A 57671-nucleotide genomic window follows, 5' to 3' on the forward strand; every position below is an offset into this window, starting at 1 on the left:
CAGTGAATAAAACCAATTCAATGCCGTTGTTAATTAGGCTAACTACCCAAAATAACAAATAATATAATTTTGAAAAAATCCTTAATTTTTTATATTAAGGGTGTTGAATGTGAGTTTGATCATTCTGCACTGGCTATCTTTTTTTTCTCCTGGGAACTATGATGAGGATGAAAGTATGAATTTTCTGGATTTGGTTTTATCAATACCCATTAGAATTGTAAAGTGACTTTCATCCTGCCAGAATGAACATGAAGAATCCTGGATATTTTTTATGGCTTTTGAAGATACGGTTTGAAGGGTTCAAAAGTCTTGAAAACACTCAGTTTTGTGGGGGATACGGTGGGGGATTGCTTTTCTCCAAAATAAAAAAGCTCTCAGAGAATCTCTGAAAGCCTTGGTAATAGTATTGGTGATCCCACGGGGAATCGAACCCCGGTTTCCGGCGTGAGAGGCCAGCGTCCTAACCGCTAGACGATGGGACCTTTAAAAAGTACTTATACTTATATTAAAGTGTGTATGTTGTCAAATAAAATTACCGGCTTATGCAGGCTTGTTTCTTTGTCCTTTTTTGAAACCAAAGATAAGATATATGAGCCAGCCTATGATGGGAATGATGGCAACAAAGTGCCAGATGATTTTGACTTTTATTGACCCGAAATCCTTAAGAATAATGTCGATTAAGGCCAGCATGGTCAGGCCGAAAGATATGGCGGAAATAAGCAGAATATATAAAATGGTTTGATCCATCAGGGATGATTTGTTTATCCTTTTAACTTGTCTGAGATTTTTAACAATATGTCCACATAGTAATTACTGTGGTTATAGCTGAACAATACCTCATGCTGTTTTTGCCTTGCAATCCCGGGTTTCCAGCCATGATGTTTCAAGTAGTTGGCCACGCTGAAAATGGCATCGGCATGGGTAAAAAGATCGATTTTGCCATCGTTGTTTCCATCTTTGGCGAGTTTAAGCGCATTGGAAGGCATGAATTGGGAAATTCCCATGGCGCCTGCATATGAGCCTTTGATGCTTTCGGGCGCAATCTTTTCTTGTTCTGAATATTTGATAAGGGCTTTGAGTTCCTCATATCCCCATTTTGAGCGTTTCTCAACTTTTTTTATAAAGGCCTCTTTTTTGGTTTTTTTCTTGTCAGGAATGGAGTTCCAGATTCTTTCCCTCAAGGGTTCATCTGTCAACGCAGCCATGGTGGAAAGGGTGTTAATAACGGTTCGTTTTCCAAGATATGATCCAAGCCGTGTTTCAACAAGCAAAATAGCGGTGATGATTGTTTTATCAACGCCGTATGCTTTTTGTGCCTGGTCAAGAGTCGTTTTATGAGCGTCTAAATATTTCAACGCCTTTTTAATGGATTTTTTTGATGTAAACTGGTCGTAGTTAAGACTTGATTCCGTATGAACAAAGAACAGGGAGACACCTTCAGGATTGAAAAAAATATTTTTGTTGGAAAATAATTGTTCTATCTTTTCTTTTTCAAATCCATCATGGATAAGCTGCTGGATTAATTTGTCAAACTCATTGCCTTTCTTGGTTTCCTGCCCTGATAAAGGAGAGGATAGGATTAAAAAGGAGATGAAAATAAAAAAAGTGATAAGTTTTGTGTGTAATGATGGCAGCGTGAGTTTCATGGTTTTTTTGCCCGCTCCTTTTTTTCCGATCATATGCCAGACATCGCAAAATTGCAAAAATAATCATACGGGTACAATTTTTTACTTCTTATATCCTATTTTTTTTTGGATTGCACCAAAAAAATATGGCAGGGAAAATAATCAGGAGTTTTTCTATAAAAAACACCCGGTCACTAAAACTTTTAATGACCGGGTGTCGATTTGGTTTAAATCCTTTAAAAAGATTTAAATGTCGTAATAGAGATAGAATTCATGGGGATGAGGACGACTGATAACCGGTTTAACTTCGTTTTCCATTTTATAGTCAATCCAGTATTCAATGACATCTTTGGTAAATACATCACCTTTCAGCAGAAAGTCGTGATCTTCTTTCAGGGCATTCAGTGCTTCTTCCAGGGAACCGGGTGCGGATTCCATTTCAGCAAGCTCTTCCGGTGGAAGATCATAAATGTTTTTATCCATTGGATCGCCCGGATCAATTTTGTTCTGGATACCGTCAATCATGGCCATTGCAATGGCTGAGAAGGCCATATAACCGTTGCATGAGGGATCCGGGGTTCTGAATTCGATCCGTTTGGCTTTGGGAGATCCCGAATACATGGGCAGGCGGATGGCCGCACTTCTGTTTCTGCTGGAATATGCAAGGTTGATCGGCGCTTCAAAACCCGGAACAAGCCGTTTGTAGGAGTTGGTAGTGGGGTTTGTGATGCCACAAAGGGCTTTGCAATGTTTCATGATGCCGCCTATGGCGTAAAGCGCCATATCTGACATGCCGGCATATTTGTTACCTGCAAATAAGGGATTCCCATCTTTCCAGAAACTCATATGGGTATGCATGCCGGTTCCATTGTCACCATACAATGGCTTGGGCATGAATGTTACGGTATGATCATGTTTCGCCGCAACATTTTTAAGGACATATTTGAACCATGCAAGGCTGTCTCCCATGTTTAACAGAGAATCAAATCTAAGATCGATTTCAGACTGACCGGCAGAAGCGACTTCATGATGCTGGCATTCCATGGCAATCCCGAGATCTTCCAGCGTCAGCATCATCTCGGTTCTCATGTCCTGGTACTTGTCAGCAGGAGGAAGAGGAAAATATCCGTGTTTGGCACGGATTTTATATCCAAGGTTGGGCATTTCGTCAGCGCCGGTGTTCCAATGGGCTTCGGGAGAATCAATCTCGAAAAAGGCCGCATTAGGTTCAGACGCATACCGGATGTTGCTGAAGATAAAAAATTCAGGTTCAGGGCCGACATAGATCGTATCACCAAGACCTGTGCTTTTGATGTATTGTTCAACTTTTTTGGCAATACCTCTGGGGTCACGGCTGTAAGCTTCCAGAGTGATGGGCTCATGAATATTACCGATGATGGCAAGGGTCGGAACTTTGAAAAAGGGATCTATTCTAGCAGTTCCGGCCTCAGGGATAACAATCATATCAGAGTTATCAATATTCTGCCATGCCCTCATGCTTGATCCGTCAAATCCAAATCCGTCTTCAAATGCAGACTCTGTGAACTCACAAACAGGGACTGAAAAATGCTGCCATGTACCGATAAAGTCCATGTAGCGGAGATCAACAACCTTGATATTGTTTTCTTTTACCATTGCAATTACTTCTTTGGGTGTCATTATAATTCCTTTCTTATGGGGGTGTACTAAGATATATTAAAGTGCATCTGTCCCTGTCTCACCGGTCCTTACCCGGATGACCTGTTCAACAGGTGACACAAAAATTTTTCCATCTCCGATTTTTCCGCTTTTGGCAGCGTTCCTGACAGTTTCGACAGTTTCGTCTGCTCTATCATCACTGACAACGATTTCAACTTTTATTTTGGGTACAAAGTCCACAACATATTCCGCGCCTCTGTATATTTCCTTATGCCCCTTTTGCCGGCCATACCCGTTAACCTCCGTAACCGTCATTCCATAGATACCGGCCTCGCTTAAGGCCTCTTTTACATCATCCAGTTTGAATGGTTTTAGGATTGCTTCAATTTTTTTCATTATTAACCTCCTTTGAATATATTTGTGGAAGACTTTTTAAAATCGCATTTTTTATCTGCGTTAGGTCTTGTTTAATTTCAATTTTGGCATCATTTTCAAGGCTTCTGACATAAAAAATATCAATTACCTGATCGACTTTTGTGGCAACCATGGCTACATTGACATTTGTATGACTCCGGTACAATGCATTGGTAATGGAAAATAAAAGCCCTGGAAAATCATAGGTAAACACTTCAATGATGGTAAAAAAGCTGGATGTTTCATTGTCGATCCGGATGGTATTAGGTTCGGGAGTTTTGCCGGAGGATACCCTAAGCGTTCGGGGTATTTTATCCAGGGCGTTATCCAGGAAATGGTCGTTGTTAATGGCATGGATCAGATCGTTTTCCACCTTTTTCCATTTTTCTGTTTCAAAAAATTTGTCTTTGGGTGGATTGACCTTGAAAATATCCAGCACATGTTCTTCCCCAAGTGAATAAGCTTGGGAAGCAACAATATCCAGGTTATTCAGAAAGAAAACCCCTGCTATTTTTGAGTAAAATCCAGGTTTGTCTTTTCCGCAAATGGATACGGTACGTATATCTGAGTCATTTTCTTTTGATATTTGCCAGATAAAGTCTTTGGCCTTAAGATTCCTGTAAAGGTTTATATGGTCAACAATGCTTTGTGCGGGAACATAAACCAGGTATCTTCGGGACATTGATTCAAGCAGTTTGTTTATTTCATCCTCGCGCCACCGGTTTTTTAACAGCCTTATAACATCATTTTTCTTTTTGTCGATGAGTTTCTGAGTTTTCTTTGATGCCAGTTCCCCTTTTTTAAGAATTCCCATTGTTTTTAAAAAGAGATCTCTTAAAAGGTTTTGGGTCCATTCGTTCCAGGCCTTGGGTCCTGTTGCCCTGGAATCTGCTACAGTGAGCAGGTAGAGCATTCTTAACAATCTGATTTTTCCAATTTTATTGGCCATGTATACAGCGGTTTCTTCATCGGAGATATCTCTTCTGGTTGCCGTTTTTACAAGAACCAGATGGTTTTCAATTAAAAAAACAGCATCTTCGATTTGTGTTGAATTGAATCCAAATCGTTTCAGAATAGATTTTGCTATTTTAGCACCTGTTTTTGAGTGTTCTTTTGCAGGATTTGATTTGCCGATATCATGGAGCAGGGCCGCAAAAAGTAAGACATTTTTATTCCTCACGTCCTTGAATACGGAATGATAAAGGCTTTCCATGGGTGAGTCTCCGGGTTCTTTGAAATTGTTAATGATCTGAACGCATCGAATGGAGTGTTTGTCCACCGGAAACCGATGATAATGGTTGTACTGAATTTTGTTCACAACAGCAGAAAATTCCGGGATAAATTTTTCCAGGATACCTGTTGCCAGCATAACATTAAGAACATTGAATTCCCAGTAAGACAGGGAAAGGATTTTTTTAAATATTTTAATGCACGCATGGTTTTTTTTGATTTCATCATCCACAAGATGTAAAAATTCACTGACAATTCTTCTGGCTTCAATGGATAAGGGGATTTTTTTTAGTCCGCTCTCAAGAAAAATTTTTAATAAAAGATCCGGTTTCTGCAAGACAGCCACCGTGTTGATAAAATAGAGCCTTCTTTTTTTAATCACTAACCCGTCTGTTTTTGTGGGGCGAGGTCCAGCAGCTCCTTTTTTGATGCGGACACTTCCAAGAATATCTTCAAAAGTGATCTGATTGATTTGTTTTAAAAAATCCATCCGGGTGTGAAGATCACCCAAAAAATGTTCAACGCCTGGCCGCCGATTTTTTGATCGATACCCTAAAATAGCAGCCAGTTCTATCTGGTATTCAAAATGAAGCGTGTCGCATTTTCTTTTTGTGATATGATGCAGAAAATTTCTGATTTTCCAAATATCATTCAAGGACTCTTCCATGGATAAATATTCGAAATGTGATAAGAATCCATAGTATTCCAGATCCCTTCTTGTTTTGACGTTGGATTTTATTTTTGCATACCATAAAAGCGTATGGTAATCCCTAAGACCCCCGAATCCGGATTTTATGTCCGGGGCGATCAAATAGGTCGAGTCACCAAAGTCAAAATGTCTTTTTTCACCATGCTCGAACAGATAGTTGAGTGTGTCTTTCAAGTGTTTAGCAGACAAATCCGATCTGAATTTTTCCATAAAGGATGTGTAAATCAATGATGCACCGCAAATAAATCTGGCATCCAGTATGGTGGTCAAAATATCAAACCGTTCAAAGGCCATCTCAAGACATTCGTTGATATTTCTAACCGCATATCCGACTTCAAACCGGGCATCCCACAGGGGGTAAAAAAGTTCCTGTACAAAAGCTTCAACTTCGGGAGGGACGCTTTTTTCAAACAGAATTAAAAGATCAATATCAGAATGAATACACTGCTCTTTTCTGCCATACCCTCCCAGGGCGATGATGGCAAATGGGGTTCCGGCAATAGTCATTTTTCTTGCAGCACTGCTTTTTTCAAACACTGAAAAAAGATATTCATCTATAACAGATGTATGTTTTTCAAGAAACTCAGGTTCATTCCCGCAAAGAAATTGTTCTATCAATGTTTCTCTGTTTTTGATTAATATGTTTGTGTTTGTTTTATCCATATCTGCTTTACCTATATTTGTTTAACATAAGCAATGGCCGTGCCAGAGCAGGCCTGGCACGGCATTCATTAAAAGGCATTAAAATATAAGCGGAAAATTATCGCGTACAAAAAGATTTATCACAAAAATGTTATAAATACTATGAAATAAATTTCATTTTTGCAATTTAATAAATGGACGCCAAGATTATGGAAAGCCTGAGTCAAAAAATTATAAAGGGAAAATATAATAAGGAAGCGTTGTTACAGCCCCGCTTTTATCCAAAGGCGGCTGCAGTAAATGATATAATAATTGCTTTTTTTCAGTCTTTTTCGATTTTTTCCGGCTCATCTTTTTCGTCTTCAATTTTAGGCTCTTTGGTTCCTTTTTTGAAGTTCCTTATTCCTTTGCCGAGGCCGGCCCCGATTTCAGGAAGTTTTCCTGCGCCGAATATAATAAGGATAATTACAAGAATGATTATCAGTTCCGGCATTCCTAACCCACCAATCATAGCACACTCCTAATTTGCATCATACTATTGTTAAATTAAAATTATTAACACCAAGTTATTAAAATGTCAATCTTTTAGAATTTCCCCAAAAGCAATTAGAGTTACATTTTTGTAATATATTTTCACGCAGACGCTTTTTAAAAAAAACTTGTTAAAAGCTATTTTGTGATTATTATTAACATCGAAAATTTATGTAAAACTTAAACGGAAACCATATATGGAGATGCTGTATGTATCAGGAATCGAATAATGAATTTCAGGGTGCAAAAAAATATGTCCTGGATCAGGAACTTGCCTCAATCGTTAATATATCAATGAAACTTGAGATGCCGCTGCTTCTCAAAGGAGAGCCGGGAACCGGGAAAACTATGCTGGCCCATGCCATTGTAGAAAATCTGAATATGCCTTTAATCGTCCTTAATGTTAAATCCAGTATGAAACTGATTGAGGCATTATATCAATATGATACCCTGACCCGTTTAAATGATTCCAGGTTCGGGGATTCCAAAAGGGATGTCAGCAATATTGATGAGTATATTAAAATGGGAAAGATCGGCCAGGCTTTTTGTTCAGACAAAAGAACCGTGCTGTTGATTGATGAAATTGATAAGGCAGATACAGATTTTCAGGATGATATGCTGGATGTTCTTGACCAGATGCAGTTTGATATCATTGAAACTGATCAAACCATAAAAGCCAGATACAGGCCGGTTATCATTATTACATCCAATGCAAAAAAAGATCTTTCCGATCCTTTTTTAGGCAGATGTAATTTTCATCATATTGCCTTTCCTGATCCCAAAATGATGAGAAAGATTATCAGCGTTCATTTTGAAGATATTGATTCAACGCTTGCCAAGAATGCCATTGACGCATTCTACAGCATGCGGGAGATAGATTCCATTGAGAAAAAACCGGCTACAAGGGAATTGATCAACTGGATCAGGGCATTGAATGCAGATCCTGATTTCAGGGCAAAAGACCTTGTTAAAGGGAAGCTTCCGTTTCTAGGGGTCCTGTTTAAAAAGAGCCCTGACTATGAAAGAGCAGCAAATATAGCGTCAAGAAGACGAATGTTTTAATTGTTGGTGAATAGATGTTTGTAAAATTTTTCTATACTTTAAAAGAGATCGGGATACCGGTATCTCCCACATCTTTTCTCACGTTGCAAAAGGCGTTGCACCAGGGGATCATTAACAACCTGGATGATTTTTATACCTGTGCCAGAGCCATCCTTGTCAAAAGCGAGAGGTATTTTGATCTGTATGATCAGGTATTTGTCCACCATTTTGAAGGGGTGCCGTTGCCTGAAAATGACGGGTTTGAAGTTGATGAAATTGCCCGGGGCATGCTGGACGAATGGCTTAAAAATCCTAAAAATGTGGCGGATGCATTGGGGGTTGATGAAGAAAAGCTCAAGAATATGTCGCCGGAAGAATTGATTGAATATTTCAAAGAGCGGCTGAAAGACCAGGACGGAGAACATCATGGTGGCTATAAATGGATTGGTACAGGCGGATATTCACCGGTTGGACATTCCGGCCACCATCCCGGCGGTATGCGGGTTGGAGGAGAATCCAGAAACAAATCTGCGGTAAAAGTTGCCAATGAGCGCCGATATAAAGATTATTCAACATCAGGGCCTTTAACTCAGGCACAACTCGGTGAGGCGCTCAAACGCTTGAGGAACATGATCCCATCAGGGCCTAAGGATATGATTAATATTGATGAAACCATCAAGGAGACCCTGAGAAATGCCGGTGAAATTGAGCTTATGTTTGACAGGACATTAAAGGACAGGCTCAAGATTATCCTGGTCATTGACAATGGCGGCTGGTCAATGGATCCTTATATCCAGGCGGTTCAAACCCTTTTTGATTACGCACGATCTCAGTTCAAGGAAGTCAAAACCTATTTTTTCCATAACACGATCTATGATTATCTTTGGGAAGACCCGGCCAGGTACAAGAAACCCAAGAATATTATTGAATTTTCACGGCTTGATCCTGATACAAGGCTGATTGTTGTCGGGGATGCCAGCATGGCGCCCTATGAACTCATGGCCCATGACGGCTCCATCCATATCTCGGAAAGAAGTGGGCGACCCAGCATAGATCAGCTCAATTTTTTGACCAAAACCTTTTCACATTCTGTCTGGCTGAACCCGGTTTCAGAAACCATGTGGGGATATACGCACACCATTATAGCCATCTCAAAAATTTTTCCCATGTATGAATTATCCCTGGACGGGCTTGAAAAAGCAGTGATGAAGCTTATGAGCAAGACATGAGCAATAAGTATTGAGAGTGTTCATCAGGATAGTTTGTTTTATGCCTCATGATTTTCATATTGAAAATCAACATTATAAAGTGTCCTGGTGTTATTAAATATGGTTTGTGACAGTTTGTCCGGATCAGTATTCCTAATCTCGGCAAGTCTTAACAGGACTGATTTTACAAAGACCGGTTCATTGCGCCGGGTTTTATTCTTTTGAGGGGCCGGTGTAAGATAGGGGGCATCTGTTTCAATGAGTATCCGGTCTTCAGGAATCATCGGTGCAATACTTCTTAAATATGCCCCCCGTTCTTTCAGGGTCAATATTCCTGTAATTCCAATATAATATCCAAGATCAAGATACTTGAACATTTCTTCTCTGGTGCCTGAAAAACAATGAACAACGCCTTTGCGGCTTTCAGGGCCTTCGGATTTCAATATATCATAAAATCTTCCCTTTGAATCGCGTTCATGGAAAATCAATGGCAGGTCAAGTGCGCCTGCAATCTCAAGCTGGGTTATAAAACAGTCTTCCTGATCTTTAACCGGTGAAAACATCCGGTTGTAATCAAGGCCGGTCTCCCCCCATGCCTTAACACAGGAATTTTTTTTGGCCAGACGGATCAAAGTGTCGATATTTTTTTTTGAGCAATCTTTTGCATCGTGGGGATGGATACCAACGGATGTAATGATGTTTTTATAAGTATTAGCTATTTTAATAGCTTTTAAAGATGTATTGATATCAATACCGACAATCATGATGCCGTGGACATTTTCATTTTCTGCCCGGTCAATAACATCTTGAAGGTCTTTGTCATAGCATTTGTCATCAATATGAGAATGGGAATCAAATAATATCATTCTTGTTTTTTACCTTATTTTAATCGGTTACGCTTTTACTTAAATAGTTTAAGCCTTCACTGAGTGGAAGAAGCCGTTTTACGGTAACAGTGAAGGCTTAATGTAAGGAAAACTGTTCCGCAGCACTCCTTGACACAGGCAATTTATAACAGTAAATTCAGTTTCAGTCAATTAAGGATGATGCAGGGAATCTGATTGTTAAGATATGAACGATAAGACTAATAAAAATTCAATTATCCGGCTGTTTAATGTCAGTAAGAGATTTGGAGGGAAGCTTGCCTTAAAGGATATCACCCTTGATATCGAGCAGGGCGAGCTTATTTTTATTTCAGGTCCTTCAGGGGCAGGAAAGTCAACCCTGCTTAAAATATTGTATCTTGCCCAAAAGGCCTCTGAAGGGCAAATCCTGATTGACGGTATGAACCTTGCCAGAATTTCTTCTTCAAAGCTTCCTTTTTTACGGCGGCGGTTTGGGATGATATTCCAGGATTTTAAATTGATTCCCAACCGGACGGTTTTTGAAAATGTAGCCCTTGTTTTGGAAGCTGCCGGGGAAAAACCCTCTTTCATCAGAAAAAAAGTGATGCAGGTGTTAAGAACCACTGGAATGGAGAAAAAATTTAACACTTTGCCGCCAACACTTTCAGGAGGTGAGCAGCAGCGGGTTGCAGTGGCCAGAGCGGTTGTCGGGGAACCTTCCGTTGTTTTTGCGGATGAACCTACGGGCAGTCTGGACTCGAAATCTGCCCAGGCGATTCTTGATTTCTTAATGGGATACCATAAAAAAGGAGCGACTGTATTGATTGTCAGTCATAATCTGCATCTTCTGGAAAGGACTGTGAGTGGCAGAAATATTGAGATCAGTGAAGGTAGAATAAAACGGATTGCAACTATTTTCCAGGACAAAGAGAGAAAACAATAATGGCTCATTTTGTAAAAAAAGTCTTGACGGATATTCGTTCAAACCGGTTTTTGAATTTAATTACGATTATAACGATTTCTCTTTCAATTCTGGTTGTTAGCGTGTTTTTACTTTTTTTTGAGAATGCCAGCAGGGTGATTGAATCATGGAATCAGGGCGGGCGGGCCATGATTTATCTTAACAAAGAATTCAGCCTGGATATGTTGCCCAAATTAAAAGTAAAGATCAAAACACTGGGTGATATTGATGAGATAGTTTATATTTCAAAGGCCCAGGCCCTTGATAAACTCAAAAAAAATATGTCATCCCAAAGCGCCTTTTTAAAGACGTTAAAAGAAAATCCTCTGCCGGATGCTTTGGAAATCAGGATGAGGTCCTATAATAGTTTTGAGGAAGTCCAAAAGTTTGCCCAAAGTATAAAGGCCCTTGAAATCGTTGAAGATGTTGAATATGGTCAGGGTTGGCTGGGCAGGTTTTTACAAATTTTTAATCTGTTCAAGATTACTGGGTATGCCATGTGCACCCTCTTTTTTTTAATTGCATTGTTTATTACGGCAAATACTGTGCGGCTGGCGTTTTACTCCCGCAAACTTGAAATTGAAATTATGCGCCTTGTGGGTGCTACTGAAACATTTATTAAAACCCCTTTTTATATAGAAGGTCTTCTTCAAGGATTTTTGGGAGGCACTCTAGGTCTGATCATCCTTTTGATCACATATTTGATGATTTCATCGGGAATGACACAAAGTCTCGCTTCCTACATGTATTTTGATGTCAGGTTTCTGTCTGTTAAAACGATAGTGTTAATTATTGTTGGATCCACATTTTTAGGTTGGTTTGGATGCTATCTATCCTTAAAACAAATATTAAAATAGTTTTTTTTATCGGGTGTATTATCCTGTCGTTATTAAGTGCCGGGTTTGCCGATCAGAACAAGCTTCTTGATATCCATACCAGGATTCAAACTCAGGAGAAAATGGTAGAAACATTTTCTCAAAAAGAGGTTGAAATCATTGAAAGGCTAAATGAAATCGATTACGCTTTGAATAAAGCTCGTATAAAAGTCCTGGCACTGCCAAAAGAGATCATGCGGTTGGAAGGGAGAATAGAGTCGCTCGACCGGGACAGGAAGCAATTGTCCAAAGAAATTGCCCTAAACCGTGAATATACGGGGAAAAGGCTCAGGGCGCTTTATAAAATGAATATGATTGGCAGACTGGATGTCGCAGGGCTGCCACCGTCTGTCTTTGATTTTTTTCTCCAGCAAAATTCACTGAAGCGGATCATCACATCTGATTTTCATATCCTTGAGAAACAGAAGTTTGATTTTGAAAAGTTTGAAATCCTGGAACAGGCGTTGCAAAAAGAGATTCAGGCAAAAGCAAAACTTGAAACAAAATTCAATAATCAAATAGGGATCCATAAAAAAGAGACTCTGAAAAAGACGTGGATTTTAAAAGAAATTCGTCAAAAAAAGAAATTATCCCTTGCTGTGGTTGAGTCCTTAAAACATGCAGCACTTCAATTGGATAAACAGATCAGCAGTCTGCAAAAGGGTGGGACGTCCGGGTTAAAAGATTTTTCTTTTTCAAGTTATCAGGGGCGGTTGCTGGTTCCGGTAAAGGGTAAAATTATTTCAAAATACGGACCTTCAAGGACGGGTGATTACAAATCCTTCACTTTTCAAAAAGGAATTGATATAAAGGTGGAAAGGGGTGAGCCTGTAAAATCCGTGTTCAAGGGTAAGGTCATGTTTGCCCAATGGCTGAAAGGTTACGGGAATTTATTGATTATCAATCATGGAGACAACTACTATACACTGTATGCTCATGTTGAAGAAATTTTTAAACAAAAAGGGGAAAGTGTTGAAACCGGTGAAGTTATTGCGACTGCAGGTGATACCGGATCAATTAAAGGGACGTGTCTGCATTTTGAGGTCAGGCATCGCGGCAAACCTGTAAATCCTATGAAGTGGTTAAGAAAAGGAGCATAAAGATGGAAAAGGGATCTTATAACTTATTTAGTCTCAGGTTTTTCGTTGTGATGGCTGTGTGTGTATTTATATCTATAGCCGGGTTTAAAAGTACGTTACAGGCTGATGATAATACGTATAAGTCATTAAAGCTGTTTGCAGATGTTTTGGAAGAGTTGGAGAAAAACTATGTGGATGATGTCGACAGTGAGGAATTGATCCATAATGCCATTAAAGGCATGGTGGGAAATCTTGATCCGCATTCAAGCTTTATGCCTCCTGAGGCCTTTGATGAACTCCAGGATGATACAAAAGGAGAATTTTCCGGTATTGGTATTGTGATCACCATGAAAGATGCAATTTTAACAGTGGTATCACCTATTGAAGGAACACCGGCATATAAAGCCGGTATTCAGGCCGGGGATATCATCATCCGAATTGATGATAAGTCAACAAAAGATATGGCCCTTTGGGAAGCCGTTAACATGATGCGGGGCCCCAGACATAAAATTGTATTGATCACTGTTATCCGGGAAGATGAACCGGAATCCATTGAATTTTCCCTTAAGCGGGATATGATTCCCATGGAAAGTGTCAGAAGTGCGATGCTGGAACCGGGATATGGATACCTGCGTATTACCAATTTCAGAATGAGCACCTTTGATGACATAAAAAAACATTTAGAGAAACTGGAGTCGAAAAACAACGGATTAAATGGTCTTATCATGGATTTAAGGGATAATCCGGGCGGTCTTCTGGCTCAGGCGGTTAAAATATCCGATCTTTTCCTTGCTCAGGGTAATATTGTCTCTATTAAAGGAAGGCAGGAGAGAAATACACAGGTGTTTAAAGCATACCCAGACGATGAAGATCGTAATTATCCTGTTGTAGTTCTGATCAACGGCGGGTCAGCTTCCGCTTCTGAAATTGTGGCCGGTGCATTGCAGGACCACTCAAGGGCATTGATTTTAGGGACACCCTCTTTTGGGAAAGGGTCTGTGCAGACGGTTCGGCCTTTAAAGGAAGGATTTGGAATTAAATACACCATTGCAAGATATTATACCCCTAAGGAGAGGTCCATACAGGCCAAAGGTATTGAGCCTGATATAGAAGTGGAATACGAGATTCTTGAAAAAAAAGAAAAAAAGATATCCACATTTGACAGAATGATAAGAGAGAAAGATTTAAGAAATAGTTTAAAACCTGAAAAAACAGAGCAACCGGAAAAAATTAAAAAACAATCTAAGAAACATCAAAGACTTCTTGATACGGACCAGCTTCAACATGATGCACAAGTTAAAAGAGCCCTCGATATTTTGATAAGCTATGGAGTATTCAGCAAACTAAATGGCAGCTAAAAAAAAGGTTAAAAAAAAGGCAGTATCAAGAAGACAGACAAACCGCCGGAAAAGCCGAAAATCCAGTTTTTTCAATGAATTCAAAAAAAATCTTGTGGGAATTATCATTCTAATTTCGGTATGCTTAATCGTGGCGATGATAGCAGATTTTTCCTTTCAGCCCGGACATATTGAGAAAAAGAGAGAGGTGGTTACAAAGCCGTCGGATAAATCCAAAATTAAGGAAGTAAAGGCTAAAAAGGCGGTAACGGGATTGAAAGAAAAATCAGATAACCCTATAAGATATGAAGTGTTTGAGGATGTTGATCACACAGCCGTAGAAAAGTCGCTGCCACCCAGCAAAGATCATATGCCCCAAATTGCCATTATTATTGATGATATCGGATATGATAAGAAAATAGCGCTGGCATTATGTAGTTTAAATTCAAATATTACCTTTTCAGTATTACCCTTTGCACCATTCGGAAAGTATATTTCTGGGAAATTGCATGCAAAGGGCTCACAATTAATGCTTCATCTGCCCATGGAGCCTGTTGAATATCCTGATATTAATCCCGGCCCCGGTGCAATTTTGTCCGGCATGTCTCCTGATGTTCTTATAGATCAGCTAAGAAAAAATATTAGGGATATTCCCTATATTGTCGGAGTGAACAACCATATGGGATCAAAGGTGACCTCCCATTCAGACCAGATGAACCAGATTTTTTCCATTTTGAAAAAAGAAAATTTATTCTTTGTAGACTCAAGGACTGCACCGAAATCCCAGTGCAAATCATCTGCAAGATTATTGAAACTTAAATTTGCCCAGAGAGATGTCTTTTTGGATAATTTCCAGGACACAGAGTATATCACAGGACAGCTTAGAGAGTTGATTGACCTGGCAAAGAAACATGGATCAGCCATTGGTATCGGTCATCCATACGAAGCCACTCTGCAAACCCTTTCAAAGGAATTGCCCAAGCTGAAAAATAAGGTGGAGATTGTTCGTGCCAGTGCACTGACAGCCATTCCCGGATAATTTATTTATACTCCAACCGGTTTCCAAACACCTTTATCGCACCAGATTCTTGAAAATTGTGAACCTGGTGGAAGTACTTTTTTGGAAAAATCTGAGGTGTCAATATCACAATCTTTATCGCACATGGAATCCCAGGGCTCTAAAATCACAGGCCCGTTTGAAGATGGAACAAGACGCGGGGAAATAGGATCTCCCCAGGAACGGGTTTGAGTCTCGCGTTTAAGGTCATTCAGATGGTTGAATTTTAACAGCTGGGTCAGCGTCACGACAGCGGGAGGGCTCAAAGGGATCTTGGCTTCAAGATTTTGTTCAAGGGCATTTTGAGGGGTAAGCCAGATCCCGTGTTTGGTTTCCATATTGTCGGGTACACAGGTTTGATTTTCCGGCATGAAAACAAGAAAGAATCGGGTATCAAATCTTTTTTTCATTAATTTTGGCGTAATCCAGTGGGACCACCTCCCAAGGCTTGAGAACGACAAGGTCCAGTTTTGGCTCCTCATTTTTGTTCTGAACCAGGATTTTGGAAGATTCCTATTTAATCGATATGTGCAGATATCATCAATATCTTTTTGGGTTTTCCCCTTACCGGATGCAATAAAAACGCCTGCTTCTTCAAGGGTTTCCCGGATAGCAGCAATGCTGAATCCAAGGGCATCTTCGGTTGAAAATGTATTTGCGCCAAGCTGTTTTCCGATTTGATCCGGAAGCATATCAATGTGGGGCGCCCAATGGTCAAACCCCAGGTCTTCCGGGTCTACCACTCCTCCGGGAAAAACATATAACCCGCCCATGAATCCGGATTTTGTACTTCTTCTTAAAAGATAGATTTCAAGTGCTTTGTTTTTTTCTCTTACAAGGATTACCGTTGAGGCTTCTCTTAATGGCGGAGAAGTGTTTTTTTTATCAGTCATATCATTATTTTTATTCCGTGTTACCGGTTTCCAACTTCATTACTGATGATCTTTAAACCATCAAGGGTCAGGGTTTGCTCTACTTTTTCAATGGTTTTGGATATTTCGGATATTAATGGTGCCAGGCCACCCGTGGCAAGGATTCGGGGTGAAGTGCCCATCTCTTTTGTCATCCTTTCCACCATTCCGTCCACCATGGCAGCATTTCCATGAATAATGCCGGCTTTAATGCTTTCAATGGTATCTTTACCGATGACCCTTTCAGGCGCTATAAATATTTCTACCCTTGGCAGTCTGGAGGCCTTTTGAAAAAGAGCTTCGGAAGAGATCATGATACCCGGCACAATGGCACCGCCCAGATATTCTCCCTTTTCGGAGATAGCATCAAAGGTTGTCGCAGTTCCAAAATCAATAATGATAAGAGATGTTTTATACTTATCGTAAGCAGCCACAGCATTGACGATTCTGTCAGCCCCTACTTCATTTGGGTTATTATAGAGAATCGGCATCAGTTTTTTAACAGAGTCCGAATTTATCCATAAGGGTGTTAAGTCCAGATACTTTTCGCAGAATGCATTCAGGATAGGGACCGATGAAGGAACAACCGAGGAAATAACGGTCCTATCAATATTTTTACGATTAATGCCTTTGTCTGAGAAAAGTGCATTGGCAAGTACATTGAATTCATCAGCAGTTGAGTTCCTGGTTGTCCTGATCCTCCAGTCATGTTTGAGTGTATCGCCGTCATAGACACCGATAACGGTATTTGTGTTTCCCACGTCAATCACAAGAAGCATAAGTTTCTCCTTTATTCTATTTTTATAGTAAACACTTGTGGGGCAGCCTCTGTTATTATCAGATCCACTGGTACGTTAATATATGCGTGCCTGGCATATATGCCGGGCCTAAGCCCTTTCAGATCAATAAATGAATAGATTTGATTCGTAATTTCCTTATTGCCTAATGTCTCAAAGGGGCCTTTAATCCGGATCGTTATTTCAGAGGGCTCAATATTGACCGCAGATGTACAATTCCATATCTGGATGGGAATATTTTCAATTGTTTTTGATACCAGCTGCTGTTGAATCGGAACGGTTGCAATAATGATGTGATCTGATGAGGAAGTGATAGATGGGTTGTCCAGATCCAGAGGAATCTTTTTTTTAAAATTCTCGTTGATATTTGTGAGATCAATGGGCTTTGTCTTTAATTCCTTGATGGAGTGAATCAAGGGAGCAGCGCCAGTCAATTCAACACTGGCAGGGTCTGTGGCAGCTTCCAGTGCAATATATCCCTTGGCAGGTTTCCCTGTATAGGGAACCGATACTTTAAAGATTTTTTTTACCTTTTTTTCAAGTTGAACGCTTAGATAAGAGGGATTAATACTCAGGATTTTTATGGCAGGGTCCATGGGAATTCGTTTTTCCTCCACAGGGATCAAATATGTACCCGGTTCAATGGAGTCGGAAGCACCTGCAGGATCGAACTCAAGATCAGTATAGAGATCTACAGGATAGTGAATATTTTCCTTGTTGATGAATTCCATCAATCTGGGGTCAGTCTGGATTCGGATTTCAATTTTATCCGTATGGAAGTAGGTCAAAACCATATTTTCCGGTACATTGGAAAAGTCCACAGGAAGTAGAAGATCCGTCTCAACCGGTTCTGTGGTACAGCTGTAAAAACAAAAAGGAATAAGGATCAACAAAAGAATTAAGGCATTGCAATAGAGCTTAAGCTTATGCATTCCTGATCGAATCTATGATAAGGGTAGCGGATTTGACTTTTTCAACGTCATGAACTCTGACAATATGGGCACCCTTCAGGATAGAGGCTGCAACAGCTGCCAAAGAGCCGTCTTCTGCCTTTATATTATCGGGTCCAACCGGGGTTTTATTGTTTTTACTAAGGATATTCTGAATAAATGACTTCCGCGATGGTCCTATGAGAACAGGGAATCCAAGTGCGGTAATTTTTTCAAGATGATTGATGAGGACCAGGTTGTGTTCAACGGTTTTGCCGAAACCGATTCCAGGATCAAGAATGATATTATTTTTTTGTATCCCTTTTTTCATGGCATATGCTGCCCTTGACTCAAGATAGTTTGTGATTTCAAGCATCAAATCATCATAACCGGGGTTCACCTGCATGGTCTCAGGGGTTCCCTTCATGTGCATCAGCACCACAGGAACATCCCTCTGGGCGGCGAGGTCAGCCATGGCAGGATCTTTTTCAAAAGCGGATATATCATTGATGATGACAGCGCCTGCATTAAGCGCCTCTTTTGCAACAACGGATTTCACCGTATCAATGGAAATGGGTACATCAATTTGGTTTGACAGGTTTTCAATAATGGGTATGATCCGGTCAAGCTCTTCCTGTTCCGAGACCTGTGTTGCAAAGGGCCTTGTTGATTCACCGCCGATATCAAGGATATGCGCTCCGTCATCCACCAAGCGTATGCCCTGGCTTACCGCTGTTTCAAAGGTGTTGAATTTCCCGCCGTCGGAAAAGGAATCCGGCGTTACATTTAAAATTCCCATAATGCAAGTTTGAGGGCCTAACTCAAGGTGGAATCTGTCAAATTCAAGTGTGAATGGCCGCATAAAATATCCTTCTACTCAGGGTCCGGTGTTTTAGTATCATCCGAAGTCTGGTCATCCGTATCCGGAGTGGGAGTGTCTTGATTGTCGGGTTTCTTTTGATCTTCGGGTTCAGCAGGCTGTTTCGGCTGTGTATATACGTTCTTTTTACCGAAAAAATCAAAATCAGGTCGCAGGGTTGCAATCAGGTCATCGAGTTCCGGTCCCAGAATCGTCTCTTTTTCAATGAGCAGATCGGTTAATGTGTGAAGGATATCAATATTTTCTTCAAGGCACTTTTTAGCGGTCTGGTATGCCCGGTCAATGATCAAAGCAACCTCAGCATCAATTTTTCTGGCGGTTTCTTCTGAATAGGCTTTGGCCTGGGTCATTTCACGACCGATAAAAATATTATCCTCATGATTTTCATAGGAAAGGGGTGGCAGGTTATCGCTCATGCCGAAAGTTCTGATCATGCTGTTGGCAAGCTTGGTGGCCTGTTTGATGTCATTGGATGCACCCGTACTGATTCTTTTGAAAATGAGCTCTTCAGCTACACGGCCGCCAAAGGCAATGGCAAGTTCATTTTCAAGCTGATCTTTATATTTAAAATCCCCTTCTTCGGGAAGAAACCATGTGACACCGGCAGCCCTGCCCCTGGGAATAATGGTGATTTTATTAACAGCATCCGTGTACGGCAGAAATCTTGCCACAAGCGCATGACCGCCTTCATGATAGGCAGTTGTTTTTTTGTCTTCTTCTTTTATGACCTTGGATTTTCTTTCAAGTCCCATGTAAACCTTGTCTTTTGAATCTTCAAAATCTTTCATGGTTATTTTTTCATGGCCGCGTTTGGCAGCCAGGAGCGCTGCTTCATTCACAAGGTTTTCAAGGTCTGCGCCGCTGAATCCAGGTGTTCCTCTGGCAAGTATCACGGGATCCACATCATTGGCCAGGGGCGTTTTTTCCATGTGAACCCTTAAAATACCTTCACGTCCTTTGATATCAGGCATATCCACCACGACCTGACGGTCAAACCGTCCCGGCCGAAGCAAGGCAGGATCAAGAACATCGGGCCTGTTGGTGGCTGCCATGAGGATAACGCCCTCATTGGATTCAAAACCGTCCATTTCAACAAGAAGCTGGTTCAAGGTCTGTTCTCTTTCATCATGTCCTCCGCCTAAACCTGCACCTCTCTGCCGTCCCACGGCATCAATCTCATCAATAAATATAATACAGGGAGCATTTTTTTTGCCCTGGGCAAAAAGATCCCTTACCCTTGAAGCACCGACACCCACAAACATTTCAACAAAATCAGACCCGCTGATGGTAAAAAACGGTACATCAGCCTCCCCGGCAACGGCTCTTGACAAGAGTGTCTTTCCGGTTCCGGGATTTCCCACCAACAACACACCTTTGGGGATACGTCCCCCAAGCCGGGTATATTTTTCAGGGTTTTTTAAAAAATCCACCACCTCAGCCAATTCTTCTTTGGCTTCATCAATTCCCTGGACATTGGCAAATGTGACTTTTTCCTTTTTGTTATCCAAAAGCCTTGCTCGACTTTTCCCGAAAGACATGGCTTTGCCTCCACCGGCACCCCCCTGCATCTGGCGCATAAAAAATATCCACACACCGATGAGGACAATCATGGGCAGCCAGGATACGATGATGGACATAAACCAGGAGTTTTCAGAAGGGGGTTTGGCTTTTATAGCAACATCGTTGGAACGCAGAAAAGTGATCAGTTCTCCGTCCTCCGGTGCAAAACTTTTATATCTGGAGCCTCGTTCGTCGGTTAAATACAGGTCCTGGCCCTGGATCACCACACTCTTAACACGTCCGTCTTCAACCATTGCAAGAAATTCCGAATATCCGACATCTACCTGCCCCCCGACCTGTTGCTGATTGAAGATATTGTAGAGCATTATCATCATCAGAACGATTACCAGCCACAGGGAAATATTTTTATAAAATTGGTTCAAGGTTTTTCCTTTCTTTATTCTTATTCAAAAACTACCTAATATATAAACATGAAATTTGAATATACAAGAAAAAGTTTTAGCTTTCTTTGCCTTATTTTTTCTTTGCCATCCGCCTTAATTGTTTCTCTTTTTTTCCGATTTCCCGCAAAGTTTCATCTTCTTTTTTGATGATAATGACATCCTTGTCCTTGTAGACTCTGATTTGGCCAGGCAGGTCCAGACTGAGGCCTGAAGGCTTATTAAAACAAAAGTCAACAATATCATTTATATGGGCAAGAGAAATACGCTTTAAATCTTTTTTGACTGTTTTGATCGCCTTTCTCAACACCCGGTTTAAAAGAGCCGGGTGAAGGTTTGACATCAAGGTTTTTGAAAATGCAAGGTACGAAGCCTCTGTTTTGATCAGACATTTATTAAATTGTCTTTTGGTTTCAGAATCCCAAAACGCTTCTTCCTGTCTTAATATATTGCTCAACCTGTCCAACGCATCAGCAATTTCGGGATTGTATTCCGACTGAAGATGAGGAAGCAGTTCGTGCCTGATCTTATTTCTTAAATATATCGTATCCTGATTTGAAGAATCAAATACGCAGGTTTGTTTTTTAAGCTTTAAAAAATCAAGGATCTTACTTTTAGACACCCGGATCAAGGGTCTGATATATCTGCCGTTCCTTAAGGGCGGGATTCCTGAAAGCCCTTTGGGGCCAGCCCCCCTTAAGAGATTCATCAATACCAGTTCGGCATTATCGTCCTTGTTGTGACCCAGGGCAATTTTTGTGTATCCATGGTTTTTTGCAATAAATTCAAAAAATTGATACCTGGCTTCCCGGCCGGCCTCTTCAACGGATAATCGATGCTTTTTTGCATAAGCCGTTACATTCTTTTGTCTTTCATGGAACAGCAGACCCAGCTTATGGGCAAGTTCTTTGACAAAGGCCTCATCTCTTAAGGAGTCTTCTCCCCGAAGCATGTGGTTCAGGTGGGCAATGCCTATTTTTATGGCATATTTTTCTTTAAGGGCCAACAGAGCCAACACCAGGGCAACAGAATCCGGGCCGCCGGATACTGCCACCAGGATCGTATCTTTATTTTCAAGCATCCCAAAGTCTGAAATGGTTTTGGCAATGGTGTTGATGAAATCTTTTTGTATGTGTTTTTTATCGTTCATATCAGCAGGCAAACAGAGAATTTCCGGATTTTTCAATTAATCCTGAAGCCCGGGCTTTTTTAAAAAATGTGGTAATGGCAGCCTCTCCTTTCTCCCCGATATCTTTTGAAAAATCATTTACATAGAGTCCGATATGCTGTTGGATCACATCTTCATCCAGTTCCTGGGCATAGGTTTGAATATAATCATAGGCCATGCCAGGGTTTGAAAATGCATGGTCAATGCTTTGCCTGATCAGTTGCTGGATGTCGCAGACAACCGCAGGATCAATATCGCGCTTAATGGCTATACAGCCCAATGGAATGGGCAGGGATGTTTTGTCTTCCCACCATTGACCAAGATCTATTTTTAATTCAAGCCCCATGGTTTGATAGACAAACCGTCCTTCATGGATAATCACACCAAAGTCCGCCCTTTTTTCAATCACAGCCGGCATAACTTTTTCAAATGGCATGGGAATGATGTCTGTGTCCATACCGGCAAAGAGATCATCCATGTAAAACCTGAAAAGATGGTAAGCGGTTGTCCCAAGACCCGGAACGGCAATTATTGGTTTATTTTTGTCATCTATGGATCGCCCGGCAAGAGAGATAATCAGCGGGCCGCAGCCCATTCCCAGGGCAGACCCGGTCCGTAACAGAGCATATTCATCCAAAAGGCTCCCAAATGCGGCAAAAGACAGTTTGGTAATATCGTATGCGCCTTTGGCAGCTTTCTGGTTCAGGGTTTCCACATCCTCAAGCACAATGTCAAAGGCATATCCGTGAAGGTCAATCAACTGCCTGGCAATGGCCTTAAAAATAAAGGTGTCATTGGGGCAGCTTGAATATGCCAGGCTGTATGTCTGATTTGGTTTCATCTCTTTGTTATTATCAAATGGGGAGGTATAAAAGCAATTTGATTTTTAATATTCTATAACTTTACTTTTATCCTGCCATGCTTATCATTTTTCAATGTTGGAGTGAATGGAAAAAGGTATGTCAGGAGTAGGAACAAGCGCATGGAAAACGGCAGTTCGATAAGTTTATCAACGGTTCAGATAAATTCAAATTCTAAAGAGCTTGACAGAATCATCGTCAAGGGAGCCAGGGAACATAATCTTAAAAATATTGATATAGACATTCCTAAAAAAAAGATGGTTGTCTTTACCGGGGTGTCAGGGTCGGGTAAGTCAAGTCTTGCCTTTGATACGATTTTTGCCGAAGGTCAGCGGCGATATGTTGAATCCCTTTCCTCTTATGCCCGGCAGTTTATCGGTCAGATGGAAAAGCCAAAGTATGACACTATAAGAGGGCTGTCCCCCACCATTGCCATTGAACAGAAAGCTGCCAGCAAAAATCCCAGATCCACCGTTGGAACCATTACGGAAATTTATGATTATTTAAGGGTATTGTTTGCCCGGGTCGGAACCCAGTATTGCTATAAATGCGGGAAAAAAGTGGGCCGGGGCTATGCCCAGAGTATGGTGTCCCAGATCATGTCATTGCCTGAAGCTTCAAAGATCCTGATCCTTTCCCCCATCGTGGAAAATCGGAAGGGAGAGCACAAAGAAAGACTTGAGGATCTGAAGAAACAAGGGTATGCCCGGGTCAGGGTTGATGGGGTTGTACAGGAGCTTGAAAATGTTCAGACCCTTGCTAAAAATAAGAAGCACCACATAGAAGTTGTGGTGGATCGTCTGAAAATTAAAAACGATAAAAAGTTTGAGAAGCGCCTGACCGACTCCGTGGAAAATGGCCTTAAACTGGGAAGCGGGCAGATCATTGTCCATATACTGGGCAGAGAAGATCTGAAAATGAGTGAGGCTCGATCCTGCTGTGGTATTGCATATCCGGAACTTATTCCGCAGATTTTTTCCTTTAATTCGCCTCTGGGCATGTGTCCGGACTGCAATGGTATCGGAACACTTTTGTCCATGGATGCAGACAAGATCGTGCCGGACAAGGAATTAACTATCCGCCAGGGCGCTGTCATTCCGTGGAAGAATTATTTTATTAAAAAACCACGGTATAACAATGATAATTCCTGGGGAATGAATCAGCTTAAGGCTATGGAACAACAATGGGGCATCAGCTTTGATACGCCATGGAAAAAATTGCCCCAAGAAGATAAAGACCTTCTTTTGTACGGCTCCAAACATAAAGAGATGACCGTAAGCTGGAATTCAGCCAAGATTCAGGGAGAATTCACCAGAACCCATGAGGGATTGATTCATACCCTGATGAGGAGATACAGGGATACTCAGTCTGAAGGGCAGAAAAGATATTATTCCACATTTATGACCGCCAGCACCTGTCCTGCCTGCCAGGGCAAGCGTTTGAAAAATGAGGTGCTGCATGTCCACATCAATAAAAAATCGATTATTGATGTGACGGCCATGACCGTCAGGGAAGCCTTTGATTTTATCAATGGACTGAACCTGGCTGGAAACAAGAAGCTGATTGCCGAAGAACTGCTAAAGGAAATTTCAGACCGGCTCGGTTTCCTGGTGAATGTTGGGCTGGACTATCTCTCCCTTGACAGAAGCGGGCCGACTCTCTCCGGCGGTGAATCCCAGAGAATCAGACTTGCCTCCCAGGTGGGTTCGGAACTTACAGGAGTACTCTATATTTTGGATGAGCCTTCCATCGGCCTCCATCAAAAGGATAATATTAAACTTTTGCATACCCTTCATCATCTGAGGGATATCGGCAATACCCTGATCATTGTGGAACATGACCAGGAAACCATGGAAAAAGCAGACTGGATCGTGGATATCGGTCCCGGGGCAGGGCACCTTGGCGGACAGATCGTGGCCCAGGGCACACCGGATCAGATTAAAGAGAATCCGGCATCCATCACCGGTAAATTTTTAACCGGTAAAGAACAAATAGAAATTCCAAAAAAAAGGAAAAGTCATAAAAGCCGGGAAAGTAAATGGATCACCATTGTCAAGGCATCTGAAAACAACCTGAAAAATGTTACGGCAAAAATACCTCTGGGACTTCTGGTGGCCGTCACTGGCGTGTCAGGGGCCGGAAAATCAACCCTGATTAATCAGATTCTTTATCCGGCTCTGGCAGTCAAACTTCATGACTCCAAGTTGAATGTAGGCCGGTATGATAAAATTAAGGGACTCTCCCATTTGGACAAAATTATTAATATTGACCAGAAACCCATCGGCCGGACCCCTCGAAGCAACCCTGCCACCTACACCAAAGTGTTTGATCATATCCGGGATTTTTATGCCATGCTGCCTGAATCAAAGGCCCGGGGATATAAAAAAGGGCGGTATTCTTTTAATGTCAAGGGCGGCAGGTGCGAAGCCTGTAAAGGCGATGGGCATATTAAAGTGGAAATGCATTTTTTGGCTGATGTATTTGTTCCCTGTGAAGTCTGTAATGGAAAGCGGTTTAACCGGGCAACTCTTGAAATTACCTATAAGGGTCATTCCATTTCAGATATCCTGGAGCTGTCAGTCATGCAGACAAAGGAGCTTTTTGCAAGCCATCCGAAAATTACTCATATCCTGAACACATTAATGGATGTGGGGCTATCATATATCAAGCTCGGACAGGCGGCCACCACACTCTCAGGCGGGGAGGCCCAGAGAATCAAGCTTGCCCGGGAACTTGCCAAAAGGGATACCGGGGAAACCCTTTACCTCCTTGATGAACCCACCACAGGACTTCACTTCAGAGATGTCAGACTCCTTTTAAAAGTTCTTTCACGCTTGACAAAGGCAGGCAATACAGTGATCATTATTGAGCACAATCTGGATGTCATTAAGACAGCAGACTGGATCATTGATCTCGGGCCTGAAGGGGGTAACAGCGGGGGAGAAATTATCGCCGAAGGGCCCCCTGAAATAATTGCAGAATCTTCTAAAAGCTATACCGGGCACTACTTAAAGGAAATTTTAAATGGTGATGAGAAATAAGCGTGCGCCATGGTTTTTTTAAAATGGGTGATCCGCCCGTATCTTTATAGTCATTATTTTTTACAGAAATTCGCGAAGAGAGGGACTTTCGGGGCAGATCAGGCGGTTTATATTCAAAAGCCTTATGAGAATACGGGTAATTTTGTGAAAGACGGATTGTTCAGGTACCATGTTAAGCAATTCCATGAGTCATCCTGTTCTGTGGCATCCATTGTGTCCGTGGTGAATACCCTCCTTGACAGGGAAGGTTCTTTGAACCGAATCCCTGTCACCCAGCAGGATCTGCTTGAAAAGGTGAAAACTGCCCATTGGAAGGAGCGGATGAGTGATACCGGCTATAAAGGACGAAGGGGGCTTCCCCTCCATATGCTTGGTCAGGTTGTCAAAGCCTCGCTTAAGGCTTACAGGATTCCATATCAATCCGTTGAAACTGTTCAGGTAACAGGTGATTCTGTAGTATCAAAAGAGATCAAACAGATACTGCGCTCAAGACTTGAACAATTTGAAACAAAAGGCAATTGTCTGATCATTTCACATTTTGACCAGGGAAGCTTTATACAGGATCTCCACATCCCCCATATCTCCCCGGTGGGCGGGTTTGATCCGGTATCAGGCAAAGTAACTCTCCTTGATGTTGATCCTATTCAGGCCTATCCTTATCAAGTTTCTTTTGATACTTTCTATAAAGGATTGTCAACCAATTACAACATTCTGTTCCGGCATTTCGGATATGGTGAAGGCGGCTATATTTTTATCAGGGTTTAGCCAGTCAAACCATCAAAATACTCAACCCTAGCTTCAGTGACCAGGCTTAGTCGTAACTTGCCCGGGTCTTTTCATCACTCATGGTTGGAGCGACAAGTGGCTCCCATGCCGAGTCCTTCCATGTCCCGAGATGCGTATGCATATCAAGATATTTTTTCGGTATAGGGTGGGTACCTATAACAACCTTGACCCCGTAGCGTTTTTCAAGAAAGGTTTTGAACGTATGGATATAGGGACAGGGAGGATAACCCACCACCAGTCCGGTAGCCAGATGAATAACCTCCGCGCCATTTTTTACCATTTCTTCGCCCGCATATTCTATGTTACCGCCGGGACAACCCTCGCAGGTTGTAAAACCAACCAACTCAACCTCGGTGTCAGTGTATATGCTGAAAGCCCCTTCCTTGTTCCTCATCGCTCGGAAACATTTCCCGCCCGCACAGCGACGGTAGCGATCGCAGATCACTATTCCGATCTTTGCCTTTGAATTCATTTCAACTCCTTTTGTTTCACAGTTATGGCTTTTGCAATTGTCATACGGATTTGTTATTTTTGTGTCCTTGCATCAGCACTAAATTACCTTTTTCCACCTTGGACAAGGCTGCCATATATCCACATTTTATTCTTAATAAAAAGAAAAGCCTTTTATCCGCAGACGGCAATAATGTTTCAAAATTTCCCTGACCCTTGGAAAGTATCACATCTGCTGAAGTAAACAATTTTTGAAATGCTTTGGTTGTTTCAAGAAGAATTGTTCCCGGATAGACACTGCCGCTGGAGATGGTTGAAACAAGACGATCAAGCCCTACTGCTTTGGCATCCTCTAGGGTAGCATCATTAATGATAGGCTTTCCGCGGACTGCTGCTGTTATTTGAAGATTCGGATATTCTCGTTGTATTTCTTTAATAAACAGCATATCAAAAACAATTTCTCCACTATTATCACAGATGTAGAGAAGTGTTGCAGCCCCATTCAGCGCTTGTGTAAACGGTTCAATATCATACCGGGCAAAGGGAATTTTATCAAGAGACTGAAGTTCCCTGTCCAGGTTGAGAGAACCGTGCTGCTTAGCGCCGAAATCAATGATATTCCCTGCCGCTGCAATCTGAAGACCTGCTTTCAGGGGTGCCGCGCTATCGTCTATTTTTTTTTGAAATTTTTCTGCATAGGACAAAGACAAGACATTTGATTTGTCTTTTACCCCCGCATAAATATCAAAATCAAGAGATTCACCGCATTCTTTAATAATCGAGTCTGCCACACGACGAATAATGTGCTGGGCTAAAAGAGGCGTTGTTTTTGATTCCTCCAGACTTGCACTGGCCACATTAAGGACCCGTCTGGTCTGCTCTTTGGAAAGGCCTGCAAAATGTGCTGCCGAGTATGCCTGGGTTTTTATACAGGAATGGCATTCCGTTGGAACATCGGTGATATGGTTTTTATTTTTTGTAATAGTACTCATTGTTCCTCTTGTTTCTAATAATCATCAATTTTATCACATAATGCTTAGCATAATCTGTGTCCAAAAGTCTTGAAAACAATGTTTAAAACAAAAAAATATTAAAGATGATCAAATTTATTGATCCTGAAACAGTCGCTATTTTCATGGGTGCTTGACAAGATATCAAATGATGGCATATATTTTTTCGAATATGAAATACCGGCTAAAAGTGATGTGAATCCCCAAAAAAATTGAAGAGGTAGCGGCTTTATGAAAATTCTTCACACCGCGGACTGGCATATTGGCCGTTCACTATATGGCCGGAAACGATACGATGAATTTTCAGCATTTCTCAACTGGCTGGCAGAATTGATAAAAAAAGAATCTGTCGATGCCCTGCTGGTCAGCGGTGATATTTTTGACACCAGCACCCCCAGTAACCGGGCGCAGGAACTTTATTACCGCTTCCTCTGCAATGTCTCTGCATCGGGCTGCCGCCATGTGGTGATCATTGCGGGCAACCATGATTCCCCTTCTTTTTTAAATGCACCCAAAGAACTGCTGCGGGCTTTGAATGTCCATGTTGTGGGGTCGATTACAGAGAAACCGGAAGATGAGGTTATCCTTCTTTCCGGGCCTTCTGATGTTCCGGAAGCTGTCGTGTGTGCGGTTCCGTATCTGCGGGACCGGGATATCCGGGTTGTAAAGGCTGGTGAAAGCATAGAAGACAAGAATGCCAATCTCATTAAAGGTGTGCAACGCCATTACGCTGATGTCTGTCAGGCTGCCCGGGAAGAACAGAAAAAACATGGGGATATCCCTATCATTGGAATGGGGCACCTTTTTACAGCCGGCGGAAAAACCATCGACGGTGATGGCGTAAGAGAACTTTACGTCGGCTCTCTGGCCCATGTCGGCAAAGATATTTTTCCGGACTGTATAGATTATCTGGCATTGGGGCATCTGCACGTTCCGCAAATAGTTGGGAAAACAGAACATATCCGATACGCAGGCTCACCCATTCCCATGGGGTATGGAGAAGCAAAACAGGAGAAAAGTGTTGTAAGTATTGATTTTAAAAGTTTTGGGAATCCAACCTCCTCTTTAGACATCACACTTCATGCGGTTCCCTGTTTCCAGGCGTTGGAAAGAATATCCGGCGGAATGGATGAAATTATCCAAAGAATAGATGAACTGAAATCCAAAGGAAGTCATGCATGGCTGGAGATTGAGTATACAGGGGATAAGATTGCCGGGAATTTAAGAGAGATTGTCGAAGAGGCGGTTGCAGATACGGGTATGGAGATTCGACGAATAAAAAATAAGCGGGTTATTGAAAAGATCATCAGTCAAACCTGTAAAGAGGAGTTGCTTGATGATCTGGATGTAACCGATGTCTTTAACCGTTTGCTGGATACCTGTGAAGTGGCACTGGATGAACGCCCGGCGCTGATTCAGGCCCATCAGGAGATCGTCACATCCCTTCATGAAGAAGATACAAATGCGGAATAAAGAGGTTGATCATGAGAATCCTTGAGCTTAGATTTAAAAATCTCAATTCGCTATACGGGGAGTGGGGTATTGATTTTACGACCCCCGAGTATGTTTTTGACGGTATCTTTGTCATTACAGGCCCTACCGGTGCGGGAAAGTCAACCATTCTCGATGCCATCTGTCTTGCCCTTTACGGCAAAACACCGCGATTAAAAACCATTACCAAAAGCAGCAACGAGATCATGTCCCGGCAAACCGGGGAATGTTTTGCTGAAGTGATTTTTGAAACCCGGACAGGAAAGTTCCGGTCTCACTGGAGCCAGCGCAGAGCCTATCAAAAGGCTGACGGTAAACTGGGCGAATCAAAACATGAGATATCAGATGCGGTCACCGGCCAGATCCTGGAGTCAAAGAAACGGGATGTTGCCGTCAGGATTGAACAGGAAACCGGTATGGATTTTGACCGGTTTACCCGTTCCATGCTCCTGGCCCAGGGAGGGTTTGCAGCATTTCTTGCAGCCACGCCGGATGAAAGAGCACCCATTCTTGAACAGATTACCGGCACCACAATTTACAGTGACATTTCAAAGCGGGTTCATGAGCGTCAGCGGGAAGAACATAGTAAGCTTGAATTGCTTCAGGCCCAAACTGCCGGGATAGCCATTTTAAGTGATGAAGATGAAGCTGCATTCGATCAGGAACTTATCGGAAAGCAGAAGATTGAAAAGGAACAAAGTCAAAAAAATGATGAATTGGGAAAATTCATTCTGTGGCTGACAGGAATTGATACATTGAAAGCCGAGCTGTCTGAAATTAATAAGGAATCAGAGGGCCTGTCAAATGACTTAAAGGCGTTTGAGGTTGACAGGGTAAAATTACAAAAGGCAAAAAAGGCGACAGAACTGGACAGTGACTATGCAACCCTGGTGTCGAAAAGGCAGCAGCAGCAGCTTGACCTTACGGCTTTGGCAGATTCACAGGATTTACTTCCTGACCAGGAAAAAAAACTGGGGTTAAAAGAAACAGATTTCAATAAAGCCCAGGAAGCTCTGGCTAACGTTAAAGAAGAACAGAAAAGCGAATTTGCAAAAATTCAAAAGGTCAGAGCGCTTGATCTTCAGATTTCACAGAAGAGGTCTCTTTTAAAAACCGCCGGTTCAGATTGCCGGAAGATTGAAACCCGGGCTTCTAAAAAAACAGAGCAACGGCAAAAGGCAGAATCCAGTCAAAAGGCGGCAGATAAAGAACTTTCCGGGGTAGAAGACTATCTGTCAGCCAATGCCCGTGATGCCGCGCTTGTTACAGAACTGACAGGGATCAATGAGCAGATTAAGAATCTGCAGAGATCAATGACCCATATTCTGGCAATAGACAGCCAGGCTGCGGAGTTAAGAAAACAGTTTGCAACAAATACTGCCCATCACAAGAGACAAATGGAGGTATGCTATAAACGCGAAGAAACGCATGAGACCGGCAAAAAAGTGGTGTTGCAGACAGGCAGGGCCATTGCAAAACTGTTAGGCGACCGCATGCTGCCGGACTATCGGACTGAACGTGACGGTCTTTTGCGTGAAATGGCGTACCTGGGAAAGATTGCAAGTCTTGAAGAGGAACGGGAAAAATTGGAGGATGGCAAATCATGCCCATTATGCGGATCTTTGAACCATCCCTTTGCTCAAGGCAATGTTCCCCAAACAGATGAGATCCAAGAAAAAATCAACAAACTGTCCAGCCTGATTCGAAAAGCAGAGCAGCTTGAAAATGACCTGAAAGAACACGAATCCAAAGAAAAGACAGCCGGGTTAGCACTGGCTGAAGCTGAAAAACAACTGGTTCAGGCGTTGCATAGGAAAAATGAATCCCGGGCAAATGTTCTGCGCTCTGAAAAAGACCTGCAGGCAGCATCCCAAAAATCTGTTGAATTGAAAGATAAAGTTATTTCAAACCTGGAACCATTCGCCATAAAAGAGATCCCGGATGCCGGTCTTGATTCTGTTTCAGAATGGCTTGGCGCCCGGCAGAAAAACTGGCAGGATCATCAAAAAAAGAAGGCTGAAATCGAAAAGAATCTAAGCGAACTGACAGCAAAGACAAAAAGTCATGATGCGATTTTAACAACCCTTGACGAATCTCTCAGGGAAAATCAGACGCTTCTTAAAGTCCATCAAAAAGATCTTGAAAACCTGGAAAACAACCGTAAAGAGCTGTATGGCCGGAAAAATCCGGATACAGAAGAATCCCGGATGGAAGACCGGGTTTTAAAAGCAGAAAAATCTGAAAAAGCCGCAAGAAAGAGCCGGGATAAGATAAAACAGCAATTAAATGAGTTAAAAACACGCATCGCCGCTTTAAGGGAAAACACAGCCGGAAGAAAGCCTGAGCTGGATAACCTTGAGTCCTCTTTTAAAATTATCTGCAAAAAAGCCGGGTTTAAAGATGAGCCGATATTTATTTCATTTCGGCTCTCTTTTGATGAAAGAAGAAAGTTAAACCAGAGAGCCAGGGCATTAGATGAAAAACAGACTGACATTGCCACCCGGAAAAAAGACCGGGAAACCAGGCTTGATCAGGAAACAGCCAGAAAGATAACGGATGTATCCCTTGATATCCTGAAAAAGGATCAGGCGAAAATCCGGGAAAGCCTGAAGACCCTTGGCGAACAAGTCGGCGCCATAAAACAGAAACTTTCAGACAACACAAGTGCAAAGGTTAAGCTTCAACAGAAAATACAATTAATAAATGCCCAGAAAACAGAACTATCAAGATGGGATGCACTGCATTCATTGATCGGGTCTGCGGACGGGAAAAAATATAGAAATTTTGCCCAGGGGATCACATTTGAATTAATGGTATCCCACGCAAATAAACAGCTTGAAAAAATGTCGGATCGTTATCTGCTTATCCGTGATGAAAAGCAACCTTTGGAATTGAACATCGTGGATGATTACCAGGCAGGGGAAATTCGATCCACAAAAAACCTTTCAGGTGGCGAAAGTTTTATCGTCAGCCTGTCTCTTGCCCTGGGACTGTCCAATATGGCCAGCCGCAATGTCCGTGTGGATTCACTTTTTCTTGATGAGGGATTCGGCACTTTAGACGAGGATGCTTTGGAAACCTCTCTGGAAGCACTTTCCGGCCTGCATCAGAAAGGCAAACTGATTGGTGTTATCTCTCATGTTCCCGCCTTGAAAGAAAGAATCGGAACACAGATAAACATCATGCCCATATCCGGCGGTAAAAGCCATATCACTGGGCCTGGCTGCAAAACCGCGCAGACCTGACCCATCAACTTGAGCTTTAGAGCAGGACGTAATTTGGGTTGACTTTCCAGGGGATTGCTCTAATATCGAAAGAAATGAGCAATCGCTTTTTTTGATCGGTCATTTAAGGAGGATTAAGGTATGAAAGTAAAATATTTTTCTGATACAGACACAGCGCATATGGAATTTACGGATAAGAATGTCTATGAAACAAAAGAGATCAGTGAAAATATCTATATAGACATCGATGAAAAAGGCAATATCGTGAACATGACAATTGAACATGCAAAAACCAATGCAGGACTGTGGGAATTTTCATATCAGGAAATGTCTCATCAAGCTGTATAAAATGGCAAACACCAGCTTGGAGGAATATGAAAATTAATCCGGATTTTATTTCACCTTGTGGGCTTTACTGCGGTGTCTGTGCCGTTTACATGGCACATCGTGATAATAATCAAAAATTTAAGGAGGGCTTGGCCCGGCTTTACAGGGGGGAAGTTCCCGGCAAAGGCACACTTCCTAACAGTGAAAATATTTCAGCAGAAGATATTCGATGCAAAGGCTGCTTATCAGATGATTTGTTTATGCATTGCAATCAGTGTGAAATCAGGGACTGTACAAGAGAGAAAGGATATACCGGATGTCATCAATGCGATGAATTTCCCTGCCAGCACATTGAAAATTTTCCCATGGCTATTGGAAAAAAGGTTATTTTGCGGGCTGTTCCCTATAGACGAGAAGTTGGTACTGAAAAATGGATTCAAGATGAAGAAGCCCGCTATATTTGTCCTGAATGCGGCAATAAAGTTTTCCGGGGTGTTGTAAACTGCAATCAGTGTAAAGCAAAGTTGGATCTGGACTAATGTGCCTTTAAAAGGGGCTGTTTCCGCAATTAGATAGGAAACAACCCCTTTTGTTTAGAACAAGGAGGGTGTAAATTATAGTCTTTCGAATATGGCTGCAGCGCCCATGCCGCCGCCAATGCACATGGAAACAATACCGTATTTCCCCTTCACTTCCTTGAGGTTGGCAAGACAGGTGGCTGTCAGTTTTGCACCGGTACATCCCAGAGGATGACCCAATGCGATTGCGCCCCCGTGGATATTGATTCTGTCCATGTACTTTTCAAGACCCAGCTCCCTGATACAGTATATGGCCTGGGAAGCAAAGGCTTCATTGATTTCATAAATATCAATATCATCAATAGTAAGTCCTGCCTGTTTAAGAACTTTTGGAATGGCATAGAGGGGCCCCACGCCCATTTCATCGGACTTGCAGCCTATCGTTGTGTAGGAAACAAGTTTTGCAATGGGTTCAAGCCCTAACTCATCACATTTTTCTTTTGATGCGATAATGGTTGCAGCTGCCCCGTCTGTTGTCTGGGAGGAGTTTCCTGCTGTAACGCTGCCAGTGGCAGAAAAAACTGTCCGAAGTTTTCCAAGCCCTTCAGCTGTAGATACCCTGATACCGTCATCGTGTTCAACAATGAAGGTTTCTTTTTTATATGTTCCATCCGGCTGTTTGACGTAGTTAGAGGCAGGTGTGGGCACGATTTCCGTAAACAGGCCGTTGTCCCTTGCTCTGGCGGCTTTTGCCTGGGAATTTGCAGCAAACTTATCCTGGTCTTCCCGGGATACAGTGTATCGGGAGGCAACATTTTCTGCCGTAATTCCCATGGAAATATAGTTTTCCGGGTGGATACTGGAATATTCAGGATGAGGCCGGGGAAGGTTTCCGCCCATGGGAACAAAGGTCATGGATTCAACACCCGCCCCCATGGTCACGTCTGACCACCCCATCTGGACTCTTGCAGTTGCAAGGGCAATGGCCTCAAGACCGGATGCACAGAACCTGTTAACGGTTGCACCGGATACTTTTTCGGGAAATCCGGCCATTTGGGATGCAACCCTGCCTATGTTGAGACCTTGTTCGGCTTCAGGAAAGGAGCAGCCGACCATGACATCATCGAAATGGTCAAATTCAAGGTTTTTAGTTTTTGCAACGGCTGATTTCATGATAAAGGTTATCAATTCTTCAGGCCGTGTCTGGTTGAACAGCCCTCTTTTTTGTTTGCAGCCAGGGGTTCTGACCGATTGTACAATATATGCATCTTGCATGATTTAGGTCCTCCTTTAGTTTCTAAGTGGTCTGCCTGTTGTAAGCATGTGATCGATTCTTGCAATGGTTTTTTCTTCTTTGCTAAAGTCAATAAATGCTTCTCTTTCAAGTTTCAGGATGGTGTCTTCATCAACGCTGCTTCCCACTTTTACTTCCCCTCCACTCATCACATAGGCAATTCGTTTGGCAAGGAATGCATCATAATCACTCATGAACTTGCCATTGAGCATGTTGAAAATTTCCGCATTCACCATACCCTGGCCCGCATCTCCCATAACAATAAGGCCTTGTCTGGCAGGCGGTACATATCCGTCATCAACCATTTTAAGGACTTCTTTTTTGGCTTCACCAATAAGGTTGTCACGGTTAAATACGATCCTGTCCGCCTGACCCAGGAACCCATTACCCACTGCCTGGGCAGCAGACATGGAAACAGCCGCCATTCCGATTTTCATAAAGGCGGGGACAAAGAATTTAGCCAGATCTGTATCTTTTGCTGTTTTGGCCGGAAGAGCATTGATATATTTTTTCCACAGGTTCATGGTTCCGCCGCCTGCCGGAAGAAGGCCCACACCGATTTCCACAAGCCCCATATAAAGTTCTGAATGGGCAACGATTCTGTCAGCCCCCAGACAGGTTTCACACCCGCCGCCAAGCACCATACCATAAGGGGCGGCAACAACCGGGAAGGCAGAATATTTAGTCTTTTGAATGCCATCCTGGGCTTTTTTCAGAAAGGCATCCATTTCAGCATATTTTTTGTCATGACAGAGTTTTGAAATAAAGCCAAGATCAGCCCCTGCTGAGAATGCGCCCGGCATGCCACCGGCTTCATTGCCGATGACAAGCCCTGCCCCGTTTTTATCCACATAATCAAGGGCAACACCTATGGAATCAACAATCTCTTCATTGATGGCATTCATTTTTGTATGAAATTCAATACAGAAGACATCATCACCGATGTCCACGAGGCTGGCGGAGTTGTTTTCCATAACGGTTTTATTGTTGCCTTTAGCCGCTGCAATGGAAACCATATTTTTAGCGACAGGAACTTCTTTGTAAGAAGCAGAAGCAAAATCATAAAAGTATTTAATTCCGTTTTCCAGTTTATAAAAGCAGGTGTTTCCTTTTTCCAGCATCTTTTTTACATTGGATGGAACATCAAGGCCTTCTTTTTCTATCCGATCGACAGCTTCTTTAACACCATAGGCATCCCAGAGTTCAAAGGGTCCCATTTCAAAGTTGTACCCCCACTTCATGGAATTGTCGATTTCAATAATGGTATCGGCGATTTCAGGAACCCTGTTGGCAGCATACAAAAAACTGTTGGCAGCCATTTTCCAGGCAAACTTGGCACCTTTGTCATCCCCTTTGAGAACACAGGCTATTTTTTCTTTTAAGGTGGTTTTTTTCTTTGCTTCATCAATACAGGGAAAACTGGGCCTTACCAGGTCTTCATATTCCATGGTAGAGGGATTGAGCACTTTTCTGAGTTTTTTCCATTTCGGGGTCAGCTCGGTTTTATAAAAACCTGCCTGGGTCTTGTTACCCAGAAGATTTTTATCTGCCATTTTCCCAATAAATTCAGGAAGGATCAAAGCTTCTCTCTGCTCATCATCCGGACACAGTTCATAGGAGTTTTTGCAGACATGGATGACGGTATCCAGACCCACTAGGTCAACTGTTTTAAAGATGGCGGTTCTAGGACGGCCAAGCGCCGGGCCGAAGATGGCATCCACTTCAGGGATAGTCATTCCCTCTTCAACCATGGCTTTCATAATGGCCCCAATACCCTGGATACCGATCCGGTTGCCCACAAAGTTGGGGGTATCTTTTGCCCAGACAATACCTTTGCCCAGATTTTTCTCACCAAATGCGGCAATGAATTCAAGAATCTCAGGAAGGGTATCTGAACCGGGGATCAGCTCAAGAAGGTGCATATAGCGAACCGGGTTAAAAAAGTGGGTCCCCATAAAATGTTCTTTGAATTCTTTGGAAAAGCCTTCACAAATATCCTGCAGAGGAATACCGGATGTGTTTGTGGTAACAATGGAACCGGGCTTTCTATATTTTTCGACTTTTGTGAAAAGATCTCTTTTGATCCCAAGGTTTTCAACAACCACTTCAATGATCCAGTCGCATTCAGAAATTTTTTCAATATCATCATCAAGGTTTCCAATGGAAATAAGCCCGGCATCTTTTTTGTTGAAAAACAAAGATGGGGCCGAGGTCAGTGCCGCATCCAATCCTGCTTTTACTATCCGGTTACGGGCAGTTGGGTCATTTTTTTCTTCATCTTTTAAATCAAATGGAACAATATCCAATAGCTGCACCTTTACACCGGCGCCGGCAAGAAGGGCAGCAATACCGCCTCCCATAATTCCGGACCCGATAATTGCGGCCTTCCTGACTTTTCTTATCATGATTTTCTCCTAGTTCAAGGGTTGTTATCAAAATTATGAATGAGCATTCATTTTTGATTAACAGATAATCATCGGAAATGTCAAGAAAAATTATTCAAAAAAACAGATGGGTTTATCCGAAAAATTTTCATTCAATTTCAAACTGTTAGATATATTGGCTTTTCAAAGTTGAGTACCTCGATAGATCATTTAATAAAAATAAAATAATATGAATACTCATTCATGAATAAATGCTCATGTTCCTTGTAATAAATTGATGTGCCTGATAATATGAAGCTGTAATTTTTAAGGATATTTGTTGATCGGAGACATTTGATGGTGCTAAAAGACCCCAGGATTAAATCTTCTGATACCCTGAACATCGACTCAGTTACCAGTTTTATTTTATCCCTTCAAAGGGAATCCGGAGACATCCCCTGGCATTTGGATGGAAAAACAGATCCCTGGGATCTTATTGAAACGATTATGGGATTGAATATTGGAAAAAGTTTTGATGCGTCATATCGCGCATTTGAGTGGCTCAAAAATATGCAAAACCCCGATGGTTCCTGGTACTCTTCCTATATCAACGGGAAACCCGGGGACCGAACCTGTGAAACCCATATGGCAGCCTATATCTCAGTAGGGCTTTTTCATACCTGGTTGATGAATAAAGATACACTGCTTCTTGAAAAGATGTGGCTGACAATGGAAAAAGGAGTCGATTATGCCATCAGCCTGCAGATAAAAGGCGGGGAGATCTATTGGGCCAAAAGCCCTGCCGGCAAGGTTGATCCCATGTCTCTTCTGGCAGGCTCAAGTTCCATTTTCATGAGCTTGAAATGTGCTTTGGCGATTGCAGGCATCCTTGGAAAGCGCAAAATTTCATGGGAGAGGTCCTTTGACAAACTTGGCAAATCTATCCGGGAAAATATCCATAATTATAATGTCAGCAAATCCAGGTTTTCCATGTACTGGTTTTACCCCATATTAAGCGGGGCACTGACAGGAGAAAGAGCAGAACACAGAATTGAAAAATACTGGAATAAATATGTCATAGAAGGACAGGGGGCAAGGTGTGTATCTGATCAACCCTGGGTGACCATTGCTGAAACATCGGAGCTCGTGCTTGCCCTGTATGGTATGGGACATATGGAAAAAGCCGCAATAGTCTTCTCCTGGATTCAGAACAGAATGTATGATGATAAAACATTCTGGTGTGGGTACACCTATCCTGATATGGTGATATGGCCGGAAGAAAAGATTTCCTGGACCAATGCGGTGGTTCTTATGGCAGCAGATGCAGTATACGCGTTAACGCCTGCATCTGGCCTTTTTTGCCACAGGTTATGGGATGGATTTGTTTATACGGATCTTGTCAATTGATAAAAGATTATCGACCCTATTATATTAAAAAAGCCTGGTACAGGCTCCAGCACCTCTATATTCGCCATAAGCTTTCTCCTCAGTTGAAATCCCTTGGAAAATATCCGTTCATAGTCAAACCCTGGCACATTGAAATATTTGGTGGGCCTGTCAGTATCGGGGACAATATTACCCTTTTGGGATGTTCTGATAAAAAGACCCGGTTGACGGTCTGGTCGGATAAAAAAAATATCAACGGAATCACGATCGGTGATCATGTTTTGATCTCCCCCGGCGTCAGGATCAGCGCTGCCAGCAGCATATCCATTGCAGACTCCTGCATGCTGGCAAGTCATGTCTATATTACCGATTCAGACTGGCATGGCATTTATGACAGGTCCATGCCATCTAAAGAGGTCAGCCATGTGATTCTTGAAGAAAACGTATGGGTTGGAGACAGTGCGATCATCTGTAAAGGGGTGACCATTGGAAAAAACAGTATTATCGGTGCAGGGTCTGTGGTCACTTCAGATATTCCCGCCAATGTGATTGCAGCCGGAAATCCTGTTAAAATTATTAAACAACTTGACCCGTCTAAACCCATCATTACACGGAAAGACAGGTTTTCAGATACCGAGAAAATGACGCATGCCCTTGAATCGGCAGAGAAAGAATTCCTTGAAGGCAATACATTTTTGGGATGGATCAAATCATTCTTTGTACCGGAAAAGAACGTTTAATTCAAATTAAAAGCACAACAGACAGTGAAATAAAAGAGAGCAGGGTTGACAGCATGATTGCAGCAGAAGCAAGCTGGGTATCACTGTTCAACTGGGCTGAAAGAACATATATGGCCGTGGAGGTCGGCAGGGTGAAAAAAATCATACCGGCTTTGAAGGCAATTCCGGTAACAGAAAATGTTTTTAAAATAAAAAATCCAATTATCGGCAGAATCAGTATTTTCAGCATAGATGCAATCAAAGAAATTTTGGTGTTGTGTTTGAGTCCTGCAAGACTCAGTGACCCCCCAATGGAAATCAGGGCCAAAGGCATGGTGACAGAGGTCATGAGACTGAAAGTATTGTCAATAAAGACAGGAAAAGAAGCTTGTGATCTGGAAAAAAGGATCCCCGCAGCACACCCAAGAATCAAAGGATTGGAAATCAATGCCTTTAAAAGATACGTGAAGTTTTGTCCCAGGCTTCCCTTTTTCCCGGAATGCCAGATCAATGTGGAAACTGCCAGTACATTAATAATGGGGATGACAAATCCGATGAGGATGCCAAAGTATCGGATACCTGATTCTCCAAGGGCGTTCATGACAATGGCCATGCCAATATAAGTGTTAAACCGGTAACATGCCTGGGAAAAGGAACCCGCCTGAAAATTTGTGATATGAAACAACCGGATGGCGAAAAGACTTAAGAGATAGACAATGAGAACTGCTATAATGGCAGCTGCACATAAATTAACACTGACGCCCTTGTCCGGGGCTGAGGTTCCAATTTTCCAGAACAGCATGACAGGGAAAAAAATAAAGTATACCAGTTTATCTGAGGTTTTCAAAAAGGTCTTATTGGTAATGCCAAGGTGTTTGAGAAGGCTGCCAAGAAAAAGCAGTGTAAATATCGGGAATATGGCATTCAGGACGGTCATTGCCTTAAAATATGGAAGTTTTGCAAATTTTGCAAATGAATAATTTATGGTTATTATTAAATGAATACTGCAGTGAGCGCCAATGTGTTGCCCTGAACATATTTTTAGGAGGCTGTGATGAATGAACAGAGCTTGAACCTTCCCGTTACCGGGATGAGTTGCGCTAATTGTGCTGCAAATATTACCAGGACCGTCAGTAAACTGGATGGCGTGACAGATGCCAATGTGAATTTTGCATCGGAAAGATTGCTTGTCGACTATATTCCTTCAATTGTTTCCCTTGACACCATTGTTTCAGAGATCAGAAAAATCGGATTTGATTTGATCGTTGTCGATGAGGGGCAGGATGAAAAAGATGTGGAAGAGATTGCAAGGCATGCGGAAATCAAGGACCAGATGCAAAAATTCATTGTGGGTGTTGTTTTTGCCCTGCCATTGTTCATCATCAGCATGTCAAGGGACTTTGGTCTGATCGGTTCCTGGAGTCATGCGCCCTGGGTGAATTGGTTTTTTCTCTTTCTTGCGACACCGGTCCAGTTCTATACGGGGTTGGATTACTATATAGGTGCCTATAAAAATCTAAGAAATAAAACCACCAATATGGATGTGTTGATTGCGTTAGGATCCTCTGTGGCCTATTTTTATTCACTTGCCATTCTTGTGTTGCCGGGGCTTGACGGGCATGTTTATTTTGAGACGTCTGCCGTGATTATTACGCTGATTAAATTCGGCAAGCTCCTTGAAGCCAGGACCAAAGGCAAAACAGGCGGTGCCATAAAAAAACTGATTGGACTTCAGCCAAAGACGGCCTTTGTCATGGAGAATGGTGAAGAAAAGCAGATTCCCATATCCATGGTTAAACTGGGTGATATCGTTGTGATCAGACCCGGAGAACGGATTCCGGTTGATGGTGTTATTATAGAAGGCAGGTCAGCCATCGACGAATCCATGCTCAGCGGAGAATCCCTTCCGGTTGATAAGGTAAAAGATGATATGGTTACCGGAGGCACTGTTAATGGCGAAGGCCTTTTAAAATTTGAAGCCACTCGTGTGGGTAAAGATACGGCTTTGTCCCAGATTATAAGGCTTGTCCAGGAAGCCCAGGGCAGTAAGGCGCCGATCCAGGCTCTCGCAGATAGAGTGGCCGCCGTATTTGTTCCGGCTGTCATCGGTATTGCTGTGATCACTTTTGGTATCTGGTGGGGAATCACCGGGGAGTTTGTTCCATCCATGATCAGGATGGTAGCTGTCCTTGTGATTGCATGTCCGTGTGCCTTAGGGCTTGCAACTCCAACAGCCATTATGGCGGGTACGGGAAAAGGAGCTGAAAACGGGATTTTATTTAAAAGAAGCGAGGCCCTTGAAAACGCAGCCAAGCTTGAAATGATTGTGCTGGATAAAACCGGTACGATAACCATGGGTAAACCCACAGTGGTCGATCAGATTCCTGCGGAAAATTCCGGCTTATCTTCCAATGAACTTTTGAGCCTTGCCGCATCCATTGAAAAAGGGTCTGAGCATCCCATTGGAAAAGCCATTGTCACCTTTGCACAGGAAAAAGGCCTGGTATTGAAGGATCCGATAAATTTTAAAGCCCACAGTGGTTTTGGCGTAGCAGCGCAGTTGGGTGACTCGATTTTCAGGTTTGGAAAGCCAAGATGGTTTGAACAGGAGTCAGGCATGCCGGATGCCATCCAAGAGTTGATCCATAAATTTCAGGATAAGGGCAGGACCGTCATGGTGCTGGCAAAGGACAAGGATGTGCAGGGGATTATATCCGTCTCTGATGTGTTGAAACCCGAGTCAAAACAGGCCATCAAAGAGCTTCATGCCGAAGGTCTTAAAGTGGTCATGCTGACCGGAGATAATTTACAGACAGCCAGAGCCATTGCCGGAGAAGTGGATGTGGATGATGTGCAGGCAGAGGTCAGACCTGAAGAAAAATCCGGAAAGGTGAAAGCATTTCAGCAAAATACTGTCCTGGTCGGGATGGTGGGAGACGGAATCAATGATGCCCCGGCGCTTGCACAGGCCGATATCGGCTTTGCCATTGGCACTGGAACCGATGTAGCCATTGAAACCGGAGATGTGATTCTCTCGAGCGGGAAGTTAACCGGTATCCCAAAAGCCATTAAAATCAGCCGGAAAACCATTGCCACCATAAAACAGAATTTATTTCTGGCTTTTGTTTATAATATTATTTTGATTCCTGTTGCAGCCGGAATTCTGGCGCCTTTTGACATGTTCCCGGAATTTTTAAGACAGCTTCATCCTATCTTAGCAGCCCTGGCTATGGCCATCAGCAGCATATCGGTGGTGACGAACAGCCTGCGGTTGTATAATGCCGATATCAGGTAGGCTTGATAATTCGAATGTCCGTAGTGCTGCCCATGTTAATAATGATATTTTTATTGGACAACTGGTCTGAGATATCTGACAGAACCATGTCATATTTTTTCAGGGTAAGCCTTTTCCTGAATCTTGAAAATGTCGAACTATCCGGAGCAGCCTCTCCCATGGGCAGGCCGATAAATTTTTTAAATGAAAACCGGTCGTTAATCAGGCTTTCCAGTTCAACATCAGATTTGATTTGAAACCAGTTCCTGAGCAACATACATTTGAACAGCATTAAAGGAGAATAAGCTTGGGGTCCTTTTTTGTTTTTCCCGGTGGGATAGTTTTCCAGCAGGGTGGATTCAATCTGGCCCCATTTTATGCGTTGATCAAGATTTTTTAAATGTTCAAGCGTGTTGTTTCTTGCTTTTTTCCGGGACAGTTCCAGGTCTGAAAATGAAAGGGCCTGTTTGTCGGATTTAAAACTCATATGCCACCTCGCTTGGATTGACGATGCCTATTCATTACCTGAATTAAAAAAAATGTTCAATCATTTCAGGAAATTATTTTTACCCCGACCTCTTCGGTAAATCCATATCCAAACCCTATACGTAATTTTGCTCGTAATTTCAGAAAATCAAAATTTTTTTTTAAATCAAGACATGTTACGTCAAGTGATGTATAGACTGGAATGAAAGATTTGTTCATTTGATTGTGCTTGGCCAAAAATATAATAGAATTTAAGGAAACGCCATGATTGCACTATACATTCTTTTAGTTCTGATCGCTCTTATTGCATTGATTTTTATAAAAAAAATTCTTCAGTTAAAAAAAGGAAAACAACTGGCAGATGCCCAGGTTTCCGGTATGAAAATCAACAAACTATCGTCACCCGGGACCGTCAAAGCACTTTCAATCCTTCCCCTAATTGATTATTACACGGACAACTCGAATTTAAAAACAGAACCCGGTGTCTCCTATCTAATCTCTGCTGATGATACCAAAATTTTGCTGGATGTCGGGTTTAACAAAAAAAAAGAACATCCATCCCCGCTGCTCCATAACATGAAAGCCCTTGGCATTTCTGAAGCTGATATTGATATGATTTTTATCAGCCATCCACACTTAGACCATGTGGGGGGAATGACGGAACAAAAAGAAAAAACTTTCAGTTTGTCCCAGGGCCCTGTGTCGCTGCCGAACCTTCCGGTTTATTCACCAGCTGGTATCTCTGCCTCCAGATGGAACCCGGGTCCTGAGACGCAAGTGATTACAGACCCCGCAGTTTTAAAAGAAGGACTCGTTAGTATCGGCGTCATTCCACGATATTTATTTCTCATGGGCTACACTCTGGAAAACTCCCTGGCCATTAATGTTGCAGGCAAAGGAATCGCCTTGATCATCGGCTGCGGCCACCAGACCATTGAGCGCATCATCGAACGGACCCAGGCCCTGTTTGACGAACCGATATATGCGATTATTGGCGGCCTGCATTACCCGGTCAACGGCGGAAGGATCATGATTGGTCCCATCAATATTCAGCGGATTGTCGGATCAGACAGGCCTCCTTGGATCAGCATCCGAGAATCAGATGTAAAAAGCGCTATTGCAGCAATCAAAAAAGTGTCCCCTAAAATTGTTGCCCTGTCCCCCCATGACAGTTCTGACTGGTGTATTGATCAATTCAAACAGTCGTTCGGTGACACTTATGTGGATGTAAAAGTTGGGAAAAAAATTGTGATTTGAGGGGCGGGTGAAAAAAATTATTGAATTTTCAAGGTCAGCAAAAATCCAACAATCACCCACTTAATCTTACCGCTATGGCTTGAGAAAAGGCAGATAAGCATGTATTTTCCAGCATCATGAAAAAGTCTTCAAAAAACAGGCTGACCCCTCGGCAGGAGTCACTTTTTCCGGGTAGCGGTCTTTTTGATAAAATTGCAAGGGCTGTTTGTCGTGCCGGAACGCTTCCAAGAAAAGAGCTCTATGAAGCATGGGAAATGGCAAAAAGAGTACGTCGAAAATATAGAGGCGGCAGAGTTTTAGATCTTGCCTGCGGTCATGGTCTTTTGGCGCATATTATGCTCATCCTTGATGACAGTTCAAAGACTGCCATTGCAGTGGACAAAGAAATTCCCTTAAATGCAAAAAAATTATCCACAACATTGATCACATCCTGGCCAAGGCTGAAAAACAGAATTATATACAAAGAAGTAGATATCCGGGACATCATCGTCCTTCCGGATGATATCGTGGTATCTGCCCATGCCTGTGGATCTTTAACCGATCTGATTATTGATAAGGCCATTGAACAGCATGCCAGGGTGGCGGTTCTACCCTGCTGTCATAATGTAACCGTTTCTTCCACAGCCGGCCTTGAAGGATGGATGGATAAAACCCTTGCCGTGGATACAGCAAGGGCGGTAAGGCTTAGATCAAAGGGATACAAGATTGTGACCCAGAAAATTCCTGAAACGATCACACCCAAAAACAGGCTACTCATGGGAGAGTATTTAGAAAGCAAATAACCCTTTTAGCACGGACAGGGCAATCACCCACATGGTTATTCCCACAAGGGTATCCAGAATTCTCCAGGAGGATTCTTTTATAAACAGAGGCGCAAGCATCTTTCCGCCGATGCTTAGGGAAAAAAACCAGATAAATGATGCCGTGACAGCACCGGCACCAAAAAAAATGTGACCGGGTTGTTTAAACTGGCTGGATATGCTGCCCAGCAAAATAACGGTGTCAAGATATACATGAGGATTGAGCAATGTTACAGCAAGGGTTGTGAGAACAGCCGCTTTTAAAGATGATTCAGCCTTTTGGTTCACAGAAAGGCCGCCGCCTTTGATAGCGGATCTGAAGGAACCGATCCCATAAATAAAAAGAAAACCAGCCCCGCCAATGCCGGCAATTAATGAAAGACTTTTGCTCGAAGCAATAAGGGTTCCCATGCCGGTTATTCCCAGAATGATGAGCAGAGTATCACAAACAGCACAGATTAAAGGGATAATAATATAATGGTTTTTTCTCACTCCATGGCTTAAAACAAATGCATTCTGGGCGCCAATGGCGATGATCAAGCCGCTTCCGGCTCCGAATCCTTTTAAGAATGTTAACAGCATGTTTTCCCTTTTGTTTTTTTAAGTGACAAGACAACAGGGACAAAATATGCCAACCGGTATATAAAGTAAAATTAATTATTTTTATATATTATTAATATTTCTTATGATTTTTGATAACGACATCCGTATTTATCAAAGACAAAACTTGTTTTGTTTTCTTGTAGATCGTTTAATGATGCTTATATTCACAAAAATAATCGAATCAAAGGAGAACATGATGTCTTCATCTTTGGAGCTTGAAATATTTTCAGACTATGTTTGACCCTGGTGCTATTTCATTACCGGGCGTATTGAAAAACTTGAAAAAGAGTATGGCATTCACATCAAATGGCGGGCGTTCCCCCTTCATCCGGATACACCTGAACAGGGTCGGACCTTGGAAGAATTGTTTAAACACAAAGGGATAACGGTTAATGTGGATAAAATGATGGCGAACCTGAAAGCCACAGCAGCAAAACTCGGGCTTGCTCTGGGGGATAGAAAGATGACTTATAACAGCCGTCTTGCCCAGGAAGTCGGCCTGTGGGCCCAAACAAAGGGCCGGCGGGGGCATAAGTTTCACATGGAAGCATTTAAAGCCTATTTTGTTCAAGGCGTAAATATTGCCCAAAAAGATGTTTTGTTAAACCTGATAGACCGTTCCGGGCTTGATCGCAGGGAAGGCAAGACGGTTATTGAAACACGAGAATTTTCAGATGCCGTGGATTCGGACTGGGAACTTTCAAGAGCAAAGGGTGTCACAGCAGTTCCGACCTTTTTCCTCGGCCTTGACCGGCTTGTGGGCGCGCAGCCTTATGAAGCCCTTAAAAGATGGATCGATAAATACACTGACAAAGCATTATAACCAGTCATATGAGAATTTTTCAGCCTCGCCGCACATCCCTGTCCGACTCTGAGGTGAAATAGTTGATTCCTGCCTTTACTATCTGTTAAAATTGATTTAAATAGGATATGAAATTTTAATGGAGTCATATTGTGAATATGTTTCATCTGTATAGCCGGTTGCGAGGAATAATGAACAATCGGTTCAAAGGCTTGAGTGTCCTGTTCAAGTCTCTTAAGATCCGGTATAAATTTTTTATCAGTTTTTCCGTTATTTTTTTTCTGTCCATGCTTTTGTGCAGCCTCTTTATTTATACATTTGTAAGAAAAAATATAGAGGCAAACATTGAAAATGAACTCAATAATACGACGCAGATGATTCTTAACATGGTAAAAACATCTGTAACGGTTTCCATAAAAAATCATTTGCGGGCTGTTGCTGAAAAAAATAAAGAAATCGTTCGCAGCTTGTACAATCAGTCTATGAACAACAAAATTACCGTATCAGAAGCCAAAAAAAGGGCATCGGAAATAATACTCAGTCAGAAAATCTGCGAGTCAGGATATATTTATTGTGTAGACAGCAATGGCAAGGTGGTAGTCCATCCCCGACCTGCTGTGCTGGGTTCCAATGTTGCGCATTATGCTTTTGTGTCCCATCAGATGGAATCCCGGCAGGGTTACCTGGAATATGAATGGAAGAATCCGGGAGAGACAGTACTTCGTCCTAAAGCCCTTTATATGGCTTATTTTGAACCATGGGACTGGATTATTTCGGTGAGTGCCTACCGTAATGAATTTAACAAGCTGGTAAATGTAGAGGATTTCCGTGAAAGCATCCTTTCGATCAAATTTGGGAAAACCGGGTATTCATATGTGATTGACAGTGAGGGAAAGGCCATTATCCATCCCAAACTCCAAGGGGTTAATATTTTCGATACAGAGGAACTCCCCACCCAGTTTCTTGAATATATGCTGAAAAAGAAAAAGGGGAAATTTATTTACTACTGGAAAAATCCTGATGAATCCGTTGCCAGGCAGAAGCTGGTAATGTTTAACTATATCCCTGAATATCAATGGCTTGTTGCCTCTTCCTGTTACTTTGACGAGTTTTACAGTCCTCTTAATACCATACGTAATTTTATTTTCGGAATTTCTATCATATTTCTTATAGTGATGCTGGCCATTACATTTAAGATCAGCTTGTCCATTACAAATCCCCTGCATGAATTGATGGAACGATTTGACAGTGTAACAGCCGGAGATTTCACAGCTCGTATGACAAATAAATCCACAGACGAGGTCGGGCAGCTGGTTGTTTATTTTAACCGGTTTATGGATCAGCTCGAAACTTATAATGAAAGCTTACAGAACCAGATCCAAGAGCGGCGCATTGCTGAAGAAGCGCAAAGGGAAAGCCAGGAAAGATATTTCTTATTGATGGAGGCGGCACCCGACCCCATTGTAACCTATGACATGAAGGGGAATGTCACTTATATCAATCCGGCGTTTACCAAGGTTTTTGGATGGTCCCTTGAAGAGTGTGCCGGCCAAAGGATGGATCATTATGTCCCAAAGGGAAGCTGGCGTGAAACTAAAATAATGATCAATCAAATTATTTCAGGCGATGTAATCAATAATGTTGAAACCCGGCGGTATTCAAAACATGGCATCGCTGTGGATGTCAGCGTCAGCGGCGCTTCCATTCCGGATCAAAACGGAAAACTGTCCGGGAGTATCATCATACTCAGAGATATCACAAAGTCAAAACTATTGGAAAAGCAGGTGATGCATGCGGGTGACCTGGAGCGCCAGAAAATAGGACAGGACATTCATGATGACCTTTGTCCTCATTTGATAGGAATTGCAAGCCTGGGCACGGTATTAAAAGGCGATCTTGCCGCGCAGGGCCATGAACGCGAAGCGCTTGCAGATAAAATAGTGCTGTTAATCGACGATGCCGTCACCAAGACCCGAAATCTGGCAAGGGGCTTGTGCCCTGTTTACCTGGTTTCACACGGTCTTCAGACCGCACTTGAGGAAATATCTGATGCCTTTAAATATACTCCCGGGATCGAGTTCCGGTTTGAATTAGATGAAACCGTTGTATTCCAGGATAACAGCATGGCGACCCATCTCTATCATATTGCAAGGGAGGCTGTAAACAATGCAGCAAAACACTCAGGTGCTGATATAATTGAACTCTCCTTGTCCAGGGGAAACGGGTTTGTACATCTGTATATTAAAGATAACGGCAAGGGAATAAAGGATACAGGAATAACGCGTGGCATAGGGCTGCAGACCATGGCGTATCGTGCAAAGATCATTGATGCACGGTTTGATATTAAAACCGGCAGTCACGGATCAATAATTCATGTTTACATAAAATATCCTTTAACAATTGCTTAAAAGGAGGCAGTTTCCTGATGAACTCTCAGTTGAAAAATACTTTCAAGATAATGATTGTGGATGATCATCCGATTTTTTGCCTTGGCATGGCAGAGCTGATAAACAAGGAATCCGATCTGGTGGTCAGCGACATTGAAGATACAGCAGACAAAGCATGGTCAGCGATAAAAAAAAATAAACCGGATCTTGTTATTGTTGATATCTCCCTTAAGGAAAGTAATGGGCTTGACCTGGTGGAGGATATCAAAAGGGAATACCCGGGTCTTCCGGTCCTTGTACTTTCTATGTATGATGAAGCCCTGTATGCTGAAAGAGCCTTAATTTCCGGTGCCCGCGGTTATATCATGAAGCAGAAGGCCATTGGGCAGGTTGTCAAGGCCATACACCAATTGCTTTCAGGAGAAATCTACGCAAGCCAACAGATTAAAAATAAAATGTTTAACCGACTGATATCTCACAGCACAACCGGTGAAAAAGTTGGTCTGGAAATATTAACCAATAGAGAGCTTGAAGTATTTCGGCTTATCGGAGACGGCCTTGATTCCAGGGAGATTGCCGTTCGTCTGAATTTAAGCATCAAAACCATAGGAACCCATTGTGAGAATATTAAAAAAAAGCTCAATCTCAAACACTATACTGAGCTTGTAAAATTTGCCGTCCACTGGTCACAAAAAATAAAAAGATAAAAATTGTTTTGTAGGTTATAAACCTATGCCTCCTCAGATTTTCGGCAGTATTAATATGGGGTACTGGCCGATTGAAATCATTGTATCTTGTTGTTAGACAGCATAAGGACAAAAGAAGATTTAAAGATCATCTTTAATTGTTAACAACAAACAAGGAGGAACAAAAAATGCCAGAGCAGAGTGTAAATTATGATTTACTGAGTCCGGTAAAATTTCTCAACCGAAGTGCCGAGGTTTACCCGGACAAGGTGGCAGTGATTTATGGGGACCAGCGCCGCACCTATTCAGAGTTTCAAGAAAGGGTCTTTCGCCTGGCCAATGCCCTGAAAAAAAATAATATAGGCAAGGGTGACAAGGTGGCTTTTGTCTGTCCCAATATTCCGCCCATGCTGGAAGCTCATCATGCCGTTCCCCTGATCGGGGCAACTCTGGTGAGCGTCAACATTAGGTTGTCTGCCAATGAAATCGCCTATATTATTGATCATTCAGATGCAAAGGCTGTTTTTGCGGATAATGAGTTCGGCGGTACGGTTGCCTCAATTCAGTCATCATTGACCAAAGTTGAAACCTATGTCAATATCTGTGATATCGATGATTCAAAGCCCCTTGAAGGAGCGGATTACGAAACATTCCTTGCTTCAGGATCAAACGAGCCGGTTGAATCCGCCATCACGGACGAGAGAGAAATTGCCACCATAAATTACACAAGCGGGACCACGGGACGTCCAAAAGGGGTGATGTATCATCACCGCGGGGCTTATCTGAATGCCATTGGTGAACAGCTTGAGTTCAACACCAGTGCCGATTCTGTCTATCTCTGGACACTTCCCATGTTTCATTGTAACGGATGGTGTTTCACCTGGGGGATAACTGCAATGGGTGCCACCCACGTATGTCTGCGCCAGGTGATTCCGGAAGAGATCTACGGGCTTATTGATTCAGTAGGGGTTACCCATCTGTGCGCCGCTCCCACCATTCTTATCGGAATGTCTGCCTATGCCAAGGAAAATCAGCTGAAGCTCCCGCACCGTCTTGAAATCATGACCGCCGGTGCACCGCCGGCCCCCACAATTATTCAGAATATGGAGAGTATCGGGGCAAATATCACCCAGACTTATGGCCTCACAGAAGTATACGGTCCTCACAGTGTCTGTCAATGGCAACGCAAATGGGATGACCTTGAGCCCATGGAAAAAGCCCGGTTAAAAGCACGCCAGGGCGTGGCATTTATAATCGCCCAATACATGGATGTGATGAACCCTGAAACCATGGAGCCTGTTCCAAGAGACGGGAAAACAATGGGTGAAATTGTCATGCGGGGCAACAATGTCATGCTGGGGTACTACAAAGATCCTGACACCACCAGTGAAGCGTTTAAGGGCGGCTGGTTTCACAGCGGAGACCTCGCAGTAATCCATCCGGATAATTATGTTCAGATTATGGACCGCAAAAAAGATATCATTATCAGCGGGGGGGAAAATATTTCAACGGTTGAAATAGAAAATGTTCTTTACACTCATCCTGACGTTCTTGAGGTGGCTGTTATTGCGGTGCCTGATCCGAAATGGGGAGAAGTCCCAAAAGCCTTTGTGGTTCCACAAAACGGGAGTGATCTTGAAGCCGCTACCCTCGTTGATTTTTGCAAACAAAACATTGCACGGTTTAAGGCGCCGAAACACATTGAGTTTGGTGAACTGCCAAAAACCGCCACCGGTAAAATCCAGAAATTCAAACTCCGGGAAAAGGAATGGAAGGACCACGACCGTATGGTCAATTAGCATTTTTATTACAACGTTGTATAAAAATTAAATTAGTATGATTAAAAAGGAGATCGACATGCCCATTTATAAACGCCAAGACGGCGAAGAACAACCTTACTGGCCCTGTGGCCCTTTCAAACTCAGATTGCCCCTTGTTCATTATCGATTTGAGTCGGTGGAATTTGTTCAGGCCCTTATTCTTTTTGTGGTGAGCCTCGCAATGATACCGCTTTTACAAAAATACCTGGGCCTTCCATATGAGATCGCTCTTGCATATGTTTTTGTCTGCGGTATTGGTTTTATGATACCGGCTTTTTTGGGTGTTCCCATGGTGCCGGGCTGGATTACTCCGGCCATCCCAGTGGTTCTTCTATACCTTGGCCAGTTTGAGCCGGGTCCTGAAGCGATTCAGGCTTTGGTTGCCCTTCAGCTTCTTGTAGCAGCCATTTTTCTTTTGTTAGGAATCACGAAGCTCAGCAGCAAAGTGGTGTTAAACGTTCCTTCCTCCATAAAGGCAGGGATTCTTCTAGGTGCCGGTGTTGCCGCTTATATGGGTGAATTGAAAACGGGAGGTCGTATTCCCAATACACCCATTGCCATTGGTTTGGGGAGCCTGGTTTGTTTTTACATGCTGTTTTCGGTGTCATTTGCAAAACTGAAAAGTAAAAAGGGTTTTGCACAAATAATCGGTAAGTATGGAATGGTTCCTGCCATGATACTGGCCATATTTATCGGCATGATGGTTAAGGAATACCCCATACCGGATATTGAATGGGGGATCACCGTTCCCCAGTTCAAAGGGATGTGGGCATATCTTCCATTCACGGTGGGCTTTCCAAGCGCAGATATGTTTATAAAAGCGATTCCCACTGCCATTATTGCATATATCATCGCGTTTGGAGATGTAATTGTGGGGACGGTTCTGGTTAAAGCAAGCTCTGAAGAAAGCCGGCCTGATGAAAAGATTGATACTGATACCGACAGAATTCACATCGTAACCGGTCTGAGAAATGTACTCCATGCCTTTTTTGCTCCTTATCCGGGTCTTGCTGGTCCCATATGGACAGCAGTAACAGCAACCGTTGCCGATCGTTATCGGCATGGCCGAAAAGCCATGGATTCAATTTTCAGCGGAAGTGGAACCTTCTGGATTGCAGGTTTCCTTTCCTTGTTCATATTGCCTCTTGTGAGCTTTTTTAAACCCTTTCTGCCCATCGGACTGTCTTTAACCATGGTGGTCACCGGGTATCTGTGCATAATTACAGCATTCAAACAGGTCAAGATGCCGGTGGAACTGGGTATTGCCGGAACCATGGCCGTAGTCCTTGCTATGCATGGTGCCGCCTGGGGTCTTGGGGTTGGTGTTGTTCTGCATATCTTTCTTGAAAAGAAATTACAGCCCTCAGCATCTACAGCTTAACCCGTATAAACAAACACTTTAAACCAAAAACCCTTCCCGGAAGACCGGGAAGGGTTTTTTTAATCCCCTTGATTTATTTCCTTTTTTTGTTGTATTCAATAAAGAGCCATAGGTTTTTTCTTCATTGATCAAGACAGAAGTTAAACAAAGGAATGATTTGATGCTTGACAACAGATCAATAACCGGACGATATATCGGGCTTTTTCTGTTGGGTTGTTTTCTGTTTTGCTATCCCGTGCTGACCATATTCAATCTGCCATACTGTTTGTTTGGCATCCCTTTGTTTTTTTTTTATTTATTCTCAGCCTGGTCAGTCTTGATTGTTTTTATTATTTTTTGCACAAAAATTCCAGATACTTTTCAGTCGTCAGGAACTGATACTGGCGTGAATAAGGGAAAACAATCAGGCTGAAGTCAAGATTGCCTGCCTGATTAACCTTAAAAATTTATTTTAGTCCGGGGCAACTATGTTAGAACAGAAAATCATCATTTTTGTTTCTTTCGGATATATGGGGCTCTTGTTTGCCATTGCCTTCTGGGGGGATAAACGGGCTGAAGCCGGCAAAAGCATTATCAGCAACCCCTATATTTATGCCTTATCCCTGGCCGTCTATTGCACTGCCTGGACCTTTTACGGGAGTGTGGGAGCGGCCAGCAGATCAGGTATCACAGGATTTTTAAATATTTATTTAGGCCCTACTCTCATGATGATCCTGGGTTGGCCTGTGCTTAGAAAAATTATCCGTATCAGCAAAGTCAACCGGATTACCTCCATTGCCGATTTCATCGCCTCCCGGTACGGGAAAAGTGCTACCATTGCCGGTGCTGTTACGATTATCGCTGTTCTTGGCATTGTGCCGTACATGTCGGTTCAAATTAAAGCCATATCAACGTCTTTTCAGCTGATCAGTCAATATCCGGACGTTTATATGGCAAAAACCGTAACCAGTCTGCCGGGCATAAAAGACACGGCATTTTTTGTGGCCATGTTGCTGGCATTATTTGCCGTGGTTTTCGGAACCCGCCATCTGGAAACCACTGAACGCCATGAAGGTCTGGTCGCAGCCATTGCCTTTGAATCCGTTGTAAAACTGATTGCCATCATATCAGTGGGATTGTTTATTACCTATGGACTTTATTCGGGATTCGGAGACCTGTTTGCCCAGGCAAGTCGTGTTCCTCAAATAAAGCAGCTTTTTGTTATGGAAGTGAATGCATCCACATTTACAGGGTGGTATAATGCCCTGTTTCTGGCGATGATGGCCATATTCCTTCTGCCTCGTCAGTTCCAGATGATTGTGGTTGAGAATGTGGATGAAAATCATTTAAAAAAGGCTGTCTGGCTTTTCCCCCTGTATCTTTTGGCCATTAACATTTTCGTTATTCCCATTGCGTTTGGCGGCATGTTACATTTTTTTGAACAATGCCTTTCTGAACCCGGCTGCAGAGAGGTTTTACCCGAAACATTCGGCGGTATCCTGAAGTTTGAAAAAGGACAGGTAGATGCAGATTATTTCGCCCTGACCCTTTTAATGGCCAAAAAGCAACAGGGCCTTGCGCTATTTACCTTTATCGGTGGGATGTCTGCGGCCACGGGAATGGTAATCGTCGAAACCATTGCCTTGTCAACCATGGTATGTAATGATCTGGTCATGCCGGTATTGCTTCGCCTTTCTTTTTTAAAACTGGATCAAAAAAGTGACTTAAGCAGGCTGTTGTTGATTATCCGAAGAGTAAGCATATTGCTCATTGTTCTTTTAGGGTATCTTTATTTTCATTATGTGGTTGGATATTATTCCCTGGTTTCCATAGGTATGATTTCCTTTGCAGCGGTTGCCCAGTTCTGTCCGGCCGTGATCGGGGGAATATTCTGGAAAGGCGCGACAAGGAGTGGCGCACTCTGGGGATTACTGACAGGGTTTCTTGTCTGGGTGTATACCCTTGTGCTGCCGTCACTTGCCCAGGCAGGTTTTCTTTCCCTGGATTTGCTCACCCACGGGCCTTTCGGGATTAAGCTGTTAAGCCCTGTCCACCTGTTTGGAGTGGATATTCATCATATGGGATTTAATCAGTATACCCATGCAGTCTTTTGGAGTATATTTGTAAATATTGCATTATTTATCGGCGTTTCTCTTTTTTCAAAGCAAAGCGCGACGGAGCAAAAACAGGCCACACTTTTTGTGGATGTGTTCACGCATTCCGTTGAATCGGAAAAATCGTCTTTCTGGCGAGCTACTGCAGCAGTTGAGGATTTAAGAATGCTTCTTGAAAGATTTTTAGGAAAAAGTCGAACCGATGATGCCCTTGAGCGCTATGCACGGGAATATAATTTTAATTGGGACAAGGATCTTATTGCAGATGCAGGCCTGGTCAGTTACGCTGAAAAACTGCTTGCAGGTGCTATCGGATCTGCCTCTGCCCTTGTAATGGTACGGTCTGTTGTGGAAGAAGAACCTCTGGGTATGGAAGAAATCATGCATATCCTGGATGAAACTCAACAGATTATCATTTACAGCCAGGAACTTGAAAAGGCGACCAAAGATCTTGAGGCAGCCAATGAGCGATTAAAAGAATTTGACCGGCTGAAAAACGAATTTATCTCAACCGTAACACATGAACTTCGAACCCCCTTAACTTCGGTCAGGGCATTGGCTGAAATTATTCAAAATAATCCTGATCTTGATGTCCAAAAACACCATCGGTTTGTCGGTATCATCATCAAGGAGAGTGAAAGGCTTTCCAGGTTGATTAATAATGTTCTCGATTTCCAAAAGATTGAATCCGGTCAGATTCAGTGGCAGATGACGCGGCTTGATTTCAGAGAAGTTATTGAGGATTCTATCTTTTCAACCAGTCAGTTGATTGAAGAAAAAAATATAGATTTAACACTTGATATATCAAATCAAGACGGTTTCGTATCAGGAGATAAAGACCGCCTTATACAGGTAATGGTGAATCTGATTTCCAATGCCGTCAAATTTTGCGATCCCGGATATGGCAAAATTCAGATCGGGATGTATACAGAGACCATAAAAACAGGTGATAAAGAAAATCGTTATTTAAAAGTTTTTGTTAAAGACAATGGTATTGGTATCAGCAAAAAGGACCAGGATATTGTTTTCCAGAAATTTCGTCAGGCGATTGCCGGTTCAAAGGGAAGACCTGCCGGAACAGGTATTGGATTGACAATTACCCAGCATATTATTGATTCTCACGGCGGCAGAATCTGGGTGGAAAGTGAATTGGAAAAAGGCGCAACTTTCTTTTTCACGCTGCCTTTGCTATAATAACCAGACCACAAAGCAAAATCCTTTAATACGCTCATCGAAATTTATTCTGACTGTAAGATAAAGGGGGAAAAATGAAGAAAAAGATATTGATCGTTGATGATGAACCCAATATTATCATACCTTTAGAATTTTTGATGAAGCAGAATAATTACGACGTTCAGACTGCTGAGACCGGAGAAAAAGCTCTGGAGTTGATATCAAGCTGGAAGCCGGATCTGATCTTACTGGATATTATGTTGCCGGGGATGGATGGATATGAAGTGTGCCAGAAAATTCGGCAGGAAAAAAAATTCAATCAAATCAAAATCGTTTTTTTATCTGCCATGGCCCGTTCCATTGATATTGCAAAAGGCATGGGTCTTGCTGCGGATGATTACATCACCAAGCCCTTTGCCACAGACTATGTGGTTAGCAAAATTAAAGAATTACTGACAGACACATAACAAATTGTTTCTTTCTTAAGAAATCTGCTGGTCTGTGGCACCGATAAAGTCAATGCTCAATTTTGCCTGTATGGCCTTTATTTTTTTTAATATTTCTTTGAGCATTCGTTTTTCAATGGAGGAGAGTTGTTTGGGATTAATAAAATTGTGTGCCTTCATATTTTGACCGAGAATTGCCTGGATTTGTCCCATAAATCTTATCTGCATGTTGAAACTATAGGCCTGCTCCAATTCGTTATATTCATGGCGGGATAAGATTTTTTTTATGTATAGTTGATACAGCCTGGCCTGGGTAGAGGTTTCTTTGATTTCGTGTTTCAGGGAATAAATTCTTGCAAAGTCCACAATAGGGATGCTGGCCATTTTGATATCAAAGCAGTGCTTGTGCGGCCCTTTGGAATTCACCAGAAAATTTCCGAACAGCCCGATAGGGGGTTTAAAATATACGGCATTTACTGCCATATTTCGGAAGAAACCTGCCCATCCGGATAGACTTTTAAGTAAATGGGCGCTGAGGTCATCGGAGATCTGTCTGTCCCCATAAGCAAATCTGAAATCAAAAAAAATGCTGGTATGGAGCAGATCTTCAGGCGATGCTGCATGTATCCAGGAGGAAAAATATTCTTTCCATATTGAAAGGGGCTGGCACCATTTTGGGTTTTTTGCCATAATGCCTCCCTGACAAAAATCAAACCCTGACTGATCAAGCCAGGTGCAGACTTTTTCTCCAAGCTTCAGAAAATAGGGCTGAAGATTTTTGCTTGCCTGCCCTTCATTCGGATCTTTGAAAATAATGGCATTATCCTGATCTGTTTTCAGGGTCTGCTCTTTTCTTCCTTCACTGCCCAGTGTGATAAATGCAAAAGGCACAGGGGGGTCCCCAAGTTTGGCAGTTGCAAATGTCAGTAATTTGTTTAAAATCGCATCGGAAAGTGCCGTTACCAGCCATGTTACAGTTCTGATTTTGGTTCCGCTGGTGAGCATACTGTGGATCAGTCTTGGTAATTGACTGTGCTTGCCAATAATTTCCTCAACCTTTGTGGCCTGGTTAATTTCACGAATAAGTGAAGTGTAGGAAAGTTCAGTCAATAACCGGTCGTCCAGTTCCAGGGTCTGATCGGAATGATCAAAAAGT

Annotated in this window: 47 protein-coding genes and 1 tRNA gene (1 of these 48 running past the window's edge); 25 read left to right on the forward strand and 23 right to left on the reverse strand. The window is 42.5% G+C overall.

Translation table 11 applies throughout. The features are described 5' to 3' along the window. Positions 1 to 407: 407 nt before the first annotated feature. From HGJ91_RS15850 to tatA, 7 genes are all read right to left on the reverse strand, one after another. Positions 408 to 482: transfer RNA gene (locus HGJ91_RS15850), tRNA-Glu, on the reverse strand. A gap of 58 nt (positions 483 to 540) precedes the next feature. Further along, the gene (locus HGJ91_RS15855; RefSeq protein WP_291348817.1) at positions 541 to 747 is read right to left on the reverse strand and encodes a PLDc N-terminal domain-containing protein; all 207 of its coding nucleotides are present in this window, start codon (positions 745 to 747) and stop codon (positions 541 to 543) included. A gap of 14 nt (positions 748 to 761) precedes the next feature. Next, positions 762 to 1679, reverse strand: coding sequence for a lytic murein transglycosylase (locus HGJ91_RS15860; protein WP_291348818.1), 918 nt, complete (start codon positions 1677 to 1679; stop codon positions 762 to 764). Between the two features lie 192 nt (positions 1680 to 1871). After that, positions 1872 to 3284: a type I glutamate--ammonia ligase gene (gene glnA, locus HGJ91_RS15865; protein ID WP_291348819.1), complete on the reverse strand. Its 1413-nt coding sequence runs from the start codon at positions 3282 to 3284 to the stop codon at positions 1872 to 1874. Positions 3285 to 3320: 36 nt separating this feature from the next. Then, a complete protein-coding gene (locus tag HGJ91_RS15870) occupies positions 3321 to 3659 on the reverse strand; it encodes a P-II family nitrogen regulator (protein WP_291348820.1) in 339 nt (112 codons plus the stop codon). Beyond that, the gene (glnD, locus tag HGJ91_RS15875) at positions 3646 to 6279 is read right to left on the reverse strand and encodes a [protein-PII] uridylyltransferase (protein WP_291348821.1); all 2634 of its coding nucleotides are present in this window, start codon (positions 6277 to 6279) and stop codon (positions 3646 to 3648) included. The genes HGJ91_RS15870 and glnD overlap by 14 nt, the downstream gene beginning before the upstream one ends. A gap of 301 nt (positions 6280 to 6580) precedes the next feature. After that, entirely contained in the window at positions 6581 to 6769 is a 189-nt protein-coding gene (tatA, locus tag HGJ91_RS15880; RefSeq protein WP_291348822.1) for a twin-arginine translocase TatA/TatE family subunit, read from the reverse strand. 230 nt (positions 6770 to 6999) lie between these two features. Between tatA and HGJ91_RS15885 the strand changes: the two genes are divergently transcribed. Both HGJ91_RS15885 and HGJ91_RS15890 read left to right on the forward strand, forming a co-directional pair. Further along, positions 7000 to 7851 (forward strand): MoxR family ATPase, encoded by an 852-nt coding sequence (locus tag HGJ91_RS15885; RefSeq protein ID WP_291348823.1) that lies wholly within the window; start codon positions 7000 to 7002, stop codon positions 7849 to 7851. Between the two features lie 14 nt (positions 7852 to 7865). Continuing rightward, positions 7866 to 9059: a hypothetical protein gene (locus HGJ91_RS15890; RefSeq protein ID WP_291348824.1), complete on the forward strand. Its 1194-nt coding sequence runs from the start codon at positions 7866 to 7868 to the stop codon at positions 9057 to 9059. Between the two features lie 38 nt (positions 9060 to 9097). On the opposite strand, the gene HGJ91_RS15895 is transcribed toward HGJ91_RS15890, so the two are convergent. Continuing rightward, a complete protein-coding gene (locus tag HGJ91_RS15895; RefSeq protein WP_291348825.1) occupies positions 9098 to 9904 on the reverse strand; it encodes a TatD family hydrolase in 807 nt (268 codons plus the stop codon). A 205-nt stretch (positions 9905 to 10109) separates the two neighbouring features. Between HGJ91_RS15895 and HGJ91_RS15900 the strand changes: the two genes are divergently transcribed. The 5 genes from HGJ91_RS15900 to HGJ91_RS15920 are packed head-to-tail and all read left to right on the forward strand — an operon-like array spanning position 10110 to position 15174. Next, positions 10110 to 10826 (forward strand): cell division ATP-binding protein FtsE, encoded by a 717-nt coding sequence (locus HGJ91_RS15900; protein ID WP_291348826.1) that lies wholly within the window; start codon positions 10110 to 10112, stop codon positions 10824 to 10826. Then, complete coding sequence (gene ftsX, locus HGJ91_RS15905) at positions 10826 to 11701, forward strand: permease-like cell division protein FtsX (RefSeq protein WP_291348827.1); 876 nt, start codon at positions 10826 to 10828, stop codon at positions 11699 to 11701. Before HGJ91_RS15900 ends, ftsX begins: the two co-directional genes overlap by 1 nt. After that, positions 11668 to 12819 (forward strand): murein hydrolase activator EnvC, encoded by a 1152-nt coding sequence (locus HGJ91_RS15910; RefSeq protein ID WP_291348828.1) that lies wholly within the window; start codon positions 11668 to 11670, stop codon positions 12817 to 12819. Before ftsX ends, HGJ91_RS15910 begins: the two co-directional genes overlap by 34 nt. A 2-nt stretch (positions 12820 to 12821) precedes the next feature. After that, positions 12822 to 14156, forward strand: coding sequence for a S41 family peptidase (locus HGJ91_RS15915; RefSeq protein ID WP_291348829.1), 1335 nt, complete (start codon positions 12822 to 12824; stop codon positions 14154 to 14156). Then, positions 14146 to 15174, forward strand: coding sequence for a divergent polysaccharide deacetylase family protein (locus tag HGJ91_RS15920; protein WP_291348830.1), 1029 nt, complete (start codon positions 14146 to 14148; stop codon positions 15172 to 15174). Before HGJ91_RS15915 ends, HGJ91_RS15920 begins: the two co-directional genes overlap by 11 nt. A gap of 5 nt (positions 15175 to 15179) precedes the next feature. On the opposite strand, the gene HGJ91_RS15925 is transcribed toward HGJ91_RS15920, so the two are convergent. The 7 genes from HGJ91_RS15925 to HGJ91_RS15955 all read right to left on the reverse strand — a co-directional run bounded on the left by HGJ91_RS15925 (position 15180) and on the right by HGJ91_RS15955 (position 22679). Further along, positions 15180 to 16085: a hypothetical protein gene (locus HGJ91_RS15925; RefSeq protein WP_291348831.1), complete on the reverse strand. Its 906-nt coding sequence runs from the start codon at positions 16083 to 16085 to the stop codon at positions 15180 to 15182. Positions 16086 to 16105: 20 nt separating this feature from the next. Next, positions 16106 to 16882 (reverse strand): type III pantothenate kinase, encoded by a 777-nt coding sequence (locus HGJ91_RS15930; RefSeq protein WP_291348832.1) that lies wholly within the window; start codon positions 16880 to 16882, stop codon positions 16106 to 16108. Between the two features lie 11 nt (positions 16883 to 16893). After that, entirely contained in the window at positions 16894 to 17832 is a 939-nt protein-coding gene (locus tag HGJ91_RS15935; RefSeq protein WP_291348833.1) for a CdaR family protein, read from the reverse strand. Then, positions 17825 to 18691, reverse strand: coding sequence for a dihydropteroate synthase (gene folP / locus HGJ91_RS15940; RefSeq protein ID WP_291348834.1), 867 nt, complete (start codon positions 18689 to 18691; stop codon positions 17825 to 17827). The genes HGJ91_RS15935 and folP overlap by 8 nt, the downstream gene beginning before the upstream one ends. An 11-nt stretch (positions 18692 to 18702) precedes the next feature. Further along, positions 18703 to 20652, reverse strand: a complete 1950-nt coding sequence (gene ftsH, locus HGJ91_RS15945; RefSeq protein ID WP_291348835.1) for an ATP-dependent zinc metalloprotease FtsH — start codon at positions 20650 to 20652, stop codon at positions 18703 to 18705. Positions 20653 to 20743: 91 nt separating this feature from the next. Further along, the gene (gene tilS / locus HGJ91_RS15950; protein ID WP_291348836.1) at positions 20744 to 21856 is read right to left on the reverse strand and encodes a tRNA lysidine(34) synthetase TilS; all 1113 of its coding nucleotides are present in this window, start codon (positions 21854 to 21856) and stop codon (positions 20744 to 20746) included. Then, on the reverse strand, positions 21822 to 22679 hold the full coding sequence (locus HGJ91_RS15955) for a 1,4-dihydroxy-6-naphthoate synthase (RefSeq protein ID WP_291348837.1): 858 nt from the start codon (positions 22677 to 22679) through the stop codon (positions 21822 to 21824). Before HGJ91_RS15955 ends, tilS begins: the two co-directional genes overlap by 35 nt. 141 nt (positions 22680 to 22820) lie before the next feature. Here HGJ91_RS15955 and uvrA point away from each other — a divergent pair, with 141 nt between their 5' ends. Continuing rightward, positions 22821 to 25739 (forward strand): excinuclease ABC subunit UvrA, encoded by a 2919-nt coding sequence (gene uvrA / locus HGJ91_RS15960; RefSeq protein ID WP_291348838.1) that lies wholly within the window; start codon positions 22821 to 22823, stop codon positions 25737 to 25739. A gap of 9 nt (positions 25740 to 25748) precedes the next feature. Next, entirely contained in the window at positions 25749 to 26504 is a 756-nt protein-coding gene (locus tag HGJ91_RS15965; RefSeq protein ID WP_291348839.1) for a phytochelatin synthase family protein, read from the forward strand. 46 nt (positions 26505 to 26550) lie between these two features. Here the strand turns inward: HGJ91_RS15965 and HGJ91_RS15970 are convergent, their stop codons facing one another. Beyond that, the gene (locus tag HGJ91_RS15970; protein ID WP_291348840.1) at positions 26551 to 26997 is read right to left on the reverse strand and encodes a CGGC domain-containing protein; all 447 of its coding nucleotides are present in this window, start codon (positions 26995 to 26997) and stop codon (positions 26551 to 26553) included. 40 nt (positions 26998 to 27037) lie between these two features. Continuing rightward, positions 27038 to 27967, reverse strand: a complete 930-nt coding sequence (locus tag HGJ91_RS15975; RefSeq protein WP_291348841.1) for an ARMT1-like domain-containing protein — start codon at positions 27965 to 27967, stop codon at positions 27038 to 27040. A 249-nt stretch (positions 27968 to 28216) separates the two neighbouring features. Here HGJ91_RS15975 and HGJ91_RS15980 point away from each other — a divergent pair, with 249 nt between their 5' ends. The 4 genes from HGJ91_RS15980 to HGJ91_RS15995 all read left to right on the forward strand — a co-directional run bounded on the left by HGJ91_RS15980 (position 28217) and on the right by HGJ91_RS15995 (position 33566). Continuing rightward, positions 28217 to 29458, forward strand: a complete 1242-nt coding sequence (locus tag HGJ91_RS15980; protein ID WP_291348842.1) for an exonuclease SbcCD subunit D C-terminal domain-containing protein — start codon at positions 28217 to 28219, stop codon at positions 29456 to 29458. An 11-nt stretch (positions 29459 to 29469) separates the two neighbouring features. Then, positions 29470 to 32721, forward strand: coding sequence for an AAA family ATPase (locus tag HGJ91_RS15985; RefSeq protein WP_291348843.1), 3252 nt, complete (start codon positions 29470 to 29472; stop codon positions 32719 to 32721). Positions 32722 to 32841: 120 nt separating this feature from the next. After that, positions 32842 to 33048, forward strand: a complete 207-nt coding sequence (locus tag HGJ91_RS15990) for a DUF2283 domain-containing protein (RefSeq protein ID WP_291348844.1) — start codon at positions 32842 to 32844, stop codon at positions 33046 to 33048. A 26-nt stretch (positions 33049 to 33074) separates the two neighbouring features. After that, positions 33075 to 33566: a DUF3795 domain-containing protein gene (locus HGJ91_RS15995; protein ID WP_291348845.1), complete on the forward strand. Its 492-nt coding sequence runs from the start codon at positions 33075 to 33077 to the stop codon at positions 33564 to 33566. 75 nt (positions 33567 to 33641) lie between these two features. Here the strand turns inward: HGJ91_RS15995 and HGJ91_RS16000 are convergent, their stop codons facing one another. Then, a complete protein-coding gene (locus tag HGJ91_RS16000; protein WP_291348846.1) occupies positions 33642 to 34820 on the reverse strand; it encodes a thiolase family protein in 1179 nt (392 codons plus the stop codon). 15 nt (positions 34821 to 34835) lie between these two features. Continuing rightward, a complete protein-coding gene (locus HGJ91_RS16005; protein ID WP_291348847.1) occupies positions 34836 to 37244 on the reverse strand; it encodes a 3-hydroxyacyl-CoA dehydrogenase/enoyl-CoA hydratase family protein in 2409 nt (802 codons plus the stop codon). A gap of 315 nt (positions 37245 to 37559) precedes the next feature. On the opposite strand from HGJ91_RS16005, the gene HGJ91_RS16010 reads away from it, so the two are divergent. Continuing rightward, on the forward strand, positions 37560 to 38609 hold the full coding sequence (locus HGJ91_RS16010; protein WP_291348848.1) for a phenyltransferase domain-containing protein: 1050 nt from the start codon (positions 37560 to 37562) through the stop codon (positions 38607 to 38609). Next, on the forward strand, positions 38606 to 39328 hold the full coding sequence (locus HGJ91_RS16015; RefSeq protein ID WP_291348849.1) for a DapH/DapD/GlmU-related protein: 723 nt from the start codon (positions 38606 to 38608) through the stop codon (positions 39326 to 39328). Before HGJ91_RS16010 ends, HGJ91_RS16015 begins: the two co-directional genes overlap by 4 nt. Position 39329: 1 nt before the next feature. Here the strand turns inward: HGJ91_RS16015 and HGJ91_RS16020 are convergent, their stop codons facing one another. After that, entirely contained in the window at positions 39330 to 40244 is a 915-nt protein-coding gene (locus tag HGJ91_RS16020) for an AEC family transporter (RefSeq protein ID WP_291348850.1), read from the reverse strand. Positions 40245 to 40361: 117 nt separating this feature from the next. On the opposite strand from HGJ91_RS16020, the gene HGJ91_RS16025 reads away from it, so the two are divergent. Then, positions 40362 to 42602: a cation-translocating P-type ATPase gene (locus HGJ91_RS16025; RefSeq protein ID WP_291348851.1), complete on the forward strand. Its 2241-nt coding sequence runs from the start codon at positions 40362 to 40364 to the stop codon at positions 42600 to 42602. Here the strand turns inward: HGJ91_RS16025 and HGJ91_RS16030 are convergent. Continuing rightward, positions 42595 to 43068, reverse strand: a complete 474-nt coding sequence (locus HGJ91_RS16030; RefSeq protein WP_291348852.1) for a transposase — start codon at positions 43066 to 43068, stop codon at positions 42595 to 42597. The two genes, HGJ91_RS16025 and HGJ91_RS16030, sit on opposite strands and share 8 nt — an antisense overlap. Positions 43069 to 43331: 263 nt before the next feature. On the opposite strand from HGJ91_RS16030, the gene HGJ91_RS16035 reads away from it, so the two are divergent. Both HGJ91_RS16035 and HGJ91_RS16040 read left to right on the forward strand, forming a co-directional pair. Further along, entirely contained in the window at positions 43332 to 44324 is a 993-nt protein-coding gene (locus tag HGJ91_RS16035; RefSeq protein WP_291348853.1) for an MBL fold metallo-hydrolase, read from the forward strand. A 116-nt stretch (positions 44325 to 44440) separates the two neighbouring features. Next, the gene (locus HGJ91_RS16040; protein ID WP_291348854.1) at positions 44441 to 45106 is read left to right on the forward strand and encodes a methyltransferase; all 666 of its coding nucleotides are present in this window, start codon (positions 44441 to 44443) and stop codon (positions 45104 to 45106) included. Here the strand turns inward: HGJ91_RS16040 and HGJ91_RS16045 are convergent. Then, positions 45092 to 45706, reverse strand: coding sequence for a LysE/ArgO family amino acid transporter (locus tag HGJ91_RS16045; RefSeq protein WP_291348855.1), 615 nt, complete (start codon positions 45704 to 45706; stop codon positions 45092 to 45094). The two genes, HGJ91_RS16040 and HGJ91_RS16045, sit on opposite strands and share 15 nt — an antisense overlap. A 217-nt stretch (positions 45707 to 45923) precedes the next feature. Here HGJ91_RS16045 and HGJ91_RS16050 point away from each other — a divergent pair, with 217 nt between their 5' ends. The 7 genes from HGJ91_RS16050 (at position 45924) to HGJ91_RS16080 (ending at position 56536) form a co-directional block, all read left to right on the forward strand. Continuing rightward, the gene (locus tag HGJ91_RS16050; RefSeq protein WP_291348856.1) at positions 45924 to 46550 is read left to right on the forward strand and encodes a DsbA family oxidoreductase; all 627 of its coding nucleotides are present in this window, start codon (positions 45924 to 45926) and stop codon (positions 46548 to 46550) included. A 170-nt stretch (positions 46551 to 46720) separates the two neighbouring features. Further along, on the forward strand, positions 46721 to 48937 hold the full coding sequence (locus HGJ91_RS16055) for a cache domain-containing protein (RefSeq protein ID WP_291348857.1): 2217 nt from the start codon (positions 46721 to 46723) through the stop codon (positions 48935 to 48937). 17 nt (positions 48938 to 48954) lie between these two features. Beyond that, positions 48955 to 49623, forward strand: coding sequence for a response regulator transcription factor (locus tag HGJ91_RS16060; RefSeq protein WP_291348858.1), 669 nt, complete (start codon positions 48955 to 48957; stop codon positions 49621 to 49623). A gap of 137 nt (positions 49624 to 49760) precedes the next feature. Further along, positions 49761 to 51401: an acyl--CoA ligase family protein gene (locus tag HGJ91_RS16065; protein WP_291348859.1), complete on the forward strand. Its 1641-nt coding sequence runs from the start codon at positions 49761 to 49763 to the stop codon at positions 51399 to 51401. A 58-nt stretch (positions 51402 to 51459) separates the two neighbouring features. Continuing rightward, on the forward strand, positions 51460 to 52803 hold the full coding sequence (locus HGJ91_RS16070) for a solute carrier family 23 protein (RefSeq protein WP_291348860.1): 1344 nt from the start codon (positions 51460 to 51462) through the stop codon (positions 52801 to 52803). A 467-nt stretch (positions 52804 to 53270) separates the two neighbouring features. Next, on the forward strand, positions 53271 to 56090 hold the full coding sequence (locus HGJ91_RS16075) for a sensor histidine kinase (RefSeq protein ID WP_291348861.1): 2820 nt from the start codon (positions 53271 to 53273) through the stop codon (positions 56088 to 56090). A gap of 74 nt (positions 56091 to 56164) precedes the next feature. After that, the gene (locus HGJ91_RS16080; RefSeq protein ID WP_291348862.1) at positions 56165 to 56536 is read left to right on the forward strand and encodes a response regulator; all 372 of its coding nucleotides are present in this window, start codon (positions 56165 to 56167) and stop codon (positions 56534 to 56536) included. Positions 56537 to 56551: 15 nt separating this feature from the next. Here the strand turns inward: HGJ91_RS16080 and HGJ91_RS16085 are convergent, their stop codons facing one another. Then, positions 56552 to 57671: the end of a DUF294 nucleotidyltransferase-like domain-containing protein gene (locus tag HGJ91_RS16085; RefSeq protein ID WP_291348863.1), read on the reverse strand. It continues 1127 nt past the right edge of the window; the window shows 1120 of its 2247 coding nt (coding positions 1128–2247); the start codon falls outside the window, past its right edge; it ends in the stop codon at positions 56552 to 56554.

The sequence above is a fragment of the Desulfobacula sp. genome (assembly GCF_014237455.1).
Lineage (GTDB): Bacteria > Desulfobacterota > Desulfobacteria > Desulfobacterales > Desulfobacteraceae > Desulfobacula.

Coding starts and splice junctions, on each gene's coding strand:
- HGJ91_RS15855 (WP_291348817.1), bottom strand. CDS start 747: ATGGATCAAACCATTTTATATATTCTGCTTATTTCCGCCATATCTTTC.
- HGJ91_RS15860 (WP_291348818.1), bottom strand. CDS start 1,679: ATGATCGGAAAAAAAGGAGCGGGCAAAAAAACCATGAAACTCACGCTG.
- glnA (WP_291348819.1), bottom strand. CDS start 3,284: ATGACACCCAAAGAAGTAATTGCAATGGTAAAAGAAAACAATATCAAG.
- HGJ91_RS15870 (WP_291348820.1), bottom strand. CDS start 3,659: ATGAAAAAAATTGAAGCAATCCTAAAACCATTCAAACTGGATGATGTA.
- glnD (WP_291348821.1), bottom strand. CDS start 6,279: ATGGATAAAACAAACACAAACATATTAATCAAAAACAGAGAAACATTG.
- tatA (WP_291348822.1), bottom strand. CDS start 6,769: ATGATTGGTGGGTTAGGAATGCCGGAACTGATAATCATTCTTGTAATT.
- HGJ91_RS15885 (WP_291348823.1), top strand. CDS start 7,000: ATGTATCAGGAATCGAATAATGAATTTCAGGGTGCAAAAAAATATGTC.
- HGJ91_RS15890 (WP_291348824.1), top strand. CDS start 7,866: ATGTTTGTAAAATTTTTCTATACTTTAAAAGAGATCGGGATACCGGTA.
- HGJ91_RS15895 (WP_291348825.1), bottom strand. CDS start 9,904: ATGATATTATTTGATTCCCATTCTCATATTGATGACAAATGCTATGAC.
- HGJ91_RS15900 (WP_291348826.1), top strand. CDS start 10,110: ATGAACGATAAGACTAATAAAAATTCAATTATCCGGCTGTTTAATGTC.
- ftsX (WP_291348827.1), top strand. CDS start 10,826: ATGGCTCATTTTGTAAAAAAAGTCTTGACGGATATTCGTTCAAACCGG.
- HGJ91_RS15910 (WP_291348828.1), top strand. CDS start 11,668: ATGCTATCTATCCTTAAAACAAATATTAAAATAGTTTTTTTTATCGGG.
- HGJ91_RS15915 (WP_291348829.1), top strand. CDS start 12,822: ATGGAAAAGGGATCTTATAACTTATTTAGTCTCAGGTTTTTCGTTGTG.
- HGJ91_RS15920 (WP_291348830.1), top strand. CDS start 14,146: ATGGCAGCTAAAAAAAAGGTTAAAAAAAAGGCAGTATCAAGAAGACAG.
- HGJ91_RS15925 (WP_291348831.1), bottom strand. CDS start 16,085: ATGACTGATAAAAAAAACACTTCTCCGCCATTAAGAGAAGCCTCAACG.
- HGJ91_RS15930 (WP_291348832.1), bottom strand. CDS start 16,882: ATGCTTCTTGTGATTGACGTGGGAAACACAAATACCGTTATCGGTGTC.
- HGJ91_RS15935 (WP_291348833.1), bottom strand. CDS start 17,832: ATGCATAAGCTTAAGCTCTATTGCAATGCCTTAATTCTTTTGTTGATC.
- folP (WP_291348834.1), bottom strand. CDS start 18,691: ATGCGGCCATTCACACTTGAATTTGACAGATTCCACCTTGAGTTAGGC.
- HGJ91_RS15955 (WP_291348837.1), bottom strand. CDS start 22,679: ATGAAACCAAATCAGACATACAGCCTGGCATATTCAAGCTGCCCCAAT.
- uvrA (WP_291348838.1), top strand. CDS start 22,821: ATGGAAAACGGCAGTTCGATAAGTTTATCAACGGTTCAGATAAATTCA.
- HGJ91_RS15965 (WP_291348839.1), top strand. CDS start 25,749: ATGGTTTTTTTAAAATGGGTGATCCGCCCGTATCTTTATAGTCATTAT.
- HGJ91_RS15970 (WP_291348840.1), bottom strand. CDS start 26,997: ATGAATTCAAAGGCAAAGATCGGAATAGTGATCTGCGATCGCTACCGT.
- HGJ91_RS15975 (WP_291348841.1), bottom strand. CDS start 27,967: ATGAGTACTATTACAAAAAATAAAAACCATATCACCGATGTTCCAACG.
- HGJ91_RS15980 (WP_291348842.1), top strand. CDS start 28,217: ATGAAAATTCTTCACACCGCGGACTGGCATATTGGCCGTTCACTATAT.
- HGJ91_RS15985 (WP_291348843.1), top strand. CDS start 29,470: ATGAGAATCCTTGAGCTTAGATTTAAAAATCTCAATTCGCTATACGGG.
- HGJ91_RS15990 (WP_291348844.1), top strand. CDS start 32,842: ATGAAAGTAAAATATTTTTCTGATACAGACACAGCGCATATGGAATTT.
- HGJ91_RS15995 (WP_291348845.1), top strand. CDS start 33,075: ATGAAAATTAATCCGGATTTTATTTCACCTTGTGGGCTTTACTGCGGT.
- HGJ91_RS16000 (WP_291348846.1), bottom strand. CDS start 34,820: ATGCAAGATGCATATATTGTACAATCGGTCAGAACCCCTGGCTGCAAA.
- HGJ91_RS16005 (WP_291348847.1), bottom strand. CDS start 37,244: ATGATAAGAAAAGTCAGGAAGGCCGCAATTATCGGGTCCGGAATTATG.
- HGJ91_RS16010 (WP_291348848.1), top strand. CDS start 37,560: ATGGTGCTAAAAGACCCCAGGATTAAATCTTCTGATACCCTGAACATC.
- HGJ91_RS16020 (WP_291348850.1), bottom strand. CDS start 40,244: ATGACCGTCCTGAATGCCATATTCCCGATATTTACACTGCTTTTTCTT.
- HGJ91_RS16025 (WP_291348851.1), top strand. CDS start 40,362: ATGAATGAACAGAGCTTGAACCTTCCCGTTACCGGGATGAGTTGCGCT.
- HGJ91_RS16030 (WP_291348852.1), bottom strand. CDS start 43,068: ATGAGTTTTAAATCCGACAAACAGGCCCTTTCATTTTCAGACCTGGAA.
- HGJ91_RS16035 (WP_291348853.1), top strand. CDS start 43,332: ATGATTGCACTATACATTCTTTTAGTTCTGATCGCTCTTATTGCATTG.
- HGJ91_RS16040 (WP_291348854.1), top strand. CDS start 44,441: ATGAAAAAGTCTTCAAAAAACAGGCTGACCCCTCGGCAGGAGTCACTT.
- HGJ91_RS16045 (WP_291348855.1), bottom strand. CDS start 45,706: ATGCTGTTAACATTCTTAAAAGGATTCGGAGCCGGAAGCGGCTTGATC.
- HGJ91_RS16055 (WP_291348857.1), top strand. CDS start 46,721: ATGAACAATCGGTTCAAAGGCTTGAGTGTCCTGTTCAAGTCTCTTAAG.
- HGJ91_RS16060 (WP_291348858.1), top strand. CDS start 48,955: ATGAACTCTCAGTTGAAAAATACTTTCAAGATAATGATTGTGGATGAT.
- HGJ91_RS16070 (WP_291348860.1), top strand. CDS start 51,460: ATGCCCATTTATAAACGCCAAGACGGCGAAGAACAACCTTACTGGCCC.
- HGJ91_RS16075 (WP_291348861.1), top strand. CDS start 53,271: ATGTTAGAACAGAAAATCATCATTTTTGTTTCTTTCGGATATATGGGG.
- HGJ91_RS16080 (WP_291348862.1), top strand. CDS start 56,165: ATGAAGAAAAAGATATTGATCGTTGATGATGAACCCAATATTATCATA.